This window comes from Bacillus sp. AFS055030, assembly GCF_002574545.1.
Classification (GTDB): Bacteria; Bacillota; Bacilli; order Bacillales; family Bacillaceae_G; genus Gottfriedia.
Genome location: NZ_NUGT01000026.1, coordinates 1 through 57,671 on the forward strand (window position 1 = coordinate 1; position 57,671 = coordinate 57,671).

A 57,671-nucleotide genomic window follows, 5' to 3' on the forward strand; every position below is an offset into this window, starting at 1 on the left:
TTATGAGGAAGGATTTTTCTTCTTTTTTGCGGTTTTACTTCCTCATGAGCTATTTATGAGGAAGTTTTTTCACATTATTGCTCGTTTACCAACTCTTGAACTCCTTATATTGAAGATATTGTTTCATTTCCACAAGAAAGTTCACCCCTAGATCAGGGATGAACATTTTAGTCAGATTATTTAATTGTTACATCGTTAATCTCTAGATAGCCTGAAGGACTGATTGAGAAGCCTTTTACGTCTTTTGAGATTGCAGCGACATTTTCGATTACTCTTACAGGAATATATGGTGAATCGTCCATTTCAATTTCTTGTGCTTTAGCGTAGATTTCTTTGCGTTTTGCTTCGTCTTTTTCTTTTCTTCCAGCATTAATTAAGTCATCAACTTTTGGATTGCTATAGAAGAATGTATTTCCAGCAGCGCCGCGTGAGTCTGAGTGGAATAGGTTGTACTGATTGTAATCTGCATCTCCTGTTGCGTTTCTCCAGCTAATAATAAACATTTCTGATTGACCTTTGTTTACTTTTTCAACGAATGAACCATATTCCATCACTTGTACTTTTAAATTAATGCCAATTCCTTTTAATTGTGATTGAATAACTTCTGCTAAATTTACTCGTTCTTTGCTATCCATCGTTAGGATTGTTGCATCAAATCCATCTGGATAACCTGCTTCTGTTAATAGTTTCTTCGCTTCTTTTAAATTGTAATTGTATGCTTTTAATTGCTCATCATATCCGAATACTTTCGATCCCATTGCTGAATTCGCTTTTTTACCTACATTGTTAAATACACCTTTAATAATCGAGTCCATTTCAACTGCATGAGCGATTGCTTTACGAACACGTACATCATTAAACGGTTCTTTTGTAACATTGAATCCGATATACTCTGTTCCATACCCTTCACTTCGGTACACTTCCATAGCTGAGGATGATTCAACTTGATTCATAACTGCGATTGGGAGTGGTTCTGCAATTTGAGCTTCTCCTGTTTCAATCATTGAAATTCTTGTTGAGTCTTCTGGAACTACCTTGAACTCAACTTTGTCAATCTTTGGTTTTTTCCCCCAGTAATCTTTATTTTGAACTAATGTAATTTGTTGACCTGGAGACCATGATTTAAATTTAAAAGGACCTGTTCCATTTGGTTCTTGAATAATATTCTTACCATATTTATCGATTGTTTTGGGGCTAATAATTCCACCTTCATGATTTGCTAAAATTGAAAGAAGTGGTGAAAATGGTTCGCTTAAATTAAATTGAACTGTATATTCATCTACTACTTTTACTTCTTTTACCATTTTGAAAACGACAGCTCTTGGTGAAGCAACTTTAGGATCTAATAAACGATCAAAGGTTTTCTTTACAGCCTCTGCATTAAATGGTGTACCATCGTGAAACTTCACATCGTGCCTGAGTTTAAATTCCCAAGTTTTATCATTGATTTGTTTCCATGACTCTGCAAGCATTGGTTGAATTTCATTATCACGATCTCGCTGGACTAGACCTTCGTAAATTTTATGATGAGTTACGCTTGCTGCATTTATTGTAGACATAAATTGCTGATCTAAATTTTCGGCATCTGATAAACGAGCAATTACTAGCGTACTTCCTCCTTTTGAATCACTTGCTTGTCCATTTGCTTTCGTACCTACGTTTTGATTAGATGAACATCCTGTAATTGTGACAGCAGAAAATAGTACTAGAAAAAATTTCCCCATTCCTGATTTTAGTTTCAATTGCACTGCCTCCCTTTTAAAGTTATCTTACAAATATTTATCTAATTATATAAAATATTCAGATAATTATTTTTGAATATCTTTACCTGTTTTTTCAGTTTCTTTACTTTTTTCATTTATTTTGCTTTGCAAGTAGTTCATTAATAGCTTCAAGTTTTTTAAAAGATGGTGGAAATAGATCATTTTCAGGAAGTTGATCATAATCCCTTTCCATATATCCTTTTCTCATCTTATTAAAATACTTTTGGCCTTTTTGTTTTAATACGTCCATATCAAGATTAGGGATTACTTGATCTTTCATCACAATCCTTCCATTTATAATGGATAGTTTTACATCTCTACCTGACCCACTAATAAACATTGTACGAATTGGATCATCAGTAACACCCATATGGAATCCTTCTAAATCAATTGCGATAATATCCGCCTTTGCTCCGACTGCTATTTTCCCGATATCTTCGCGATTAAGAAATGCCGCTGCTCCTAGAGTAATAGAATTAAAGAAATCAGCGTATGTCGATCCTTCTACTTCTTTTTCTATATATCTTGAGAGCATACTAGCAGTGCGTACATTTTGAAAAATATCTGGAGGGAACGTATCAGTACCTAATGCAATATTGATTCCAACTTTTTTATATTTTGCATATGATTCAAGTCCTTCCCCATGTCTTCCTATAATAAGTGGACAATGGATAACAGTAGTATTTGTTTCTTTCAGAAGAGAAATATCATTATCAATATTGTAATTCGCTCCACTATAGCCCGATACAAAATGTGCGTGTGGAATTCCTGTATTTGGGCCTAAAAATCCAAGATTATATAAATATTTAATTGGTGTAACTTTATGTTCTTTTAAAATTGTATTAAATTCAAAACTGCCTTGCGCAGCATGGAGCTTGATTGGAACGTTTAATTTGTCACTGTAATATTTTGTTTTGATCAAAATTTCTTTCGTCTGTGATTCTATTCGTTCTGGAGCTAACATCCCTCTAACCAGTCCATCAAATGCACCATCGAAGGTTTCGATAAACTTTACGGCTCTTTCTAACCCTTCCTCGCCCGCTGTTTCATCCCAATGAATTTTAACGTTCCCATCTGGCTCGACTACTCTAATTCCAGCTTGATAGCTTGGTCCAAGGTAAATTCTCAACCCTAGTTTTCCCGCGTGATTCGCTGCAGCTTCTAATTCTTCAAACGTTTCAGCCCAATTTTTGTAAAAAACAGAAGTAATCGGCATAGCAGTCGTAATACCATTTAAAATAAGTTGAGAATAGGCATATAAAGATTTAAATGCTTCTTCCTCCTCACTCATTAGCTCAGGATGCCCATTTTTTACAAACTCCTCAGACCATAGGAGATTTTTTTGTCTATTTGATTTCGCTTCGAAATGCAAAATATCATGATCAATGTCACCTAATGCATTTAAATCAATAAAACCAGGACTAAGGATCGCATTTCCAACGTCAATTACTTGATCTACTTCTTCTGAATAGTTTTTTCCAACATATAAAATTGAATCATTTTCGTATACAATCTCGGCATTTTCCAATATGACATGTTCATGTCCATCAAAACCAATTACATATCTTCCCTTTAATTTCGTTTTCATTTTTTCTCCCTTCGAATTTGAAAATTTTATTTAGTTTTCAACATATCTCCTCTCGTCAACATAGGCACGGGCATGCCCCCAGAAATACTTAGTAGGTTGCATATATTTTTCTAATCCTGCACGTTTAATCGTTTCAAAAGCTTCTTCATTTGCTTCATTTAAAACTGTGCTTTCATGAACGGTTTTTACATCTCTGCCTTCCATAATTAGTTTCCCATCGACAATCACATGATCTACATCATTTGCCACTGCTTGAAATACTAATCGATGAACATGCATATACTCTGGAGTCAAATGTGGTTGATGAAGATTAACTGTGATGACATCTGCTTTCTTTCCGATCTCAAGTGAACCAATTTCATCATCCCAACCTATACATTTTGCTGCATCAATTGTTACCATTTCTAAAAGCTTACCTGGTGGTAAATAATAATAGTCTCTAAGAGCTGCCTGGTGGACAAACTGTGTTTTTCTCATCGCTTGAAATAAATCAAAACTCGTAGAAGGTGATGTACCATCTGTTGAAATCGCAACAGTTGCTCCCATTTCAATTAATTCTGTAATTGGTGTGCGTGCATTTACTTGTCCAAAACCTGGTGAAGCACTAATATTTGTACCAGTTTCAGCTAATATTTTGGCTTCGTCGAATGAAATTCCTCGACAATGTTGAAGATGAACATCAGGACCTAAGAGCGCATTTTCTTTATCTTGAATTGCTAAATGAATCATTCCACCAAATGCATCTGAGTGGATTCTTGTATTATATTTTCTAGCAATCTCTCTTATTTTTTTAGCTTGATAAAGATCATGTTGTGTTAACCCATATAGTCGATCTGGAGAAGTCGGATAGGAAGGATCTACAGATGTTACAATAACGAATGGTGTAATAAAAGCTCTTGTTCGATCATCATTTGCGTGATTCAATGCCTCTATAACTGCTTCTGCCCCTTTTAGCACTTCTTCATAAGTAACTTCTTTCTCAATTCTTTTCCCATCAACCCATCGACTAAATGAATGTGGCCAAGGTGGGTTACACGGACCAGTACAAACTACTTCACGCACACCTACTTCGTTGTAAGCTTTTGCATGGTTTATTGCAAAGATTGGATCATCCGATCTCGGCATTGATCCTAACACACTAACGCCAGTTGTAATGCCCGCTTTTAATCTTTCAAGTGCAGAAAGCTTCCCTTCGTAATACCAAAAATCGTCCGTTACATAATGCTTATACGTTTTCGTCATAATTGGCATCCAAAAATCGATATTCTCCATCGCGATTGTTTTAAACATCGAATGACCACCATGACCATGAACATCTATTAATCCTGGTAAAATACATTGATGACTACAATCAATTATTTTTTTCGCCTCATACTTGGTTTTCAAGTTTTCGCTCAAGTCAACGTCGATTATTCTCCCATTGTGAATAGCAACAGAGCCATTTTCAATGATTCTTCTTTCTGTGTCCATTGTGATAACAGTTCCATTTACTAATAACAAATCAATCATTTTTTTCCTCCTAATGTTAAATTTCTATTTAAAAACTGAAACAGCATAAATGAATTATGCTGTTTCATTGAATTACTTATTTCACTGTTACATCATCAAGCATTAAATAACTTGCTGGGTTTAACCAAAGCCCTTTAACAGATGAGCCAGTAACTGCTAAATGCTCATAGTTACGAATAGGAATATACGGTACTTCATCATTTTCGATTTTTTGTGCTTGAGCATATAGTTCTTTACGTTTTTCACTATCTGATTCTTGTCGAGCTGATTCAATTAATTGATCAACTTTAGGGTTACTGTAGAATGCACTATTTCCTGCTGCACCTTGGGATTTACTGTCAAATAAGTTAAATTGGTTATAGTCTCCATCACCAGTAGCATTACCCCATCCACCAATTGCAACTTGATGTTCACCTTTTGCCATTGCATCAATATAAGCTCCGTATTCAACCACTTGGATTTTCACATTAATCCCAATACCTTTTAACTGTGATTGAATAACTTCAGCCATATTTATTCTTTCTTTACGGTCACTAGTTGTAAGTGTAAATGATAGACCGTCCTTAATACCTGCTTCTTTTAATAGCTTTTTAGATTCATTAATATCGTAATCAAACCCTTTAAGATTTGGATCATATCCAAATACTTTCGGACTCATTGTTGAATTTGCTTTTGTTCCAACATCGTTATATACGCCTTTAATAATTGAATCTACTTCAATTGCATGTGCAATCGCTTTACGGACACGAACATCATCAAATGGTTTTTTCTTAACATTGAAAGTTAAATATTCCACAGCTAGTCCCTCTGTACGGTATAAATCCATTGTGTCAGACGCTTCGATACGATTGATTTCAGTTACAGGCACTTGATCAGTTACATGCGCTTCACCAGTTTCAATCATTGCTAGTCTTGTAGCATCTTCAGGAACTACTTTAAAGACTACACCATCAATTTTAGGTTTATTTCCCCAGTAATCTTTATTTTTTTCAATTTTAATTTCTTCTCCTGATTTCCAAGATTTAAATACATAAGGACCAGTTCCAACTGGATTTCGCCCAATTTTATCATTGTTTTCTTTAATTGATTTTGGACTAATAATACTTCCTTCATTACTCATTAAAATAGATAAAAGTGGAGCATATGGGTATTTCAAAATAAATTGAACAGTCGTATCATCTACCACTTTAACTTCTTTTATCATTTCAAATTTACCAGCCTGAGGTGAACCAGTTTTTGGGTCAAGAACTCGATCAAAATTTGTTTTAACTGCATCTGCATTAAATGGTGATCCATCTTGGAACTTAACGCCTTGTCGTAGTTTGAACTCCCAAGTCACATTATCTACTTGTTTCCATTCTGTTGCTAAAAGAGGTTGTGGCACCATATTTTTATCTGGTTCAACTAATGTTTCATATACCTTTTCATACACAACGTTTGCTGATGGTATATCCGTAATAAAATGTGGATCTAATGTAGTCGCATCAGATAGTCTAGCTACGACCAAAGTTCCTCCTGCTTTTGCTTTTGTTCCTGTTGCACTACTGCTAGTTTGGTCAGAGGTACACCCTGCAAGTACAGTAGAAATTGTTAATAATGATGCAAATAATACTCCAGCTGTCTTTTTCTTCATTGTTTTCTTCCTCCTCTTAATACATTCCCTATGAATCTCTTGTTCACCATTTTTTATTGAGTACGTAGGCTTATTCAAATTATAAAAAAAAATAAAATTTTATATTTTCAGAATCTTTACTCGTTTTTTAATTATCTTTACTGCTTTTCTGCATTATATTTACTTCAATTCTAATTTTGAATAAATTTAAACAAAGAAAAGGGGGAAAACAAATGAAACCAGAGATTGTATTGAATAACAATGAAATCAAATTAGAAAAAAAAGAATCTCAAAAACTAAAAAGATGGAAAGTATTTTATAAGAAGTTTAAAAAGAATAAATTGGCATTAGTTGGAGCCTATATTGTACTTTTTTATATTTTAGTAGCTATTTTTGCACCACTCATTTCGCCAAAGGATCCTTTTGCGATTGATTTAATGAACAAACTACAACGTCCATCACTAGAACATTGGATGGGAACAGATGATAAAGGAAGAGATATTTTAAGTCGTATCATTTTTGGTAGTCGTCTTTCAATTTCTGTTGGTTTTGTATCTGTTTTATTTGGAGCAATTTTCGGAATCACTCTTGGTTTGATTGCAGGTTATTACGGGAAATGGGTAGACACAATCATCATGAGGGTTGTTGATGTTTTATTAGCATTTCCTGGTATTTTACTAGCACTTGCTATTATTAGTGCACTAGGTCCTAGTCTAATTAATGTAATGGTTGCTGTTGGTATCTTTTCAATCCCAACGTTTGCTCGAATCGTAAGAGGATCTACGTTATCTGTTAGAAAACTTGAGTATATTGATGCAATTCGTGCATTAGGTGCTACTGATGCAACAATCATTTTCAAACACATTTTTCCGAATATTCTTTCACCAATAATTGTCCAAGCTACATTAAAACTTGCTACAGCGATTCTTTCAGCAGCAGGCTTGTCATATCTCGGATTAGGTGCTCAGCCTCCATCTCCAGAATGGGGCGCAATGTTAAGTAGTGGCCGTGATTATTTATTTACTGCACCACATATTGCTTTATTTCCGGGCTTAGCGATTTCGACACTAGTTTTAGGTTTTAATATTTTCGGGGATGGTCTAAGAGATGCTCTTGATCCAAGGATGAAAAAATAAGGAGGAAAGTAAATGTTTCTATTTATTGTCAGAAGAATTATACAAACTATTCCAGTTTTACTTGGTGTAAGTTTAGTCGTTTTTTTAATTATGCAAATGGTTCCTGGTGATCCAGCCACACTACTTGCTGGAGAAGGTGCTACGAAACAAACAATCGAAATGATTCGTCACCAACTTGGCCTTGATCGACCAATCATCATTCAGTATTTCGACTATGTTGTTCATGTACTACAAGGTGATTTTGGCGAATCGCTTCGAAATAACCGTCCAGTATTGGATGAGATTATGATTCGTTTACCTATTACAATTGAACTTGCATTAGCTAGTATTTTCATTACTGTCGTACTTGGTATGCTTGCTGGAATTATATCAGCAACTAAACAGTATTCCGCAGCTGATATTACAATTATGATTGTCGCTTTACTTGGAATCTCTTTACCTAGTTTCTGGTTTGGTTTAATGCTAATCTACTTCTTTTCAGTTAACCTTCATATCTTTCCAGTTGCTGGTTGGGGAACGTTTAAACATATGGTTCTACCCGCATTAACATTAGGTGCAGGTGGTGCTGCAATTGTAGCTAGGATGACTAGATCAAGTATGTTAGAAGTTGTTCGTCAAGACTATATGCGTACAGCAAGAGCAAAAGGTTTAAAGGAACATATCATTATTTATAAACATGGTCTAAAAAATGCATTAATTCCAGTAATTACTGTTGTTGGTCTACAATTTGGTGCATTACTTGGTGGTACCGTTTTAACAGAGTCAGTTTTTGCAATTAATGGGCTTGGTAGATTAATTGTTGATGCGATTAGAACAAGAGATTTACCTATGGTTCAAGGTGGCGTTTTAATCGCTTCAGTTATCTTTGTATTTATGAATCTAGCTGTTGATATTCTCTACCGTTACTTTAATAAACGAGTTGACTTGAATTAAGGAGGTACTACGATGAAAAAGCAATTTGATGAAACAATTCTTGAGGTTAAAAATCTACAAACCCACTTTTATACAGATGAAGGAATAAGTAAAGCCGTGAATGGAATTAGCTTTAAATTAAAAAAAGGTGAAACACTTGGAATAGTAGGAGAATCTGGAAGTGGTAAAAGTATTACATCATTATCCCTTTTACGATTAATCCCTTCCCCTCCAGGAAAAATAGCTGGTGGTAGTATCTTTTTTAAAGGTGAAGACTTACTAGCAAAAACAGAAAAGCAAATGCGTTCGATTCGAGGTAATGAAATTTCAATGATCTTTCAGGAGCCTATGACATCGTTAAACCCTGTTTATTCAGCAGGCGAACAAATTGCAGAAGCGATTCGTCTTCACCAAAAATTAAGCAAAAAGGAAGCTTGGGATAAAGCAGTTGAAATGCTGCGACTTGTAGGAATCCCTTCTCCTGAAAAACGTGCAAAGCAAGAACCACATGAGCTTAGTGGCGGAATGAGACAAAGGGTTATGATCGCAATGGCACTTGCTTGTCATCCAGAAGTGCTAATTGCAGATGAGCCGACTACCGCTCTAGATGTGACAATTCAAGCTCAAATTCTGGATTTAATTAAATCACTACAAAAAGATTTAGGTACAGCCGTAATATTAATCACGCATGATTTAGGCGTTGTTTATGAAACTTGCGATCGAGTGGCTGTCATGTACGCTGGTAGAATGGTTGAATATACTTCAGCAAAGGAACTTTTTGATAACCCTAAGCACCCATATACAATCGGGTTATTAAACTCTCTTCCACGTTTGGATATGGATCAAGAAGAATTAACAACAATTCCTGGTACTGTACCTAGTCCATTTAATATGCCTAAAGGCTGTAGTTTTGCGCCACGCTGTGCACATGCAAAGGATATATGTCATCAATCAGTGCCTGATTTACTAACAATTGACAAAAATACTGAAGTCAGCTGTTGGATGTATACATCACAATGGGAGACAGATCATACCATCAAAGAGAAAGTAGGGATTGAATAATGGCATTGCAACTAGTGGATAAAAAAATACTACTTAATGTAGATCATTTAAAACAATACTTTCCAATAAAAGGTGGCGTTTTAGGAAGAACGGTTAATCACGTAAAAGCTGTAGACGATATTAGCTTCAACATTTACGAGGGAGAAACTTTAAGTATAGTTGGAGAATCTGGTTGTGGTAAGTCTACTACTGGTAGAGCCATTCTAAGATTAGACGAGCCTACTAGTGGAAGCATCCATTTTAAAGATAAAGATTTATTAAGCTTAGGAAAAAAAGAAATGCGTAAAATAAGAAAGGATCTACAAGTAATCTTCCAAGATCCATTTGCATCACTTAATCCTAGACAAACAATTGGAGAAATTTTAGGTGAAGCTTTAGCCATTCAAAATGTCGTTCCAAAAGAAGAACGTAAAGCTAGAATTGAGGAACTGTTAGGGCATGTCGGGTTAAGACCAGAAGCTATGGAGCGTTATCCTCATGAATTTAGTGGTGGTCAACGTCAACGTGTTGGAATTGCCCGTGCACTTGCAGTTGATCCAAAACTAATCATTTGTGATGAAGCAGTATCTGCTCTAGATGTTTCAATTCAAGCTCAAGTATTAAATTTATTAAAATCATTACAGAAAAAATTCTCACTTACCTTCCTTTTCATCTCACATGATTTAGGTGTAGTTAGACATATTTCTGACCGAGTAATGGTTATGTATTTAGGAAAAATTGTTGAGATTGCCGATAAAAAATCTATTTTCGAAAATCCGCAACATCCTTATACGCGTGCACTATTATCTGCTATTCCTGTACCAAACCCGGTACATCAAAGAGAAAGAATCATCTTAACAGGAGATGTACCTTCTCCAATCAATCCTCCAAGCGGCTGTCGTTTTCACACAAGATGCCCTTTTGCGATTGATATTTGCAAAACAAGAGTACCTGAATTAAAAATATCAGAGCAAAATCATCAAGTTGCTTGTCACATAATTGATTAAATAGTATTCTTATAGGCGTGAAGTGAAGAAAAATGCTTCTTCAAAGTTGTTTCTTTTACTTCTATTTAAAAATTTTATAAAGCTGATCATATTAGATAATAAATCGAATGGTGCTCCAATGGAATGCGAAAAGACAAAAAGAGTGCTTTTACATGATATAACGGTACGCTCGAGCTTTAGTCTAACTTCCATAGGAGCACTTTCAAAAAAAATTAAAAATACTATTTGAGGTTCTTCATGCTTAGTTACGAGGGATTTACTTTACTTATTATGCTATTTATTTTAGCTCCTATTATGGGAGCTATTGCTTTATTATTTTTGTTTATCTTTGAAAAAAGAATTGATTTACTTGAAAATAAAAATAAAGAAATTCAGTTAGAGCATGCATTACAAGAAGCTCAATACAATCAATTAAATCAGCAAATTCAACCGCACTTTTTATTTAATACACTTAATGTCATATTAAGCTTAGCGCGTTTAAATCGAACTTCGGAATTAATTCGAGCACTAGAAACGTTCTCTCAATTTTTAAAATTTAAATATAAATCATCAGAGCCCTTAATTCCGTTAAATCAAGAAATCCAATATACTCAATATTATTTAGATATTCAAAATCTACGGTTTGGAGAACGTCTTAAAACTCAGTTAGATTGTCCAAAAGATTTATATAATGCGCAAGTTCCCCCTTTTATTTTGCAAACCTTAGTAGAAAATTCATTTAAACATGGTTTAGAAAAAAAGGTTGGAGAGGCCCTACTTCATATTCGATTTTATCAAGATTCTGAGCTAGTCTGTTTAGAAGTAATTGATAATGGTTTAATGGGAAAGACGAATTCATTTTCTAATCAAGAAGGCCATGGATTAGACAATATAAAAAAGAGATTGCAACTATATTTCGGAAACAGTGGACATGTACTGATTACTTCAAATGAATCAGGAACAAATGTTAAAGTCGTTTGGCCACTGATCAATGACTCTTTAAAGTAAAGGAGGGAAAATAAAGTGAATGTTTTATTAGTAGATGATGAACCATTAGAGCTTGAACAGATGGAATATTTGATAAAAAATAAGTTCCCATTATGGAAGTTCTATAAAGCCGCTGATGCATGTCAAGCAATGGCAATTAATCAAAATCATAAAATTAACATTGCGTTTTTAGATATTAATCTACCTGGCCGTTCTGGACTAGAGTTTGGTGAAGAACTTCGAGCTCAAAATAAAGACGTCGATATTATTATGGTTACAGCATATCAAAGTTTTGATTATGCTCAGCAGTCAATCCGAATCGGCGTTCTTGATTATTTAACAAAACCAATCATTGAAAGTGAACTAGATAAAGTGTTATCTAAATATAGTGATACCGATACATCAAATCAATATTCTAGTTTAATCCATCAAACTCTATTATATATTCATGAGCATTTCGCTGAAAAACTGTCTCTTTCTGACGTAGCCAGAGAAGTTCACACGAATCATACTTATTTAAGTAGAAAATTTCACGAAGAAGTCGGCGTGTCATTTTCAGAATATTTAATAGACTATAGAATACAAGCTGCCAAGCGCTATTTAACAAATAATCCAAATTGGAACATATCCGATGTAGCAGAAAACTCAGGCTTTAATAGCCAGCATTACTTTAGTACTTTATTTCGCAAAATTGAGGGCATTACTCCAAAAGAGTATCGTGAGAAAGGAAAATAACAGTGAATTCACGTTCATTTAGAGAATACGTACAAGGTCCTATACAAATTGGAATGGGAATGGGAATTATTTCTCTCTTGGCACGTTGGATAACAGGAACTACGATATTATCTTCGCCAGAATCAATGATTAAATATGGTGTATTTGGTGGAATCGGCTATGCATTTTTAGGTGCGATTGCTTTATTTGTATTTAGTTTTATTGGGAAAAAGGTTCGACAGGAGTACCCTGATGGTTTAACAATTGGAGATTATTTGAAGAAAAAACTACATCCACTTGGTTATTGGATCATGATTTGTATTTTACTATTTACTAGTTTACACATATTATATATTCAATCGATGACGGCATCTACTTTATTTCATTTTCTTTTTAATTTACCATTGTACATCGAAATATTCATCTTTATAACCTTTTGTGTACTTTTTGCAGGGTTTGGTGGATTAAAAATAATCCATGGATTAGCAGGAATCCAGGTTATAACTATGTTTGCAGCGGCAATTTTAATTCCGTTGTATTTTTTCGTAAAAGAGGGTGTTCAACCAGTATATGATGGGATTAAATTATACCATCCATACATGTTAGTCATTGATCATTATGATTTATGGGGTTTTTTATTTTCAGGCTTATTAGTTGGATTTGGTCAGTTTTTCTTTGACATTACTTCATGGCACCGATTATTTATGATTGAATCGAAAAAACTTCCTTTAACCTTCTCAATATCCGGGTTAATATGGTGTATTTTCCCACTTTCATTTTCATGCCTTTTTATTATTGTTATATTTACTGGTGGATTTACAGATATTCAATCAATATTAGTTGGTTTAGCAAATAAAATTACAACACCATTCTTTTTTATACTTTTTGTTTTATGTGTTTTTAATGCGATTACCTCAACATTTGGTGCAGTTTTACATTCGCTTGCTAGTTTAATCATTATCAATATAATCGAGCCAATTCACAAGATCAATAATGATCAAAAAAAAATAAAACTTGCTTATCTTCTATCCGTGATCATTGGTGCGATTATCTTTTTTGCTACACTTATTCAATCAAAAAAAATGATAGAACTTTTATTTTACTCAGGAAATGTATATTCTGCATTGCTATTTCCAATTTTAGTTATTGTCTTTAGTAAACGTAAAGTTGGTAATTATATTCCAATTAGTATTGTCATCAGTATTATCCTTTCATATATCGTTCAGCCTTATGTTGGTAAATTTCAAAGCATTTGGTTAAGTTTATTATTTTCAATTGTGATTATCATTTTTGGTTTTACAATCCAAATTTTTAGCAAGAAAAAATCAGTAAATATGTCATAAAAGAGAGCTAATCAACGACTTGATTAGCTCTTTTAGTATATTAGCTAAATATTAAGGTTGAAGTTATAAATACAAGCAAAGAGAAAGATATATTCCTTCTCTCCATTATGTATTTAAATATGGTGCTCCTCGTCTTGTGTTCGCCGCTGAAGATGCGTCTTCACTTGTATCAAGGTATGGGCTACCACCTTCGTCATAATTAATTTTATTCGAATCATTTTCGCTCGTGTCTAAGTATGAGTTGGTTGCAACGTGGATATGATTGTCATCAGTTTTTCTTGATTGGTTGTCTTTTGACATTTTTATTTCACCTCTATCCTTATATTGTGTATAGAGATTACTTTACATTACAGGTAGTTTGAGGGAATTCGTTATTTCGTTTTAAAAGGAACAAAAAAAGGATCAATAATCCAGATAAACTCTAGATTATCAATCCTTTTATTTTATCTTTAGTTAACAGCTACATCTTCTAGTACTCGGACAAATTCACCTTTATTAACTGGGTAACCCGCTTTTGCGATTTTAACTTTTACAATTTTACCGATCATGTCTTCTGTTCCTTCGAACACGACTTTTAGATAATTGTCTGTGTAACCAATTAATAGTCCTTCTGCGCCATCTTCAGTATACTTTTCTTCTGGAATAACTTCTAGAACATCTCCATCAAACATTGATGCGTATTCTTTTGCAAGTTGATTTGATAATTCAATTAAACGATGTACACGTTCATTTTTAATTTCTTCGTCAACTTGATCTTCCATACGTGCAGCTGGTGTTCCTGTACGTTTAGAGTATGGGAATACATGTAATTCAGAGAATTTATTATCTCGGATGAAATTGTATGTTTCCATAAACTCTTCTTCAGTTTCACCTGGGAAACCTACGATTACATCTGATGTAATTGAACAGTTTGGTAAAACCTCACGTAATTTTTCAATTCTCTCAGCAAATTCAGCCATTGTGTATTTACGACGCATACGTTTTAAGACCGTATCTGATCCAGATTGTAATGGTACGTGTAAGTGACGAACGACAATATTTGAATGACGAAGAACTTCAATTACTTCATCTGTAATTTGACTAGCTTCAATTGAAGAAATACGAACACGTTTTAATCCTTCAACTGTTTCTAAATCTTTTAATAACATGGCTAAATTGTAATCTTTCATGTCTTGACCGTATCCACCAGTGTGAATACCAGTTAAAACAATTTCCTTATAGCCTGATTCTACTAATTGCGTAGCTTGTTTGACAACTTCTTTTGGATCACGAGAACGCATTAAACCACGTGCCCATGGAATAATACAAAATGTACAGAAGTTATTACAACCTTCTTGAATTTTTAAAGAAGCACGTGTACGGTCAGTAAAAGCAGGTACATCTAGCTCTTCATAAACTCGTGCTTTCATAATGTTTCCAACGCCATTGATTGGTTGGCGTTCTACACGGTATTGCTCGATATAATCCAACATTTTCGTACGGTCCTGTGTACCAACAACGATATCCACCCCAGGAATTGCCATGATTTCGGCTGGAGATGTTTGTGCATAACATCCAGTTACACAAATTACAGCATCTGGATTTTTGCGCACGGCACGACGGATTACTTGTCTACTTTTTTTGTCACCTGTATTTGTAACTGTACAAGTATTAATTACATAAACGTCAGCTTTCGTCTCGTATTCTGTACGTTCATAGCCTGCTGCTTTAAACAGTTGCCAAATTGCTTCTGTTTCGTAATGGTTAACTTTACAACCTAATGTATGAAAAGCTACTTGTGGCATTTCTTCACCCCATTAATTCAAAATGAAAGGAGGCAGCAGCTAAAACATAAAATGGTGCTGTTTCTGTTCGTAGAATTCTTGGTCCAAGTCCACATAGCTTAGCACCTTTTTCTTCTAGCTGATTAACTTCTTTTTCTGACAAACCACCTTCAGGTCCGAAAACTACTAGTAATCGTGAGCCTTCCTTTAATGATTGGAATGTCTGAACAAGCCCTGCTGATTCTCCTGTTTTTGCACTTTCTTCATATGCAACAATACAAGCATCATAATGCTGTATTGAGTTAAGTAATTGTTGAAAAGTTGCTGGTTGTTCCACCGAAGGTACAATAAATCGATAAGATTGTTCTGCCGCTTCTTTTGCAATTTTTTGCCATCTATCAACCTTTTTACCAGCTTTTTTATCATCCAATTTAACAATTGATCTAGCTGCAGCAAAAGGTATAAAACTACAAGCTCCAAGCTCCGTACCTTTTTGAATGATTAACTCTAGTTTATCACCTTTTGGTAGTCCACTAGCAATCGTTATTGATATTGGTAATTCATTTGCATTCTCAACATATTCTACAACAGCTGCAGTTATTTGTTCACTAGAAATATTTGTAAGTGTACAACGAACAGTTGAGGAACCTGGAACTGTACAAATAATTTCTTGATTTAGCTTCATTCGCATAACATTTGCGATATGATGCGCATCATCACCAGTTATTGTGACTAGATCATTTTGCAACTGTGTTTCTTCTATAAAATATCTTTGCATGTTACATTCCTTGTTCTGGCTTTTTTGCAATAATTGCAACCCAGTCCTCTAAATGTAATACTTCCTTCACTTCAAAACCAACTCGATTAAGCTCATTTTCAATGTCTTCTTGTTTAGAACCAATAATTCCTGAAGAAATAAATGTTCCACCTGGTTCTAAAACAGTAAACACATCGTCTACGAAACGAAGAATAATTTCAGCAAGTAAGTTCGCTACAACTACTTGGAACGGACCTTCAATTCCTTGTAGTAAGTTACCTTGGCCAACTTTTATGACATCATCAACTTTGTTTAATACAACGTTTTCTCTTGCACTTCGAACAGCTACATCGTCTAAATCATAAGCTTCTATATTTGTAGAGCCAAGTTTAGCAGCTGCAATACTTAAAACTCCTGAACCAGTTCCAACATCGATTACACGGTCAGTCGGTTTAACAACTTTCTCAAGTGCACGAATACACATAACAGTTGTTGGATGAGTACCAGTACCAAACGCCATTCCCGGATCTAATTCAATAATTAATTCATCTGAAGATTTAACTTCATACTCTTCCCAAGAAGGTACAATTGTAAATCGATCTGAGATTGAAATTGGATGATAATATTTTTTCCATGCAGTAGCCCAATCCTCTTCGTTTACTTCATGCACAGTAAATGTATTTTTACCTAAATCAATATCATATGAAATTAAATTATTTATAGCTTCTTTTATTCCGTCGATCGTATCGTTTAAAAAACTATTCACAGGAAGGTATGCTTTAACAATTACACCTTCCTCTGGATAATCTTTTGGGTTAAGTTGGTAGATTTCACCGTAAACCTGTGCTCGCTCCTTCGTCAAATCAAACACATCCTCTATGACAACACCACTTGCACCAGCTTCGTGTAAAATGTTAGAAATCGGTTCAACCGCATCCTGTGTAGTGTGAATACTTAATTCTGACCATTTCATTAACTACCAACTCCATTCATACTCTCTTCTTTACTTGGCAATACCCTCTAATCATAGTCAGATTTAGAGGGTGCCATTAAAATTACTTCTTCTATTTAGTGTTTCCACTTTTTACCTTAACTAACGTACTGAATTAATTTCTTACCTATTATTCGCCAAAATTCTTAACTGCACGCTTTAACTTTGTAAAGAATGAATCGTGTTTATCGTCTTTTTGACTTTTGCCAATATTGTAAAACTCTTCAAGCAATTCTTTTTGACGGCTTGTTAGTTTTGTTGGTGTGATAACTTTTACGATTACGTGCTGATCACCTTGACCATATCCACGTACATCTTTAATTCCTTTACCTTTTAAACGCATTCTAGTGCCGGTTTGAGTTCCTGCAGGAATTTTCGTTTTTACTTTACCATGTAATGTTGGTACTTCAACTTCATCCCCTAAAGCGGCTTGTGCAAATGTTAATGGAAGCTCGCAGTAAACGTCATTACCATCACGTTCAAAGAATTCATGTTCACGAACATGGAATGCAATATATAAATCTCCAGCAGGACCACCATTTTTACCTGGTTCTCCTTGACCTGAAAGTCGAATTTGTTGACCATCATCGATACCAGCTGGTACTTTAACCATGATTTTCTTACGAGTTTTCACTCGGCCAGCACCGTGACAAGTATTACATTTATCTTTAATAATCTGACCAGTACCTTGACAGTGTGAACATGTTGTACGATTCACAATACGTCCAAATGGAGTATTTTGTTCAACACTCATTTGGCCTGAGCCATGACAATGTTTACATGTTTCTTTTGATGTACCAGGTTTTGCACCTGAACCACTACATGTATGACATGTTTCTTCAGTAGGAATTTCAATTTCTTTTTCCATTCCAAATGCTGCTTCTTCAAACTGGATTGTCATTGTATATTGTAAATCAGCCCCAGCTCTTGGTGCGTTCGGGTCACGACGACGTCCACCGCCACCTCCAAAAAACTGACTGAAAATATCTTCAAATCCACCGAATCCGCCGCCGCCAAATCCGCCACCACCAAATCCTTGGTTTGGATCTGTATGACCAAACTGATCATAATGAGCGCGTTTTTGATCATCTGATAAAGTTTCATATGCTTCTTGCACCTCTTTAAACTTTTCAGGTGCATCAGGATCTTTATTAACGTCTGGATGATACGTTTTTGCTAATTTACGAAACGATTTTTTTATCTCATCTTGTGATGCACTTTTACTTACACCAAGTACATCATAGTAATCACGTTTACTCATAGTGTTACAATCCGCTCCTTTCACATAAAGAATATTTTAACATAATCTCTGCTTTTCTAAAAGAAAAAGAAGAAGTCAAAGTCAAGGCTACCCTGACTTTGACTTCCCTTACTTTAGATATATGGTCTAGTTCCAGGCGTTCTGGACAAACGCCTTCCACTTTTCGGTATTATTTATCTTCTTTAACTTCTGTAAACTCAGCGTCTACTACGTCGTCTTGTTTCGCTTCGCCTTCAGCTCCACCTGCAGCTTGCTGTGCAGCAGCAGCTTGCTCATAAAGCTTCATCGTTAAAGCTTGAACGATTTCAGAAAGAGCATCTTTCTTCGTACGGATGTCATCTAAGTTACCAGATTCTAAAGCAGCTTTTAATGCGTCCTTAGCTTCGTTAGCTTTAGTAACCTCAGCTTCTTCAACTTTTCCTTCAAGATCTTTTAAAGTTTTCTCTACTTGGAATACTAATTGATCCGCTTCGTTTTTAAGATCAACTTCCTCTTTACGTTTTGCATCAGCTTCAGCATTTAGCTCAGCTTCTTTTACCATGCGTTCTACTTCTTCGTCACTTAAACCTGAAGAAGATTGAATTACGATGTTTTGCTCTTTTTGAGTTCCTAAGTCTTTTGCACGTACTGTTACGATACCATTTTTGTCGATATCGAATGATACTTCAATTTGTGGAATTCCACGTGGTGCTGGTGGGATATCCGCTAATTGGAAACGACCTAATGTTTTGTTATCAGCAGCCATTGGACGCTCACCTTGTAGAACGTGAATATCTACAGCAGGTTGATTATCAGCAGCTGTTGAGAATACTTGAGATTTGCTAGTTGGGATTGTTGTGTTACGGTCGATTAACTTCGTAAAAACGCCACCCATTGTTTCAATACCTAATGATAATGGAGTTACGTCTAATAATACTACGTCTTTAACATCACCAGTTAATACTCCACCTTGAATTGCAGCACCTAATGCTACTACTTCATCAGGGTTTACACCTTTATGTGGCTCTTTGCCTGTTTCTTTTTTGATTGCTTCTTGAACAGCAGGAATACGAGTAGATCCACCAACTAAGATTACTTTGTCAATTTGGCTAGCTGATAAACCAGCATCTTTCATTGCTTGACGAGTTGGGCCTAAAGTTCTTTCTACTAAGTTGTGAGAAAGCTCTTCGAATTTTGCACGAGTTAAGTTTAACTCTAAGTGTAATGGACCAGCTGCACCCATGCTAATGAATGGTAATGAAATTTGAGTTGAAGTAATACCTGATAAATCTTTCTTTGCTTTTTCAGCAGCATCTTTTAAACGTTGTAATGCCATTTTATCTTGGCTTAAGTCAACACCATTTTCTTTTTTGAATTCAGCTACTAAGTAATCAATGATCACTTGGTCGAAGTCATCTCCACCTAAACGGTTGTCACCAGCTGTAGCTTTAACTTCAAAAATTCCATCACCTAATTCAAGGATTGAAACGTCGAATGTACCGCCACCTAAGTCATAAACTAGGATTGTTTGGTCTTCATCCATTTTATCTAAACCGTATGCTAATGCAGCCGCAGTTGGCTCATTGATGATACGTTCAACTTCTAAACCAGCAATTTTACCAGCATCTTTAGTTGCTTGACGCTCAGCATCATTAAAGTATGCAGGTACTGTAATAACCGCTTTTGTTACTGTTTCACCTAAATAAGCTTCAGCAGATGCTTTTAAGTTTTGAAGAATGATTGCAGAAATCTCTTGTGGAGAATATTCTTTACCTTCAATGTTTTCTTTATGAGCAGTACCCATGTGACGTTTAATTGACATGATTGTGTTAGGGTTTGTAATTGCTTGACGTTTTGCTACTTCCCCAACTTGACGCTCACCATTTTTGAACGCAACAACTGACGGAGTTGTACGTCCACCCTCTGGATTCGGGATTACTTTTGGCTCTCCACCTTCTAATACTGCGACACAAGAGTTAGTTGTACCTAAGTCAATACCAATAATTTTACTCATTGCATGTTCCTCCTAAAATCTACATAAGTTATATTTTAGTTTTTTTAAAATTTTATATTCAACAAACTAATTACTCGTTTACTTTAACCATTGATGGACGAATTACTCTGTCCTTTAGTTTATAGCCTTTTTGGAATTCTTGTAGAATTTCATTAGATGGTTTAGAATCATCACTTTCTTGCATTACAGCTTGATGGACATTCGGATCGAATTGTTCACCAAGTGCCGGGATTTCTTCTACTCCTTCTTTTTTCACAGCTTCAACAAGCATACGGTAGACCATTTCCATCCCTTGTTTTAAAGAAGCAGTTTGCTCATCTGTTGCTTCAACTTGTAGTGCACGTTCGAAATTATCTAGTACTGGTAATAAATCAGTTACTAAACTTTGAGCACGATAAGTCATTAAAGATTGTTGGTCTAAAAGTGCACGACGTTTATAATTTTCGAAATCAGCATGTAGGCGTAAGTACTTATTTTCCTTCTCATCTACTTCAGCACGAAGTTTTTGAAGCTCATCTTCAGAAGAATTCACATCATCAGTTGTCTCTTCTGTATTTTCTTCTGTAAAGATTGAAGGCTCTTCAACAGTAGTTTCTTCATTCACTACTTCTTCATTTAAAAGTTCTTCCTGACGTTCTGTCATGTCACCTTCACCTCCTATTTTTTTATATGTAATCCATTGTTTCTTATCACAATGGATTTATTCAACATCCTTAGATGAAAATAATAAATTCAATTGCCCTGTTATTAAATGCATTAATGAGATTACTCGTGAGTATTCCATACGAGTTGGTCCTAATACTGCGATTGTACCAATTTGATCTTCGCCTAATGAATAGGTTGCACTAATGATACTTACATTTTCTAAACCAGACTTTTCATTTTCCTTACCAATTTTGACACTTAAACCCATCTGTTCAAAAGGAATAATACTTTTTAGTTCATCTTGCTTTTCAATCATGTTTAACAATACTTTCATTGTCTCTACATTATGAAATTCTGGTTGAGCTAAAATATTCGTTTTTCCACTTAGAATCAGCTTTTGTTCAATCGGTACGTCAATAGTTCCACCAATCATCTTAATTACACTTTCATAATTTGAAATATGCGTACGTAAAATCATGGCTATTTCTTTATAAAGCTTGTCATTTATTTGATGAATTGGAACATTTACTAGTCGCTCATTTAATATATTTACCATTTTTTCAATATCACTCATAGACACACCAGGCGGTATAGTTACTGTTCGATTTTTAACAATACCTGTGTCTGTCACAATAATTGATACTGCTGTATTAGGCCCTATTGGAATAAGCTGAATATTTTTAAGCTTATTTTCAGTAACTTTTGGTCCTAGAGCAATTGTTGTGTAATTTGTTAAATCAGATAGGATATCAGCTGAATTTTTTACAAGCTTTTCTATTTCAAAAATACGCTCGGCAAAAATACTTTTTATCGAACGAACATCATCTTCATTAACAATTTGTGGTGATAACAGATGGTCTACATAAAAACGATACCCTTTCTCAGAAGGGATTCGACCTGCAGAGCTATGAGGCTTTTCAATATAACCAAGTTCTTCTAAATCAGCCATCTCATTTCGTATCGTTGCTGAACTAAATGAAATACCTTCCTTTTTAGATAAACTCCTTGAACCAACAGGTTGTGCCATGCGAATAAAGTCATCGATAATAATTTGTAGAATCAATAACTGTCTTTCAGTCAACATGTTTATCACCTCTATTAGCACTCTTATCTAGTGAGTGCTAAATATATTATTAACTTAACAAATCCTTTATACGATGTCAAGAAGTTAAAGGCAGGAATAAAGAAGAGCAAGTTGATTAATTAGGAAAGGATCGTTATTTAAATCCTCCCTAATCTCATCTACCTCTCTATTGTGTTCATACTTATTGCTTTTAAAGTAAGAATGCCTGAAATACTTCGTTTCCTAGTAACTTCCCTTTGTGGGTTAATCGAAGAAATACACCATTCATCTCAACTAATCCATCTTTCATTAGTTTTTCTATTACGTTCGGAAATACTTCATTAAATGTTGAACCAAATTTTTCTTGGAACTTTCTTTCCGAAACTCCCTCCATTTTACGAAGCCCTAAAAACATTTCTTCTTCCATTTGTTCTTGTTTCGTTACTGTATGCTCATGAATAATTGGGACACCTGTGTCATCAATCAATTGAAAATATTTTTTTAATGGGCCTGCATTTGAATAGCGAATTCCATTAATATAGCCATGTGCACCTGCACCAAAACCAAAATACTCTTCATTATTCCAATATACAAGATTATGCTTACTTTCTAATCCATTTTTTTCAAAATTGCTAATTTCATATTGACGAAAGCCATTTTTTTCTAAATAGTTCATTAAAAAGTCATACATAGCCGCTTCATCTTCTTCTGGTGCTGGTTTCAGTTTTCCCCTATTCATTTCTATGTAAAAAACCGTTTTTGGTTCAATAATTAATGAATATGCTGAGATGTGCTGAATCGGTAGCTTCATTGCTTTATCTAAAGAATCAACGAATTGTTCCATTGTTTGACCAGGTAATGCATACATTAAATCAAGATTAATATTATCAATACCAACTTCTTTTGCAGTTTTGATTGCTTCTTCTATCTCATTTGGTGAATGTGTTCTTCCAATCTTTTTAAGTAAGCCTTCATCAAACGTTTGCGCTCCAAAACTAATTCGATTCACTCCACCATCTTTTAAGATTTGTAGCTTCTCTTTTGAAATCTCATTTGGATTACTTTCAAAAGTCATTTCGATATCTTTTTTCCCTTTAATAATATGGTTATTAATTATTTCTATCAGGCGCTTAGTTTGAGGTAATGTTAATGCAGTTGGAGTTCCTCCACCTACAAATACGGTTTTCAAATTCGAAATTGGATTTCTTTTTAAACTTTCAATAATTTCTTTCTCTAAATAGTCTAAATATTGATCAACCGGCTGACGGTCCATCATAAATTTATTAAAATCGCAGTAGTAACAAATCTGCTGACAAAATGGTATATGAATATAAACGGAAGATGCCATACCTTCTCCTCTTTTCTATGTGAAAAGCCCCTGATCCAATACCTTCTGAGGGTGTGAGATTCAGGGACTTTCGTTGATTTCAACTTTATGATTGTATATTTTCTTATGAAATTTGTCTAATTAATGGCTTTACTTTATTAATCATTATTTACATCTTATTTTTGATCCATAACAAATTTTAGTAAAAATTAATGCAACTAAATTTACAATGCCACCGCAATTTAATTACGGTGGCATCTCATCAACATCAATACTTAATATTAGTCATCCATACGTAAAACAGCCATGAATGCCTCTTGTGGTACCTCTACAGAACCAACAGCTTTCATTCGCTTTTTACCTTCTTTTTGCTTATCTAATAGCTTACGTTTACGAGAGATATCCCCACCGTAACATTTTGCTAATACGTTTTTACCCATTGACTTAATTGTTGAACGAGCAACAATTTTTTGTCCGATTGCCGCTTGAACTGGTACTTCGAACTGTTGTCTTGGAATTAGTTCTTTTAATTTATCAACGATAATTTTCCCACGATCATAAGCAGCATCTCTATGAACGATAAATGATAGAGCATCTACTTGTTCACCGTTTAATAAAATATCCATTTTCACAAGTTTAGAAACTTTGTAACCAATCAGTTCATAGTCAAATGAAGCATAACCTTTTGTACTTGATTTTAATTGGTCAAAGAAATCATAAACAATTTCAGATAATGGAATTTCATACGTTAACGTAACACGGTTTGCATCTAAATATTGCATATCGATAAAGTTTCCACGTTTCTTTTGGCAAAGTTCCATGATTGCTCCAACAAAATCATTTGGAACCATGATTTTTGCTTTTACGTAAGGCTCTTCTACTCGATCAATTGATTGAGGGTCTGGCATATGAGCAGGGTTATCAACGATAATCAAATCACCTTTTGTTGTGTAAACATTATAGATAACACTTGGTGCTGTTGTAATTAAATCAATTTTGAATTCACGTTCAATACGCTCTTGAATGATTTCCATGTGTAATAATCCTAAAAATCCACAACGGAAACCAAATCCTAAAGCTTGTGAAGTTTCAGCTTCAAATTGTAAAGCTGCATCATTTAATTGAAGTTTTTCAAGTGCATCACGTAAATCATTATATTTAGAAGTATCTATTGGATATAATCCACAGAATACCATAGGATTTAATTTACGATAACCTGGTAGTGGCTCGGTTGCTGGATTCTCAGCAAGAGTAATTGTATCCCCAACGCGAGTATCTCCAACATTTTTAATAGAAGCAGTTAAGAAACCTACGTCACCTACAGTTAACTCATCACGTTGTGTAGTACGAGGAGTAAATACTCCTGCTTCAACTACTTCGAATTCTTTACCAGTAGCCATCATTCTAATTTTTTGACCTACTTTTACAGTACCTTCTACAATACGAATATAAGCTACAACACCACGATATGGATCGAATAATGAATCAAAAATAAGTGCTTTTAAAGGCGCATCTGGATCCCCTGTTGGAGCTGGTACTTTTTCTACAATTTGTTCTAGAATTTCTTCTATTCCGATTCCTGCTTTAGCAGATGCTAATACTGCTTCAGAAGCATCTAAACCAATTACCTCTTCAACTTCTTGTCTTACACGTTCAGGCTCAGCACTCGGTAGGTCAATCTTATTAATAACTGGTAAAATTTCTAAATCATTGTCTAAAGCTAAATAGACGTTCGCCAATGTTTGTGCTTCGATACCTTGTGCAGCATCAACTACGAGAATTGCGCCTTCACAAGCTGCTAAACTACGTGAAACTTCATAAGTGAAGTCGACATGTCCAGGAGTATCAATTAAATGAAGAATATATTCTTCTCCATTTTTAGCTTTATATTGTAACTGCACAGCATTTAATTTAATGGTAATTCCACGTTCACGCTCTAAATCCATTGAGTCCAATAGCTGAGACTTCATCTCACGCTGTGTTAATGCATTTGTTTTCTCAAGAATTCTATCTGCTAATGTAGACTTTCCATGGTCAATGTGTGCGATGATTGAAAAGTTTCTAATTCTCTTTTGTCTTTCTGATCTTGACTCTTTATTCATTTCATCACTCCTAAATTTCTCGACAGCATAGATAGTTTTGATTATATCAAAAAAATAGGGAAATATTCAATCTATATTAGCAGTATATGTCGAATGAAGTTTAGAAGGTCTAATTTAAGCTATCAATAATAGAAGGAATTTTTTCAACAATCTTAATCCCTTTTTCAGTTACATACGCAACAAAATGAGATATTCCTTTTCCAACAACTGTAAAATAATTAAATGCCCCTAATCTTTCTAAATGATCTTCTCGAATTGCTAGTCCTTCTTTCGTGTAATCCTTTCCAAAAAGTACTGGACCAGCTTTCCCATCTTCTTTTGAAATTTTTACTACATCGTCTACATGATAGTAATCAGTCGAAGTAACTTTACTTATTCCATCTTTCGCAACTTGCATACAAGTAATGATCGTTATCGAAAAAATGATAATTAGCGTAAAATACCGAACCATATATTTCATGTGTTTCTCCTCACTTACGAAATATTAATGAGTATAAGAGCCAATATTATCTTGATTAATTTTAGAATGCAGCGCAGCGTTCATACCGCCAGCAATAATATTTGCCATATCTTCAATAAATGTATCCACTTCTTTTGGTGTAACCATTAAGTTATGACCTAGTGGTGACAATACCTCATGTATCAGTTTCCTTTTTTCATTCTCTTCAAGTGTTCCTACAATTCCCATAAATGCCATTCGTTCCTTTTCACCAGGCATATCTTCGTCGGTATACTTTTTCTTTTCTCCAAATGCCATACCTGAAGGAATTAACGCTTTAGCTGGCTTGTCTCCTTCTTTTATTTCACGTCCAAAATGTTTTAAAATGAAGTCAATTGTATCACTTGTAATCGCAACAGCATCAACAACGGTTGGAACACCAATCGCAATAACCGGAATACCTAGTGTTTCCTTACTTAATTCCTTCCGTTTATTTCCTATTCCAGAACCTGGATGAATGCCATTATCTGTAATTTGGATTGTTGTATTAACGCGCTCAATAGATCTTGCTGCAAGTGCATCAATCGCAATGACAAAATCTGGTTTTACTTTTTCAATGACACCTGAAATAATATCGCTCGTTTCAATACCAGTGATCCCCATTACGCCTGGAGATAAAGCACAAACTGGACGATAACCATCTTGTACACTTTCAGGCTGTAGTTCAAAAAGATGCTTCGTGACAACTAAATTTTCAACAACCATTGGCCCAAGTGCATCAGGAGTTACATTCCAATTTCCTAAACCGACAACTAAACAAGTTTGATCTTCCGTAATTCCTAAATTTTTTAAGAATGCAGAAAACTCGTTTGCAAAAACCTTTTCAACCTTTTCTTGAAGCTCAGTATCTTGTTCACGAATCCCTTGAACTTGAAGTGTTAAATAATTACCTGGCTTTTTACCAATTCTTTCAGATGCGGACTCTTTAATATGAACATGAGAAATACTTACACCATCAGCTTCTCGTTCTTTAACGATGACACCGGTAATTTCTTCCTTTGTCTGTTCTCGCTCCTCGAGCATCTCTTTTGCTTCTACTGCTAAATCTGTTCGAACACTATATTGACTTAAATCTAATTCACTCATTTATCTAGCCTCCACAATACTCATCGAAATTTAACAATTCTCTTCTTAACTAGTTTAGCTAGATGTTACCAATTCTAAACGAATTGTTTATTTTTCTTTTGAAAAGGCGAAAATAGCTTTATGAATTCTATTGCCAAATGGGACTTGTTTTGATAAAATAAGTTTTGTTCTATTTGTATTCGAGGCAAATTTCTCGACTGCATTCGGGAGGTGAAAGGTATGCCAAATATTAAATCAGCTATTAAACGTGTAAAAACAGCTGAAGCTCATCGTGCTCACAACGCATCTCTAAAATCAGAAATGCGTACTGCAGTGAAAACTGTTGAAGCTTTAGTTACTAATAACGAAACTGAAAAAGCGCAAGAAGCTTTATTAACTGCTTCTAAAAAATTAGATAAAGCTGTTAACAGCAATCTAATCCACAAAAACGCTGCTTCACGTCAAAAATCTCGTTTAGCTAAAAAAGTTAACGCTATGAACGCGTAATGAATGAAATGGTGTCTCAGCTGAGACACCATTTTTTCGTACAATAAAGTATCAGATAAATTATCTAATTTTATTACATTCGCGAATGATAAACTCCATGTAGTCAATCGCATCTTTTCTTCTTGTAAAAATCGATTTGTAATAGGATTTTTTATGATCTGTTCGTAATCTCAATGACTCATTAATAATCTTATGCCATCTTTTAGGAACTGACTTTAAAGCATATTCACCCGCTCCTACTTTTGATGTAATATCTTTTTCTTTCAATGTGTAATAAATTCGAGATACTCCTAAAACTCCCCATTCAATACTTCTTAAACTGACAATTAAACTCAAATAGTTAACTGTAGGGAACTTTTTACAATTATTTAACCAGCTAAGCCAATAAGAATTAAGATTATTCCTCATATTAGATAGTAGTGTATCCCAGTTTACTGAAATATCTACATTATCAAAATTTAGCCCCCTAACAGTTATACCGTATGTTTTTAATTGAAAAACATCGATCGAATTCTGCTCAAATATATTTAAACCTTGAAACTGCCCATCATTGAAACGAATACATAATTTCCCTTCTTCATTTAAAGACTGCAAATCTTCTTTAAAAATATACCACCCATCTAAAATTGTATTTGGAAATTTTCTTTGCATATCTTTATGAATATCTCTCAGTATTTTTACATCAGCTTCAGAAACTTTGCGCTTTACAACAGCTATAAAATCGATATCGCTAAATCCATTCTTAAAAGCACTTAAAGTAATCGAGCCATAAAGATAAAAAGAATCGATTAAATTAGGTAATTTCAAATCAAAATAATGAAAGTAAGTATCTAATACATCGTTTATTTCTTTAGGAATTCCAGCCATTCATCTCTCTCCCAAACACCTTTTATAGGAAATCTTTTACAATTCCTACATTATAACAGATTGTATTGGTAATAGACTGAATTTTATAGACTTTTATATGATAAAAAATGGCAGCCCAATTTAACGATTGGACTGCCATTTTTTATTCTTTATGTCGGTTTTTCTTAAATTATTTATTTAATTGAAGAATTAACATTTCAAGGATCATGACCTTATCTCCTTGACCAGTCTTCATTTTATAATCAACTTCAGCAATTAATCGTATCGCTTCTTTCAATTCACTTGCTTGAAAGTTATTCGCTTGCTTTTGTCCATAAAACACTCTCCCTGGGGATACACCTACTGAGGAGGCAATTTGATTATTTGAATAGCCACTACTTGATAATTGCTTTATTCCATATAATAATCTAAACTGACTAGCTAACAATGCAACTATTTTTATCGGTTCTTCGCCAATAAATAATAATTCATGAAGAATTTTCAGTGCCTCAGTTGTTTGTCTTACCGCTGTTTTTTCGATAAGAGAAAAAACATTTTGTTCAATTGTTTTTGCTACCATCATTTCTACTAGGTCTGCATCAACTTCGCCTTCATTTCCAATAAACAATTGTAACTTCTCACATTCAAGTTTTAAGATTGATAAATTATTTCCAACGAGTAATTTTAGCTTTTCAATTGCCTCTTTAGTAATTGTTACATTCCCAGTAAAACGCTCTTTAATCCAACCGTCTAAATTATTCGTTTCAACCGGGTGGCACTCAACTAGCTCTACTTGTTTTTTCAAGGCTTTTGTTACCTTTTTCCGTTCGTCCAATTTTTCATAAGCAGCCACAAAAACAACAGTAGTAAATGGCGCAGGATTTTCAATATAATCAAATAATGGTTCTAGATCTTGTACAATTTTTTCTTTTTGAGCTGTTAAAAACAAACATGATTTTATGATGATGACCTTATTCCCACCAAAAAAGGACGGTGTTTGAGCATCCTCAAGAGCTTCACTTAAATAAGACTCTTTTAAATCATATGTTTGATAGTTAAAATCATCAATTTCTCCTTGTAAAGCTGCTTTCACGATTAAGTTTTCCGCTTCTTGAAGTAAAAAATCTTCAGTACCTACCAATAAATACATTGGCGATACATTCTTTTTCAATTTTTTATGTAAATCATTAATCATGTTTTGCACCTCTACACTAATTTTCTTAGTATAGTATAACATGTCCTACATGAGAAGGAAGAGATTAGTAAATACTAATCTCTAATTTATATAAACGTTTTAAATAAAGACCCGGTTTCTTCATTTAAAACGGTATAACTAAAACAAACATACTATGGATTTTTTAGTTATATTGATTTATACTAAAATTGATATAGGAGGGGTTATTTGTGAATACTTTTGAAAAAAATGTTCAAAGCAAACGTAATGATTCAACAGATTCTGGTGTTGGTTTCGTTGTTTCATTTGGTTTCTTCGCTACTCTATTTATCATCGCAACAATTGTTGAGTTTGTTGCACGATAATACATAGAACCAATTGATGGGGCTGCCTCGGCAGTCTTTTTTAATTTCCTTCTTGGTTTCTGCTATTTGTTTTACGATATGCTTTAAATGTATAAATGGTACCTTGTCCACTTTTAAATTCATAAGTTATTGCACCAAGTTCATCAGTTCGTAAGATTTTAACATTGTACTTTTTTAATCGTTCAAGTACTTCATGTGTCGGATGACCATATCGATTTTTTCCCCCTACTGATATAATGCCAATTTGAGGCATAACGGCTTTAATAAATTGTTCGGAAGTCGATGTTTTACTCCCATGATGACCTATTTTCAAAACATCTGCCTTTAAATCATGATATTTAGAGAGCAGCCGATTTTCTCCATTTTCATCTAAATCACCAGAAAATAACCAATTCTTCCCACCTATGAATGCCTTTAGAACAATTGACCCTTCGTTTTCCTCACCTACATAATCTTTAATCGGAGAAATAACTTCAAAATAATTCGAACCCGTTTTCCAATTCATACCTTCGCTTATTTTTATAATCTCGACTCCTTTTTTTCTAGCTATATTAATTCGTTCTTTTTCAGCTGAAGTAAATTTCGTCTTATCACCTACGATTAATTGTTTCACATGATATGATTGTAGCACCTCCTTTCCACCTCCAATATGATCGATATCACCATGTGTAAATATTAATTTATCTATTTTACTAATTCCTTCACCTTTTAAAATTGGAATCAATAGATCCATGCCTGTCGAAAATGTTTTTTTGCGCTTCATCCACGTTTCTTCTTTTCCAGTTAATTTACCTCCTGTATCAATTACATAATTCCCTTTATTAAAAGGTAATTTTATAAGTATACAGTCACCTTGTCCTACATCTATAAACATAATCTTTCCAACTGGGTTCATATAGGGATAAATCAAATGCCCGCTAATAAGAATAAAAAATCCAATCAAACAAATAGTTAATAACTTTTTCTCTCTCTTATCTTCCATAAAATATAAAATTAAAAATATTAGCAAGATATAAATAAACAGAATTTCTTTTGAAGGATGTGTAAAAATCAACTTAATAAATGGCAATTGCATACATATACTCAGTAATTTATCTGATATGTTAATAAAGAAAGTTAGCAGTAGCGTTAACTGTTCGCTAATTTCAAAATTAATAAAACTTAAACCAAAACTAATAATACATAGCGGCATAATAATAAAATTAATATAAGGAATGAAAAGTAAGTTAATGATTATACTGTATGGTGATAATTCATGAAAATTAAAAAGTAAGATCGGGATTGATACTAACTGAGTAATACTAGATGTATAAAGAGCCTTTGCATACCAAGATTTGTAATTTAAAATTTGTTCTGAGGTTAAAACAAGTACAAAACTTGTCACAAAGGAAAATTGAAATCCAATATCATCAATATAATTAGGTTTCACCAATAGCATGATTATGCAAGAAGCGAATAAAAGGGCAGTAATGTCGATTTTCATTTTTGCTAACTTGTATATGCAAACTAACACACCTATAATAACCGCTCTGACAACTGACGCTTGAGCACCTGCTAGAAATCCATATATCATAATACACAATATCGTTATAAATAAGCTGTTTTCTTTCGTTACGCCGATTCTAATTAGTAAAAAATAAACGCCAAGACTCAATAAACTAATATGAGAACCACTAATCGCAAGTAAATGTACGATTCCTACAATTTGATATTGAGATTCCGTAGTTGCATTCATTTTTGATCGTTCCCCAAATAGGAGAGCATTAATATATCCTTCTGTATTGGAATCAAAATTCTCCTCTACATATTTAGTTAAAGCATGTCGAATATCGTTTATTGATTGAATGATCGTTCGTTTTCCATCATTACAATCCACTAAACTATTTGGATTAGCAGTAATAATCCAGTAAATTCCTTGATTTAATAAGTACTTTCTATAATTAAATAAGTATGGATTCGAATTTTCTAAAGGCATTGTAACTTCACCTTTTACTTCACATATTTCACCTATTTTTCTATTTTGAAAAACTTTTAATTGTTCTTTCGTATTTGCAAAACTATTTAGTAAGATTTCTTGATTATTGAGTTTAAATGTAAATGAAACTTTATTTCCATCTATTATTGGAGTCGAGATGATTTCACCTCGTACATTTTGCGAAGGCTTTTGTTTAGGGGATTTCATATTATTGTTTTGTAGGTAACATATACTAGACGTAATACATAGCGAAAGTATACAAATTAATAAAATTAGCCATCTTTTCTTTCCGACTAAAAAAATCATTAAAAAAAGTAATATTAAAATAAAAAATAAATTATAGTTTTTAAAAAAGACGATTGTTATTATTTGTATAAAAACAATATAAGCTAGGTAAATACTCTTCATTTGTATTTATCGAATGACAATAAACGGAGTCATTTTTTCAAGCGATTTTTTGCCGATTCCATTTACAGATTCTAATTGTTCTACTGAAGTAAATGGTCCGTTTTGATCAATATAATCTAAAATATTTTTTGCTTTTGATGGGCCTACACCAGGTATTTTTTCCAATTCTGATTGTGATGCATGGTTTATATCGATCATCTCATTTTGGTTCGTTCCATCTCCCGTATTTTTAATTATGGTTTGATCAGTTTCTTCTCCAATAAACGGTACATAAATGACCATCTCATCAAACGTTTTTTCAGCTAAATTAACCTTATTAACATCAGCTTTTTCTTTAAATCCTCCCGCTAATCTAATTACGTCAATCACACGTTCTCCTTCTTTGCATTGAAATACACCTGGTTTTTGTATTGCACCTTTTACATCAACCATGAATACTTTTGAATTCACTGGAACAATTTCTTCTTTTTTCTGATCATCATTTTTCTTTACTGTTTCTACTTTAGGCGATTGCTTTGCGAAAACTACTTCATTTTTACTTTTAATTTGATAAAAATTTACGACTAAAATCCCGACAATTACTACACAGATCCAAACCAATTTGTTATGAATTAACTTCTTCATTTATTTCCTCCATTTTAACTTATATCATTATTTTCGACCTTGCTTCATATAGTGTAGGAGAGAATGTATGCAAAGGAAGGGATGTACTCATGAACGTAGGAATCATAGGTACAGGAAATATGGGTACCATTTTGCTCAATGGATTAATAAAATCAAATGCAGTAAAGCCCTCCGAATTAACTATTACAAACCGGTCAATGTATAAAGCTTATGAGCTAAAAAATATATATCCTGATTTAAATGTTGTTGAGACTGCTAAAGAAGTAATTACCGCTTCAGAAATTGTATTAGTTTGCGTAAAACCTTTAGAAATGCAACCACTTTTTTCATCTTTACAAAAACATTTCACTAAAAAACATTGTGTTATATCAATCACTAGTCCAATTAAAGTTGAACAAATTGAAGCGATCTTACCTTGTCAAGTTGCACGCGTTATTCCAAGCATTACGAATCAAGCGTTGAGTGGGGTAACTTTAGTTAATTTCGGGAATCGTTGTACTGCTAAATGTAAGGAGCAAATAATCGAACTTTTTTCGAATATCTCTAAACCGGTCATGATTACAGAAGATATCACAAGAGTTTCATCAGATATCGCAAGCTGTGGGCCCGCTTTTTTTAGTTACTTGCTTCAAAAGTTTATTGATGCGGCTGTTTGTCAAACCTCAATTTCGAAGGAGCAAGCAACAATCTTGGCAGAAGAAATGATTATTGGTTTTGGAAAACTAATTGAACAAAAACATTTTACGCTTGAAACCCTTCAAGAAAAGGTATGTGTAAAAGGCGGAATTACTGGAGAAGGTATTAAAGTATTAGAGGCCCGGGTAGGAGATTTATTCGAAGAAATTTTTGAAAAAACACATGATAAGTTTGATAAGGAAATTGAGCGTGTAAAGGAACAATTTTGATTCTTAAAAATGATTATACAGCTTTATTGTATTCGTAACAAAAATGCAAAAATTAATTTTGTTGGCCTTATAAAGTAAAAAACCCTTTAAGAAAAGGAATTTTCATTAAAGGGTTTTTTATTTTTTCATTGCTATAAAAAAGATTCGTTCAGAAGTATCCTCTACATCTTCATCGAAATCTGCTATGATTTCTTTCACTTCAAATCCAGTTTGATTTAACAAAGATTTATACGTATTTATTGGAAATGTTCTTTGATTGTGATACTCTTCAAAGCGTTCATATAAATCACGATTTTCCTCTTTCATAAAGAAAACTAAATCATGTTCGACACTTAATGGGTATTCTCCTTGCGTACAAGACCAAACTAAGCTTAACTCTGCATCATCAATAAAAAATGTCTCTTCACCAAAGATTTCTTCAATTTTATAAGGTGAATGTACATCAAATAAAAACAAGCCATTATCTTTTAAGCTTTCATTTACTTTTTTAAAGGTTTGTTTTACTTGATCTTCTGTTTCTAAATAGTTAAGTGAATCACAGAAAATTGTTACACAATCTAATTGGTCAAATCCTTCTAATTCCACCATATTTTGTTGAAAAAAAGGAATATTAACTTTTTCTAATTCTGCTTTTGCCATTGCGACACTTAACATTTCCTCAGATAAATCTACCCCACTAATTGAATAATTCAATTTTGCTAATAAGATGGGTAATGTACCTGTTCCACACCCTATATCTAAAATTTGAGGCTGAAGCATTTCATATTTTTGAAATACATTTTTTAGGAATTGAACCCATTTTTCATAAGGGACATCATTCATTAACTGATCATACAAATACGCGAAGCGATTGTATGTCATGAAAGAAGCTCTCCATAAACATCAAGAGAAGGAGCATCTCCCCATAACTTTTCTAGGTTATAATAGCTTCTTTCGTCACGATGGAAAATATGAACGACAACGTCACCGATGTCGACTAAAACCCAACGAGCTTCGTCAAAGCCTTCTAAACGTTTAACATCTTTACCATTTTTTTGAGCTTGATCTTTCACTTCTCTTGCAATAGCCTGAACTTGCTTATCTGAATTACCGTGACAAATAATGAAATAATCTGCAATTGCAGAGATTCCTTTCATATCTAATACGACTAAATCTTCTGCTTTTTTATCGTCAGCAGCATTTACAGCTAGCATCATTAATTCTTTTTCATTCATTCCTTTTATTCCCCCTGGCTTTTAACTTGTTTTAATATAGAGTTATATGTTTTAACCGTTAATGGGTAAACTGTTTGTTCTTTATTAATCAAAAATGTAATTGTATTTTTTAGTGCAAATAATAAAGCTTGATCCAAATCTTGATTCGCTAATTCCCGAGCTTGCTCTACACCTAGAAAACTACGATTAGGTTCAATATAATCTGCTACATATATTACTTTATCTAATAAATTCATGTCTTCATGACCACTTGTATGATATGTGATTGCTTGTAATATCTCTTGATCATCAATTCCATATTCATGTTCAGTAAGAAATGCACCAACAGGAGCATGCCATAATTCTTTATTGTACTTCAAAAGATTTAATGAAAGCTTATTGTCTTCCATAATTGATTTTAATTCTTTAATCGGCATGCATTTTGCGACATCATGGAAAATTGCAGCTAGTTCTGCTTTTTTTACATCCGCACCGTACTTTTCGGCTAGTCTAACTGCAGTTTCCATCACACCAATAGTATGTGTAAAACGCCCGTTCGTTAGTTTTTCTTTTACAAATGTAAGTGCTTTTTGTTTATCCATTAATCCGCTTCTCCTCTAATTAACGGTATTTAACATATTAAGGTAATACGATTGTTTTATTTTCTTCAGACTCTTTATATAAAACAATTGTATGTCCAATTACTTGTACAAGTTCAGCGTTTGTTCCTTCAACTAACTGATCTGCTACATCGTAACGATCATCATCGCAATTTTGAAGTATACTTACTTTTAAAAGTTCCCTTACTTCAAGCGCTTCTGAAATTTGTTTAACCATATTTTCATTAACTCCACCTTTTCCTACTTGAAAAATAGGGTTCAAGTGATGAGCTTTCGAACGTAAAAATCTTTTTTGTTTACCTGTTAACATTTTGTTCCTCCAAGTTTTCTTTCTAATAATGAGTAAGCATCAATCGTATTTGGAAAAATTCCCGTCCACTCTTGAAATGCTAATGCTCCTTGATAAATAAACATCGGTAATCCGTTTTGTATTGTCGCATTTCTTTCTTCAGCTTCTTTTAAAAATACTGTTTTAAATGGACTATAAATAAGATCCGATACAATTGCATCTGGTAATAAATTAGTTAGTGCTAACGGCGTGCTATTTTCATTTGGTTTCATTCCAACAGAAGTTGTTTGAATGATAAGAGAAAATTGACCTAAATGTTCTTCAGCATCTGAAATTGACATAATATTAACTTCATTCATCAGCTTACCATCTAGAAGAGCCTCTGCTTTTTCTAACGTTCGGTTGGTGACTGTAATACGCTTAACACCCAAGTGAAGTAAGCTATAAAGAATCGCTCTCGCTGCACCACCTGCACCGATAATCAATATCTTTTCTTCTTCAATCGGATTTTTCAAAACATAGGATAATCCTCTACAATACCCGATACCATCAGTATTTTTACCATACAGTTTTCCATTTTTATTGATAACTGTATTTACAGCTCCAATTGCTTTTGCTAGTGGATCAATTTCATCTAAGTACTGCATAATTTCTACTTTTAGTGGTGCTGTAACATTAAATCCTTTTACAGTTGAACGAAATTCTGTCATAACTGATTTTAATTCTGCTATCCCAACTTCTTTTGCTAAATAGTGACCCGAGATATGATTAGAGTCAAACCATTCATTATGCATAGTTGGAGACATTGAATGACCAATCGGTTGACCGATTACATAGTATTGGTCTTTCATTCCTCTCGCCCCCAAATTATTCTTATATAATAGAATTACGAAGAGTTACAGCTACACCTTTTGGTACATAAGCAACAATTTTAGCACCAGGTTCATTCACTGTGATCCAACCTAACCCTGAATAAACTATATCAGTTTTAGCATCTTTTATCATAAATTCATGCTTCACTAATTTCGGAAGCTCATTTATTTGTTCACCATATGGTGGAACTAATAATTCCCCAGCTTGTCTTTCATATAAATCATCAGCATTTTCTTGTTTAGTACGATGAATTGTTAATTCGTTTGAGAAGTGGCAAGTAAAAGAACGTCTTCCACCCTCTAAATAATCAAAACGAGCTAACCCACCAAAGAATAATGTTTGCCCCTCATTTAATTGATAAACCATAGGCTTAATTTCTTTTTTCGGTGTAATAATCTTTAAACCTTTTTTATCAACGAAATGAGCCATTTGATGATGATTAATAATACCTGGAGTATCGATTAGATCACTCTCGTCATCAAGTGGGATTTGAATCATATCAAGTGTTGTTCCTGGAAAATGCGAAGTAGTAATAATATTACTATTTTCTTCACTATAACGTTTAATCATCGTATTAATAAAGGTTGATTTACCAACATTAGTACAACCTACTACGTATACATCCTTACCTTCACGATGCTTCTCAATACTTTCAGCTAATTCATCTATGCCAGTGCCTTTGACTGCACTAATTAAATGAACACCTGCAGGTTTTAATCCCCAACGTTTTGCAGTTCCGCTCATCCATTGAGTCAGCTTATTTTTCTTAACTGACTTTGGTATTAAATCCGCCTTATTTCCAACTAATAATATTTTATTGTTTCCAACGAATCGATTAATCCCATTTAACCAACTGCCTGAAAAATCAAAAATATCTACTACTTTTATAACAAGACAGTCCTTAGAACCAATCCCATTTAAGATACGAATAAAGTCAGAATCAGTCAACTCGACATCTTGAATCTCATTATAGTTTTTTAGACGGAAACAGCGTTGACAAATAATCTCTTCTTTTTCTAATGAAGATGGTGGTGCATATCCAAGTTTGTCTTTATCCTCTGTTTGAATTTCAACTCCACAACCAATACATCTTACTACTGTAGTACTCACTTTTTATCCTCCCATTGTAGTAATCCTTGCTTCCTTAAAGATGAAAGAATTCTACGTTCTACCATTCGATTAAATCTTGTCCAAATTCCATCTGTACTTGCAACTGGAACAACTAAAATAGTATGAATTCCTTGACGATTGCCTCCAAATACGTCTGTCAGCAATTGATCTCCTATCATCACGACTTCATTTGGCTTTAAATTCATTTGTTTATAAGCCTTTTTATATGATGTTGCTAGTGGTTTACGTGCACGGTGAATGAATGGAATGCCAAGTGGATCACAAAACTTTCCAACACGCTCAGCATTGTTATTCGATACAACTGTAATTTTAATCCCTGCATCGTCCATGCTTTTGAACCATTTCGTTAGCTCTGGAGTAGCTAATGGACGGTCCCATTCTACTAACGTATTATCTAAATCAGTAATGATCCCTTTTATTCCTAAGCTTTTTAAATGCTCAGGCGTAATTGCATAAACATTATTAACAGTCTCACTCGGTAAAAATTTATTAAACATTATTACACCTCAATATATTCTTAAAATCGTTCGACAAATAACTACAATCATTCTAACTGTGGATAAATCTATACACATTATCCTTTGTCCAAGAGCCTGCCTTTTTAGAATATATAAACAAATTACCCACAACTTATCCACCTATTTCTGTGGATAAACGAACGATTGTTCTATTTTTAAAAATTTGATACATTAAGTTTACGAAGAAATTCAAAAACTTTTCTCACTCGGAGGTGAATGCCCAACCGGGCAAAAATTATGTACAAATTAAATGATGAGTTGTTACTTGAGTCTTACAAAAAAGCTCTAGGTTTACAGCTTGATCCTGCCTTCATTTATTTAATTGAAAAAGAAATTAAACGAAGAGGTCTAGATTATTATATAAAAAAAACATCTTAAACATTTTTATTATTTTCAATATGCGCAAATAATACAAGTGAAATTAAAATACAAGCACTCTTTACAATAACAGAAAAAGAACCATCTTTCTATACGATGGCTCCCATTTCGTGAAAAAAAGTGCATACTTAGTGTAATTTACCTAGATTTTGACCAACTCTGATTGCTTGGCCAGATTTAAGGTTCAAATTTGGTGTAAAACTATTCGCTTCAAAAAGTAAAACAACTGTAGAACCGAAAGAAAAATACCCTACTTCTTCACCTTTTTTCAAACGCTTTTCTTTATTAGTTACTACGATTGTGTTAACAAACATAGCACCAACTTTTATCATTGCAACATGTTTATTGTTTTCAGAGCATAACACTTCTGAAATAACTCGATAATTTTTTGAAAGTGGATCTTTACCATACGTTAATCCTGCTTTATTAACGGGATAAGATTTAGCACCTAACTCGAATTGTGATACAATTTCGCCTTCGATTGGGCTATGTATACGATGATAATGGCTAGGACTTAAATACAATACCATATAATAGCCTTCATCATATTTATTTGCCATCTCCTTAGAACCTAACATCTCAATAATGCTATATGTCTTTCCTTTTACGACAAATTTAATATCCATTTCAATTTTCCCACATGACTCTAACACACCGTCTACCGGACAAGCTAATTCACTTTCACCAGCATGAATCGGTCTAGCATTTTGCTTTAATTCTCTAGTAAACAAGGCATGTAAAGTAGGAAATACAGTCTCTTTACTCTCATCCATATTTAAATTAAACGCTTTAATATAAGGAGTAATAAACACTTTACTAAATCGAGAAGTAGCAAGCTTACGTAAAAGACTAGAAGTAAAACGATTATTCGTCAACTCTATAAACAAACGATAAAAACTCTGTTTCATCAATGTACTCCTAACTAAAATTATATATATAAATTTATAACATATAATACCAAAACTAACAAAACCCTAAATGAACTAATTGATGCTACAATACTTAAAATAATGTGCACTCTCTACATCTTTGAACCCTTGCCTAATTCCTACAACCGCTCCTTTATTATTCTATTTTTCCAACAACTTGAAAAAATCCCAGTACTTTACTTGACTGACACTAACTATTCACCAAGATTTCACACTGAGTTCACATTAAGCTGGTAATATACTGATGTAATATACATTAGGAGGTTGCCTATGTTGAAAGATCAAAGCTTAGGTGAATGGACTAACACACTTTTAATATATAAATTTGCGTTAGATGAAATCAATACTAAAATTAGAATTTTAAATGAAGAATTTACTTTAACTCACAATCATAATCCAATTGAACACGTAAAATCACGCTTAAAAAAACCAGAAAGTATAATAGAAAAGCTTGAGCGAAAAGGATTAGAACTAACACAATATAATCTGGAACATTATATCAGTGATATAGCTGGAGTTCGTATTAGTTGTTCATTTATTAGTGATATTTATATGATTTATGAACTATTAAAACAACAAGACGATATTTATATAATAGAAATAAAAGATTATATTAAAAATCCAAAACCAAATGGCTATAAAAGCTTTCATATGATTATAGAAATTCCAATTTTCCTAGCTTCTGAAACAAAAAGAGTAAAAGTGGAAATTCTAATTAGAACGGTTGCGATGGATTTCTGGGCAAGCCTTGAACATAAGATTTTTTACAAATACAATAAAAAGGTCCCAAAAGCAATTATCGAAAGCTTAAATGAAGCATCCGCAACAGTAAATTCATTAGACTATAAAATGGAAATGATTAGAGATCAAGTAGAACAGTTGAATTAATCTTGGCAGGAGTTTGGAATAGAACTTGGAAGATAATAACTTTTCTCTTCCCTACCCTGCTAATCGAAAATTAAATTAAAATTTAAGAAAACAAGGTATATGAACATACCTTGTTTTTGGAGTGTTGAAGAATGAGCTTGTCAACTACGCTAATTTTTAGTTGATTTGCACTAAAACCTGTCATGAGTAAGGAACTTTCTAATTTATGCTGCTTTACTTCCTCATGAACCTGTTATGAGGAAGTATCTTTCTAATTTTTGCTTAAATAATATAGTACTTAGACTTTTGTCGTTCTATATTGACAATGTTTTATTTCAATAGCCTTAAAACAAGGTATATGAACATACCTTGTTTTTACTTTAATTAGATTAAGTACAATTTCAACTATCATATAATCTACTCAATCTTTCATATATTTTAAAATATAGATTCTTTCACTTTAAATTTAAGATAAAATAGGATATGTTAGTATAAATGTAAATTCGAAAGTTTATGAACAGATAGGTCAAAAAAATGGAGGAGCCGATTTGGATAATGAATTAAACTATAATACAATCATTCCAGAAAATATTCCGAATGAACGTAAATCCGCCTTAAAAACCCTTGGCTACTATTTTTTAATTTTTATAGTTGGTTTGAACTTACTAATCTTAATTGCCTCAATATGGGGTATGATTTTTGTTAGTGTTGCGGATATAAATCTTACTGAAAAACAATTTGATAATCTTTTAAATACAGTATCAATCTATTCAGATTCAATTTTTGGTGTCCTCAGTTTAATATGGCTTTATTATTATACAAAGAAAAAAGGACTACTAACTTTAAGACGAATAAATATAACTGTGATTGACGTTGTAATCATTTTAGGAGCATATGTCGTTCTGATCGCTTCTTCACAACTTCTTGATGTTATTTTCCAACATTTCAATTATTCAATTGCTACTCCAGATAATCAAAAAGCAGTGGAAGACTTATTGCGGACTAATCCAGTCCTTATGATTATATCTGCGGTTATTCTTGCACCAATTAAAGAAGAATGGATTACACGTAAGTTAATAATTGGTTCGATTTTTAAAAACGCTCCGATTATTGGATTAATTGTAAGTTCCTTTGGGTTTGGTTTATTGCATATGCTTGCTGGTTTTTCAATCTATGCATTACTATCTTATTCTTTAGCAGGTTTGATTTTTGGTATAATCTATATCAAAACAAAAAAAATCGAAGTTACGATTTTTGCTCATTTTTTAAATAACTTAGTTTCAATTATTGCTTTTTATATTGTAAACTAACAAAAAACGCTCCTAGGGGCGTTTTTATAATGTACTTATTTTGAGGTGTATGATGAATTATTTATTTATTTTAATCGGAGGGTTTTTTGGAGCCATTCTTCGTTACATAATAGGTCTTTTGGTCCATCCACTTTCAAATGGATTTCCAATTCAAACATTTTTAATTAATATCATTGGATGCTTTTTTTTAGGTTTCTTTTTACCGATGGCTAAAGTGAATTTAAAACCTGAATATACTTTACTAATCGGAACAGGATTTACTGGAGCATTCACTACATTCTCAACATTTTCACTTGAAAATGTTGCTTTAATAAACGAAAAAAAATTACTGATTAGTTTAATCTATCTAATCTCAAGTTTAGTAATAGGAATCAGTTTCTCATATCTTGGCTTTAAAGCAGCTAATAAATTCAATAAACTAAAAGGAGAAACCTCATCATGATTGTTATTGTTGGACTAGGTGGGGGAATCGGAGCCGTTTTTCGTTATGCCCTTGGAAACTATGTAAATAAAAGAGCTAAAACAAATTTTCCTTTTGGCACATTCGTTATCAACATACTCGGTTCGTTTATTTTAGGTTTAATAAACCATTTATATCTCGATAAATCGATTTCTACTACATTGTGGCTCTTTATTGGAGTTGGAATATTAGGTGGGTTTACAACCTTTTCAACATTTGGTTACGAAGCGATTCTATTATTACTTGCAAAAAAGTATAAAGCTGCACTATCTTATATCATTTTATCTACTATTATTAGTATTTGTGGTGCATATATCGGTTTTCATATTTTTAGATAAACGTAAACCTCTATTTGTTTTATGTATAAGACGATGAAGTGATTCTAAATTGAACCTATACCAAATACGGATCTACTTAATATTCCATTTGTTTTAAAGCACTTATAGATTAAAATTAAATCATACGAAATTTATTTAAAGCTAAAAAAATCAATTTTTTTGAGAGGTGACAAGATGAATTTAACTTATGAAGTGATTGACGAGGATCAAATTGGATTATGTAGAGATTTATGTAATGAGTTAATGATTTTTCAGAAAGCAAAAGCAAAGATTAAACCTGAGTTATTTAATAGTATGAATTTCGAAACACGTATGGTTCCTTCAGTAAAAAAAGCTATACATAATTATATTGTTATCGTGAAAGATGAAGATCAAATCGTTGGTTACGTTTATTCAAATATTTCTCCAAAAGAAGTTTACTCAAGTGAATTTGCAACTTTTTTTGACCTCTCAACGGTCCATAAAAAGAATGTCGGATGTCTATCTCAATTTTACATTAAGGAAGACTATAGAAAATATGGAGTAGGCTCTGTACTATTCAAAATGTCGATGAACTGGCTAAAGCAATTTGATGATGTAGAAGATTATTTTATTTATGTTTCTAATGGAAATGAAGAAGCTTTAGAATTTTATGAACGTAAGGGATTCTCTGTTAGTCATACAATATTAGATGGTTTTATAACCGTTTTAAGAAGTAACGATCAATTTCAAACAATTTAAGAAATGTATAAAATAAAGGGTTGTCTCAAAAATCTTTCGAGACAACCCTTCTATTTTAATTACGATTAAAATGCCCAGTTACCATTTCTCATAATTGGTTCAACTGTACCATCTTCTTTAATTCCATCGATATTTAATTCTGCTGATCCGATCATGAAATCAACGTGAGTTAAGCTTTGGTTGATTCCTAATTTCGCTTGCTCTTCTGTAGGTAATTTTTCTCCATCCTTCATATTATTTGGATATGCTTTCCCTAATGCTAAGTGGCAAGAAGCATTTTCATCATATAATGTGTTGAAGAAAATTAAACCTGTATTTGAAATTGGTGAATCATGTGGTACTAATGCTACTTCACCTAAACGGCGAGCACCTTCATCAGTATCTAATAAATGTTGTAAAGTATCGTAACCTTTTTCAGCTGTGAAATCGACAACTTTACCATCTTTAAATGTTAAAGAGAAATTCTCAATTAAATTACCACCGTAATTTAATGGTAAAGTCGCTTTAACAGTACCATTTACACCATGGCTATGTGGCATTGAGAAAACTTCTTCAGTTGGAATATTTGGATTAAACCATTTTCCATCTTCACTGTTCGCTCCGCCACCTTTCCATACATGATTATCGACTAAATCTAGTTTCAAATCAGTACCAGGTGCTGTGTAATGTAATGTTTTGTAGCGTTTGTCATTTAATTGAACAACTTTTTCTTGTAAGAAATCGTTATGTTTAACCCAAGCTTCAACTGGATTTTCATTATCTACTCGGCAAATTTTAAATACTGAGTCCCAAAGTAATTCCATCGCTTTATCAATTGGTTCATTCGGATAAACTTTTTCAGCCCATTCAACACATGGAATTGCTACGATTGACCAACGAATTCGATCAGCCATCATGTATTCACGATAATTATGTAGTGCTTGGCTAGCTGTTTTATTAAAAGTTGCAATACGCTTTGGATCGATCCCTTTTAATAATTCTGGGTTTGGTGAAATGACTGATAAAACAGCTCCTCCATTTTCAGCTAATTCCTCCAATTGTGTTACTTTCCAGCCTGGGAATTCTCCAAAAACTTCTTCAGGAGCAAGTTCATATTTAGTACGAGTAATTACATCATCGTTCCAATCGATGTTTACATTTTTCGCTCCAGCTTCGTAAGCAAATTTTACAACTTTACGAACGAACTCTACAGCTCCGATTGGTGCATTTATTTGTAATGTTTGTCCTGGTACGATATTAACACCGCTTTTTACCGCAAGTTCGGCATATTTTTCTAATGATTTTTCAAACTGAGACATTGATATCCCTCCATGTTTAACGATTTATAAACCTAACCTACTAAATTATAATACAAAGTTCAGAAAATTGGTACATAAAAGAGACTGACTATTCATTTTTATTTGAAATGTCAGAGAGGCTTTGGCAACCTTGCGAAGTACTTGATCACTTTTATGCCTCATTAACCAAAAAAAAGCACCTTCACAAAGTGCTTTTAGTGTGTAAATTAATCTGAAATTTTTATGAAACGATATATGTCTCATAACCATTGACATTTAAGAATTTTTCAGCTTTCTCTCTGTCATTTTCTGTTTGAAGGCTTATTCTTAGTACACCAGGTAACCCTTCACGTGATTCAATGATCCTTAGATTTGTTATGCTTACTTGGTGAATCGATAAGATTGTCGTGATGTTTGCAAGCTCACCGACTCGATCTAAAACGTCTACATACAAATCAAAATATCTCGGGATGGCGCCATTTGCTTTTGCTGGCATGTTATCTCTAAAATCTTTTGAATCCTTGAAGTAGTGATAGATCTCTTCTTTATCCTGGTTTTGAACAAGCTGATACATTTGTTTCATATCGTCAATCCAATTCGAAATTAACGAAAGTAATGTATCCTTATTTTGAATTACGATATCAGTCCACATTTTCGGACTGCTTGATGCAATCCTAGTAATATCTCTAAACCCACCGGCAGCTAGGGCTGTTACTAAAGGCTCATCCTCCGAGTAAGATTTAACTTGCTTTACAAGATTGGAAGCAATTAAATGTGGAAAATGACTTACAACTCCAGTAATATGATCATGTGTTTCTTCATCAATTACTACAAAATGTGAACCTGTTCCTTTAAGCCATTCTTTTAATTCATCAATTTGTTCATTTTGAGTATTTTCGCTTGGTGTCAAAATAAAATAGGCATTTTCAAATAAATGGCCTTTCGCACTCTCGATGCCGGTTTTATGAGAACCTGCCATTGGATGACCTCCGATAAAGCAATAGCCTTTATCTGTCAGCATCTTTGAATGCCTCATAATTTCACTTTTCGTACTACCTACATCAGTTAATATGACATCATTCTTTAGTTCATATTCACTTAACATATGTATATATTTTATTGACTCTTCTACGGGACATGAAAAAATGATTAGATGAGCCTTCTCGGCACAGTCTTTAAGCTGTACCGAGATTTCATCTAAAACTTGAATTCTTTTACCAATTTCAAGTTGTTTTTCGTTTATATCATATCCAATTATATTAACATCATGAACTTTTTTTATTGCCAAGGCAATTGAGCCTCCAATTAATCCTGTACCAATTAAAAGGACGTTCTTTTTCAAGGCATTCACCGCCTATCCTTCATTAAGTCATATTATTTATTATTGAAGTTTTGCACGGAAGTCTTTTAACTCAAACATGAATTCTTCAAATTGTGGGATATTCATTTGTTGAGCTGAATCTGATAAAGCGACTGCTGGGTCTGGGTGTACTTCAGCCATAATTGCATCTGCTCCAATTGCTAATGCTGCTTTTGCTGTCGGTAATAGTAAGTCCTTACGACCTGTTGAGTGTGTAACATCTACAACTACTGGTAAATGTGTTTCTTTCTTCAGAATCGGAACTGCTGAGATATCTAATGTATTTCTTGTAGCTTTTTCGTAAGTTCGAATCCCTCTTTCACAAAGGATAATTTGGTCGTTTCCTTGTGAAATAATGTATTCTGCTGCATTAATAAATTCTTCAATTGTTGCAGAAAGCCCACGTTTTAATAATACTGGTTTATTTACTTGACCTACTGTTTTCAGTAAATCAAAGTTTTGCATATTACGTGCACCAATTTGAATAACATCCACGTATTCTAGCGATCTTTCAACATCATTTGGATTTAGTATTTCACTTATTACTGCTAAATCAAATTCATTGGCAACTTCTCTTAAAATCTGTAGTCCTTCGTATCCAAGCCCTTGGAAATCGTATGGAGAAGTTCTAGGTTTAAATGCACCGCCTCGCATCATTGTTAAACCTTGTTGTTTCATAGCTTGTGCTACTGCACGTACTTGTTCGTAGCTCTCAACTGCACATGGTCCCATAATAAATGATTGAGAACCATCGCCAAGGACAATATCATTTTTCACTTTAACAATTGTATTGTCAGGCTTTTTCTTTCTTGATACTAAAAGGGCTTTTCTATGATCATCCTCTTGTAACTCTAAGCTTGCTTGGAAGATCGTTTTGAAAATATGTTGTAAAGTTGAAGTTTCAAAAGGACCCTCATTCACATTTGCGATCATATCTAACACTTCACGCTCACGAACTGGATCAAAACGCTTAATTCCGTGTTTAATTTTTTGTTGACCAATTTCTTGAACAACTTTTCCACGTTCGTTTAATAATTCAACGATTTTTAAATTAATCTCATCAACCTTATCACGTAATTGCGCTAACTCATTGTTTGTACTCATTTCTTTTTCCTCCTCAAAATTTAAAATTAATATTCCAATACCACTTCTCTGTTCAAAAAGTAAGTATGTAAAAAATGAAAACAAAAAGTCCCTACTGAATAAACAGTAGGGACGAATTAATTAATCGCGGTACCACCCTAGTTGTGAACAAAAAATCTGTTCACCACCTTCATTTTGTTAACGATCAAAATGACCGTTTCTATTTTCATTAACGTAAAAATAGAAATTGCTCCAAGAATGTAATTCAGCATACCTTATGTACTGACTCGCAGCCTTCGTCAGCTCTCTTAAACAGGGAAGTTATGCCTACTGTGCCCTTATCAACGCAATATATTAAATTGTCAAAACATTCATTAAAAAAGTTATTAATGAGGATTATAAAGCACGTTTAAATAGGCTGTCAATGCATTTTTTTCTAGAATATGTAAGGATTTTAAAAAAAGTACATCGTTATCGGAATGGTAGCGCTTACTATTTTCAACATTTTTTTTACACTGCTTACATTTTTTTTATGGTACAGACACACAGAATTTGTACATTACATAAATATATAAATAACAACTAACCTAACCTTCCTTAGGAGTGATTATATGCCTGGTTTATTTACCGCTTTAAGTCTTTTCTTAAAAGAAGTGTTTGTGTTTGTTTCCTATGTTAAAAATAATGCCTTCCCTCAACCTCTTTCACAAGCCGAAGAAGCGCTCTATTTAAATCGTATGGCAAATGGAGATGGAGAAGCGCGGAATTTATTAATTGAACATAATTTAAGGCTTGTTGCTCACATCGTCAAGAAATTTGAAAATACCGGGGAAGATGCTGAAGATTTAATTTCGATTGGTACAATAGGTTTAATAAAGGCAATTGAGAGCTTTGTTCAAGGTAAAGGAACAAAATTAGCCACATATGCTGCTAGATGTATCGAAAATGAAATACTTATGCATTTACGTGCTTTAAAGAAAACAAAAAAAGACGTCTCACTTCATGATCCGATAGGCCAAGATAAAGAAGGCAATGAAATTTCATTATTAGACATATTAAAAACTGAGACAGAGGATGTAGTTGATCAAATTCAACTGAATATGGAATTAGAAAAGATAAAGCAATATATTAAGATTTTAGATGACCGTGAAAAGGATGTAATTATTCAACGATTTGGTATTGATATGGATAAAGAACTAACTCAACGTGAAATCGCAAAGAAATTAGGAATCTCAAGAAGCTATGTTTCGAGAATTGAAAAACGTGCATTAATGAAAATGTATCACGAGTTTTTAAGAGCTGAAAAAGAAAAGAAAAAGGATAAAAAATAAACCACTAAAGATGAATTTGACCTCCAATTGTTAGCCAGTTCTAACAATTGGAGTGAATTCATTTTAGTGGTTTTATGCTTGCTCTTCTTTTTGCATTTTACGTTTAAAATAATTTGATGTTAGAAAGAAACCTAAAGCAAAAATCAGCATAATAAAAACAATACTTTCGACTATTAAGATTTTCTGTTGGGTTAATCCGTCCTTTGGAAGGAGAGTCCCGATATAGAAAAAAGTAGCCAATGCTGTTGTTATTGCTCCGTATGTTTTAAAATCGTTAACCTTCGCCTGTAGCTTTTTTAAATTCACGAATACTACACCTTCCCTTCTTGTTGACTTATTAACTTTAACATACTTTATACAAAAAAAGTGAAGGTAATTAAAGGCAGTATATGTAGAGTTTAGGAAGTAAAAAACATGATAGTCTTTTAAGTTTTACTATATTAGAAAATTAATTTTTATAAATAGAGTTCCATTTAATATTTCAACACAAAGAAAAAAGGGATGATTTAAAATCCCTTCATGTTGTTGAAAATTAATTTTTGATAAGTAAGTTGTGTCTCAGTGATTTCCATTACAGGGTGCTCGCTTTCCATGGGGCGAGATTCTTTAGCCTCCGCCTCCTCGGCGCCGCCTGTAGGGTCTAAGCCTTCCCGCATCTCCCATAGGAGTCCGGCACCCTTTCGTTCCAATCATTTTCTTTATGATAAAGAATAATCTTAAAAACAATAGAATAATCAATTGAACAAATGAATTACACTTTATTCATCAATATCAAAATAAAACTAATGATGATACTTACACATCTTTAAAATATTGATTGTCAAAAAGAAGATATTTTTATTTTTAGAGGTTAGTTAAAATATTTATATTTCAACCAATACTACGTATACATCAAAAATATAATAATATTTTTCAATTGAAATTAAATAATGTTCGTATTTTTCAATATTGACTATATTATATTTCAACACTCTGAAAAAAAGAGATTATTTAAACCCCTTGAATGTTTTAACTTGTCTCAGTTATTTTAGACCATCTTTAATATACTCAATCGTCCGTTTTGTTTCTTGTTCTTCGTTCCATAGCGGTGTATTTTCTAGTACGATCGAAGAAATAACTAAACCAATTACTGTTGAGATAATTAATCTTAGTACTGTCGGTATTTGTAGTTGTTTTATTTGCCCTTTATCGATAAACGATTGTAATACAGTAGCTACTTTAGGGTACATTTTGTCTTTGAAGAGTCTTTTTAACTCTTCTTGCATATCGTCTTGGAATGGCATTTCTTGTATGATTATTTTTATTACCTCTTTATTTTTCTTTGCAAATTCCATCCGATTTTTAATAAGCGCGTTAAGAAAATCTTCAAATGTTTCGTACTCTAAATGAAATACTGCTTTAGAAAAACGATCCATTTCAAAAGGAGCAATTGTTTTGACTAATGTCGGTTTGATAATACTTTTTAATAAATCCTTTTTTGTTTTAAAGTAACGAAAAATAGTGCCTTCAGCAACTTTTGCTTTTTTTGCAATTTCATTGGTAGATGTACTAACGAAACCTTTTTCTGCAAAAATTTCAATTGCAGCTTCAAGAATTTTTATTTCTTTCTCATTCATTTCTTGTAATTTTTCTTCTGGTAAAAACTCTTCTAATTTAATTGGTAACACTCCTTAAATTGAACGCTGTTTCTTTAAAGCAACTATATTTAAAGAAATAAATACGATTGAAAATCCAAGTAGGATTAATAATTGATAGACAACATCAGAAAGCGATTGCCCTTTGATCATAATCCCTCTTAGAGCTTCTGCACCATATGTCAGTGGTAAAATCCCCCCGATCAATTTAAACCAGTTAGGTAAAAATGCCGTTGAGAAAATACCTGAAAAAAGTATTTGTGGAACAGCAATCACTGGAATAAATTGTACAACTTGAAATTCATTATTTGCATAAGCAGATAACAGCATGCCAAGTGTAAGAGCAGTAAGCGATAAAAGAATATTAACTACGCAGACTTCCCATGCACTTCCTACATTATACATATCTAATACACTGATTGAAAAGATTGTTATAATGATCGATTGGATTAAAGCAAAAAATCCAAAGCCTAAAATATATCCAACTACTATTTCCCATCTTTTGACTGGCGTGACAAGTAATCTTTCTAGTGTTGTTGTTAATCTTTCTCTTACAAATGAAATTCCTGATAAGATAAATACAAATAAGAACGAGAAAAATCCAATAAATATTGGTCCAATCGAATCAAATGATTCCATATTTTTACTACCATAAATTGGGTCCATTACAATTTTAAGTTTTGAAGGTGTATTCTCCTTAACTGCAAATTGAATTGCATCCATTACTGCAGTTGTTCTTGCTTTGTCTGTTCCTTCAAACTGTACTACTATTTCACCTGATTTAAATAAGACAGCACCATCGAGATCCATATTCTTCAATTTCTCTTTAATGTCTGCAGGATTTACATTTTTTACTTTCGCATAATCTTTCACAATTTGCTCAAATGCTGGAGGGGCATCTACTAGAGCTAAAGTTGGTTTCGTATCATCCTGTTTTAAAATATAAGAAAATAAGAACAATAACACGATTGGGGCAACAAAAATCATTGCAAGAGATCTTCTATCTTTTAAAAATTGTTTTATTATTCGTTTAGAAATCGCAAAGACTCTCATGAGCTCACCTCAGTATTAAAATATAGGTCTTCGATTTTGCCAGTTTTTGATTGTGAGATTAAATTTTCCGTAGTATCTAGCGCGATTAATTCTCCTTCTCTAATTAACCCGATCCGTTCACATTTTTCAGCTTCTTCCATGATGTGGGTCGTAATGATGATTGTAGTACCCTCTTTTTTCATTTCAAAAAATTGATTCCAAATTTGCTTCCTTAGTACTGGATCAATTCCTACTGTTGGTTCATCAAGGATTAGTAATGTAGGTTTATGAAGGATTGAAATTGCCAGAGAAAGACGTTTTTTCATTCCCCCAGAGTATTGATTAACTTGCTTATTTAATGAATCCTCTAACCCAACAATTTGTGCAACTTCTTGAATTCTCGATTTAAGTTCTTTACCTTTTAAATTATATAAGGCACCAAAGAAACTTAAATTATCTGCTCCCGTTAGATCGCTATATAAAGCGTCTGATTGTCCCATATAGCCTATTGACGGAAGAACTGTAAAATTAGGCATTTCATTATTGTAAACTAATACTTCACCTTTTGAACTTTTATCGATCCCAGCAATTAATTTTATTAAAGTTGTTTTACCAGAACCTGATGGGCCTAAAATCCCAAATATCTCACCTTTTTGAATATTCATCGAAATATTTTTTAGTACAGCTCTTTTTCCAAATAAACGGTCAACATTTTGAATTTGAACAACATTGCTCATCTTATTCCTCCGTTCAAGTCGATTCCTTTATTAACTTTAAAATGAGTGAGTACTCACTCCATATCTTTATCTTAATTCACTTTTTATTCTCAGTCAATAAAAAGTGAGTACTCACTCAATTGTATTTGGATAAAAAAAGAAAGATGCCTATTAGACATCTTTCCTTAAAAGATTTATAACGCTTTAATCATTTCCTCAACCATTAATGTTGAATTAACAGCTGCAGTATGAAGGAATTGATCAAATGAAATATTTGATTCTTTACCTGCGATATCTGACAATGCTCGTGTCACAACAAATGGTACTTTAAAAGCATAACAAACTTGAGCGATTGCAGCTGCTTCCATCTCTACAGCATACAGATCACCAAATTTATCTTTTACAAAATCAACTCTTACTGGATCGTTCATAAAAGAATCACCAGTTACGATTAATCCTTCAACAACTTGGATACCATTAATTTTTTCAGCGCATTTTTTAGCGATACCCTTTAATTTGTCATCAGAAGGGAATGCAGCTGGCATACCTGGAACTTGTCCATATTCATAATTGAATGCAGTAACGTCTACATCATGGTGACGCACTTCAGTTGAGATAACAACGTCACCAACATTTAAGTCAGTATGAAGCCCGCCTGCAGATCCTGTGTTAATAACCACATCTGGCTGATACTTTTCTAAAAGAATTGCTGTTGCCATCGCTGCATTAACTTTACCAATTCCAGACTTTAATAAAATTACTTCTTTTCCTTCGTATGTACCAATGTTATATTCTGAGCCTGCAACTTCTTCTTTTTTCAGGTTGTCTAATTTATCACGTAATACATGTACTTCTTCTTCCATTGCCCCAATAATTGCTATTTTCATACTTCAAATTCCCTACTTTCTCATTCAAACTTTAATCATTTTACCATATAGAGCCATAGCATTCATCTTTAAGATTACGTACAGTAAAAAAACATTTTCAATCTTAAATAAATGAGCGTTGATTTCCGCTAAGGAGCTTACTTGTTTCCACATTTTAATACTTTAGATCCTTTACTTCTTGTACCAAAATTGGGAGCCAGCCTTCTTTTACAACCCAGTGTAAGTATACAACATATTTATAGCTTAGGTCGTTTGTAGCAACATATACTTTTATACTTTGTTGATCGTATCCTTTTGAAAGATGCCAAACAGAAAAATCTTCTTTTGTTAAAGAAATCGCATTTGATACAGCTTCTTCCATTTCATAAAAGTCCTGTGACTGATAACTAAAATGAATTGTATGAGGCTCGGCTTGGCTTGTTTTGTTAGGTACCCATTCTTTAACAGTCGATTCGATAATATTTTCATCATTTATTGAGTCTTTAATGATTTCATTTACTTTTTCACGATAATTCGCTTGATAAGGATTCGGTATATCTGTCATTTGCTTTGGTTCTTGAGCAATTGGAGTAAACATAGCTTTTGCAGTATTAGGCTCTATTTTTTGTTGGTTGAGTATCGGTAAAGTTATTTTAATTCCTAAATAGAAGATTCCACAAAGAAGTGGAATAAGTAGTATTCGGTAAAAATAATTTCCTCTTCGTACTCGTCTTAATTTTTGGACCCTTTTGTTTGGTTCAATTGAAGTCATTAACAAAATCCCCCAAAAACAACTAATTTTTACCTATTTTAACATAGAGTTAATTAATTAAAAATAGCTATTTTGTGTGGCTTTTATCAAAGTTATCGATCGATTTTATTAAATTTGTAACAGTGTCAGAAGTAGATGTAACTTCGTTTGGAACATTTAAACTAACAACTGCAAATGCATACCTTGGCTTATCATATGGAAAATAACCTGCAAACCATTTGTTCTGTTCGACTATTTTACCATCTACTACTTTTGTTTCCGCAGTTCCACTTTTCCCTGCTAAAGTGTAAGGCAAACTAGCATATCGATTTCCCGTTCCTTTCGCGTCCGTAACGACACCTCGAAGTAACTCTCTTAATTGTTGCATTGAATCTGGAGCTAAATAATCATCAACTAATGTCTGTTCTTTAAATTTAAACATTTCTGTACCATTTTTATATAATACAGAATCGACTACTTTTACTTGTTTCGGGCTTCCCCCACGTGCGATCGTCGCCATCATATTTGCGACGGCTAAAGGCGATACTTTTACATCCTGTTGCCCAATGGAAGTATTTAAGAGCTTATCACTTAAATAGTTTCCTACAAAATATGTTGGTTTCCCTTCATTTTGAAATTGACTAAAACTAGACTCATGATATACAGCCCCCGTCCAGCCTACTGGACCATCTAAACCTAGCTTTTTTGCATATGTCTGAAACATATCTTTATTTTTTAACGTTAATTGCTTGCCTAATTGTCCAAATGTGTAATTACAACTTTGATAGAAACTTTGTTGAAATGTTAAATTACCTTTTCGCTTTTTCTCTTCATCCTCGTATTTACCTACTAAATTATTATTGCAATTATACAATTGATTTTCTTTAACAATTCCTTGATCTATTGCTGCCGCCGCTACAACTGTTTTAAAGACTGAACCAGGAGTACTAGCTAAGAGTGCGTAATTAGTCGCTGTATTATCATTTTCAGAAAATAAATTTTGGAAATTCATTTTAGGTCTGCTTACCATTGCTAATAAATTGCTAGTTTTTACATCAATTAGCACTGCTGCACCTTTTTGAAGTTTAGCTTGGTCAACAGCTTGTTCTAAAATTTGTTGTAAATCCTTATCTAATGTAGTAGAAAGGGAAACTGGATAAAATGGATTACTAGGTTTCGCATATTTCACTTCATTTCCAAACATCGGTTTACCTAAATTATCTACGTGTAGCATTAAATTAGACGTGCCATCAGATTTTAAGAAATCTTCAAATTGAGCTTCTAATCCAATTACTCCAAATTCTTTAGGCTTATAATCTCGATCACTTTCATACTGTTTTTCATATTGTTCTTTATTTTCCCTAGCTATTCCAATTAGGTGTTCTGCCAATTGTTTATCATCTTGATCTTGAGATAGCATGGAAATTAATCCAGAAACATGTAAATTATTTATTTCATCAATTTTCTCCGATGTTAATGTTTTTGTTATTCCTTTTAATGTAAAAGGCTCTTTTTTACCAATAAACTGATTTTTTATATTTGCAACCGGGACGCCTGTAATCGACGATAGCTTTTCAATCGGCCAATCGATTGTTTTTAAAAATGGAAATAAAATAACTTTTGGAGTGTAAGCTGCACTTAATAATTTTCCATTTCGGTCAAGTATTTTTCCGCGTCCATTATCAATCCGAAACTGAAACGTTCTTTGAGCAACACTTCGTTCAATTAAATTTACCTTTTGTGGCCCAAAATTCTTTTGGTGTAGGACACTAATATCTAAACATCTGTATACAATTAAAGTAAATAGTAACGAAAATATCATTAAAATGGCTTTGATCCGTCTATGCATATAAAAAACACCTCATCTACAGTGTAGACGGGGTGTTCTTTTTTCAAACTATTAAATTGTTAAACAAATCAAATTATTTAACAGCAATAATTCTTACTTGCATATCTCCACCTGGCGTATTAACTGTTACTTCTTCGCCAACAGTTTTGCCTAATAGGCTTTTTGCGATTGGAGAATCATTTGAAATTTTACCTTCAAACGGGTCAGCCTCAGCACTACCTACAATTGTATAAGTTTCTTCGTCGCCAGCAGGTAATTCTAAGAAAGTTACAGATTTACCTAAAGTTACTGTATCTGATGCATCGTTATTTTCTGTAATAATTTCAGCATTACGGATCATATTTTCTAAAGTTGTAATACGACCTTCAACAAATGCTTGTTCGTCTTTTGCAGCATCGTATTCAGAGTTCTCTGATAGGTCCCCAAAGCTACGAGCAATTTTAATACGCTCTACTACTTCAGCACGCTTTACTGTTTTTAAATTTTCTAATTCTTGTTCTAATTTTTCTTTCCCAGCTAAAGTCATAGGGAATTTTTTTTCGTTAGCCATTTTGTACACTCCTTTTAGTATCCACCGTTTCTTTTTATGTAGAACTTCTAAATAATGTTTATACAATATAGTTGTACAAACAGTGTATGAGAATAAATAAAGAAACATTCAACTTATGAAAACGCATTCTTTTATATAGAAAGATGAAGAAGTGAATTCTTCTCCATCTTTCCAAAATTATTTTTAGGAATTATTCTCTTATATGAACGTATTATAATACACTTACTCTTTCAAGTATAGTCTGAATTTTTGTTGCCATTAAATCAATGGCCACAAAGTTCTGACCGCCTTCTGGTATGATAATATCTGCAAATTTCTTAGATGGTTCGCAGAATTGATTATGCATAGGGCGTACAACATTTACATATTGATCTACTACAGAATCGACTGTTCTTCCACGTTCTTTAATATCTCGTTGAATTCGGCGAAGAATTCGTAAGTCAGCATCCGTATCTACAAATATCTTTATATCCATTAAATCACGTAAACGCTCGTCTTCTAATACTAAAATACCTTCTAAAATAATAACTTCTTTTGGTTCTACAGGGATTGTTTCTGAAGATCTTGTATGAATTGTATAGTCATATACAGGTTTTTCAATTGCTTTGTATTGCAATAAATCTTTTATATGCTCAATAAACAAATCATTATCAAACGCTAATGGATGGTCATAATTTGTTTTCAATCTTTCTTCCATTGGTAAATGCGTTTGATCTCTATAATAAGAATCTTGCTGAATCATTAAAATTGAATGACCTTTAAATTGATCATAGATTGCTTTTGTTACAGAAGTTTTACCAGAGCCAGTCCCTCCAGCAATTCCAATTACAATGGGCTTTTTCCCCATACTTCAATCCCTCTTTCTTATCAAACTAACTTTTTTCTCATCATGTTGTAAGGATAAACTTTTTGATCCACTTTAATTTTTACAATTTCTAATGGATGTCTTGCAGCGTCTACTTCTGTTCCATCTTCATTAACAATTACACCAACTGTTTGTTTGAAGTTTTCAATTTCAGGTCCAAAGAATTCGATTTCGTCACCTGGTTTAAAGTAGTTACGTTGTTGGATCGTTGCAATACCAGTTTCATCATCATAGTCTAATACAAGACCTGCGAAATCATACGTTGTTTTTTTGCTATGATTTCCATACATTTGCTCTTTCATTCCTGGGAATCCTTCAAAAAACGAAGAAGCAGTGTCACGATTAGCACATTTATCAAGTTCTTCAACCCATTCTTCTTTAAATTCAAAGTTATCAGGGTCAGCACAATATGCATCAATTACTTTACGGTAAACAGATACTACTGTTGCAACGTAATGAATTGATTTCATACGTCCTTCAATTTTTAAACTATCTACACCCATTTCAATAAATTTAGGAATTGAACGTAATAAATTTAAATCTTTAGGGCTCATTGCAAATGGTGCATCTTCTTTTGCAAATAAAGCATTTTCTGCAGCATCTGGATTTTGTGATTCAGTTTGAACTAAATCATAATCCCAACGACATGATTGGCAGCAACCTCCACGGTTTGAATCACGTGCAGTCATGTGATTACTTAAAGTACAACGGCCAGAATAGGCAATACACATTGCGCCATGAATAAATGTTTCAATTTCAACGTCTACTTTTTCTTTGATTTCTTTTATTTCTTCATAGCTTGTCTCACGTGCTAATACTAATCGATGTAGTCCTTCTTCTTTCCAGTATTGAGCAGCACGATAATTTGAT

General features: G+C 33.2%; 58 protein-coding genes and 1 other annotated feature (1 of these 59 running past the window's edge). Of the genes, 17 read left to right on the top strand and 41 right to left on the bottom strand.

The window, feature by feature from the left end:
• Positions 1-176 precede the first annotated feature (176 nt).
• The 4 genes from CN925_RS11290 to CN925_RS11305 all read right to left on the bottom strand — a co-directional run bounded on the left by CN925_RS11290 (position 177) and on the right by CN925_RS11305 (position 6,493).
• The gene (locus CN925_RS11290) at positions 177-1,742 is read right to left on the bottom strand and encodes a glutathione ABC transporter substrate-binding protein (protein WP_353616070.1); all 1,566 of its coding nucleotides are present in this window, start codon (positions 1,740-1,742) and stop codon (positions 177-179) included.
• Positions 1,743-1,854: 112 nt separating this feature from the next.
• Positions 1,855-3,351 carry a chlorohydrolase family protein gene (locus CN925_RS11295; protein WP_098846336.1) on the bottom strand — a complete coding sequence of 499 codons (1,497 nt, stop codon included), beginning with the start codon at positions 3,349-3,351 and terminating at the stop codon, positions 1,855-1,857.
• Between the two features lie 30 nt (positions 3,352-3,381).
• Complete coding sequence (locus CN925_RS11300; RefSeq protein WP_098846337.1) at positions 3,382-4,860, bottom strand: amidohydrolase family protein; 1,479 nt, start codon at positions 4,858-4,860, stop codon at positions 3,382-3,384.
• Positions 4,861-4,936: 76 nt separating this feature from the next.
• Positions 4,937-6,493 (bottom strand): glutathione ABC transporter substrate-binding protein, encoded by a 1,557-nt coding sequence (locus tag CN925_RS11305; RefSeq protein WP_098846338.1) that lies wholly within the window; start codon positions 6,491-6,493, stop codon positions 4,937-4,939.
• Between the two features lie 212 nt (positions 6,494-6,705).
• Between CN925_RS11305 and nikC the strand changes: the two genes are divergently transcribed.
• From nikC to CN925_RS11340, 7 genes are all read left to right on the top strand, one after another.
• Entirely contained in the window at positions 6,706-7,608 is a 903-nt protein-coding gene (nikC, locus tag CN925_RS11310; RefSeq protein WP_098846339.1) for a nickel transporter permease, read from the top strand.
• A gap of 12 nt (positions 7,609-7,620) precedes the next feature.
• Entirely contained in the window at positions 7,621-8,541 is a 921-nt protein-coding gene (locus tag CN925_RS11315) for an ABC transporter permease (RefSeq protein ID WP_098846340.1), read from the top strand.
• Positions 8,542-8,553: 12 nt separating this feature from the next.
• Positions 8,554-9,582 carry an ABC transporter ATP-binding protein gene (locus tag CN925_RS11320; RefSeq protein WP_098846341.1) on the top strand — a complete coding sequence of 343 codons (1,029 nt, stop codon included), beginning with the start codon at positions 8,554-8,556 and terminating at the stop codon, positions 9,580-9,582.
• Positions 9,582-10,568 carry an ABC transporter ATP-binding protein gene (locus CN925_RS11325; RefSeq protein WP_098846342.1) on the top strand — a complete coding sequence of 329 codons (987 nt, stop codon included), beginning with the start codon at positions 9,582-9,584 and terminating at the stop codon, positions 10,566-10,568. Before CN925_RS11320 ends, CN925_RS11325 begins: the two co-directional genes overlap by 1 nt.
• Before the next feature lie 237 nt (positions 10,569-10,805).
• Positions 10,806-11,555: a sensor histidine kinase gene (locus CN925_RS11330; RefSeq protein ID WP_098846343.1), complete on the top strand. Its 750-nt coding sequence runs from the start codon at positions 10,806-10,808 to the stop codon at positions 11,553-11,555.
• A 15-nt stretch (positions 11,556-11,570) separates the two neighbouring features.
• On the top strand, positions 11,571-12,269 hold the full coding sequence (locus tag CN925_RS11335; RefSeq protein WP_098846344.1) for a response regulator transcription factor: 699 nt from the start codon (positions 11,571-11,573) through the stop codon (positions 12,267-12,269).
• Between the two features lie 2 nt (positions 12,270-12,271).
• Positions 12,272-13,591, top strand: a complete 1,320-nt coding sequence (locus CN925_RS11340) for a sodium:solute symporter family transporter (RefSeq protein WP_098846345.1) — start codon at positions 12,272-12,274, stop codon at positions 13,589-13,591.
• Between the two features lie 105 nt (positions 13,592-13,696).
• Here CN925_RS11340 and CN925_RS11345 read toward each other — a convergent pair whose 3' ends face one another.
• The 12 genes from CN925_RS11345 to gpr all read right to left on the bottom strand — a co-directional run bounded on the left by CN925_RS11345 (position 13,697) and on the right by gpr (position 27,078).
• Positions 13,697-13,891, bottom strand: a complete 195-nt coding sequence (locus CN925_RS11345; protein WP_098233662.1) for a hypothetical protein — start codon at positions 13,889-13,891, stop codon at positions 13,697-13,699.
• Between the two features lie 149 nt (positions 13,892-14,040).
• Positions 14,041-15,375 (bottom strand): tRNA (N(6)-L-threonylcarbamoyladenosine(37)-C(2))-methylthiotransferase MtaB, encoded by a 1,335-nt coding sequence (gene mtaB, locus CN925_RS11350; protein WP_098846346.1) that lies wholly within the window; start codon positions 15,373-15,375, stop codon positions 14,041-14,043.
• A gap of 4 nt (positions 15,376-15,379) precedes the next feature.
• Positions 15,380-16,132, bottom strand: coding sequence for a 16S rRNA (uracil(1498)-N(3))-methyltransferase (locus CN925_RS11355; RefSeq protein ID WP_098846347.1), 753 nt, complete (start codon positions 16,130-16,132; stop codon positions 15,380-15,382).
• Position 16,133: 1 nt separating this feature from the next.
• Positions 16,134-17,084: a 50S ribosomal protein L11 methyltransferase gene (gene prmA / locus CN925_RS11360; protein WP_098846348.1), complete on the bottom strand. Its 951-nt coding sequence runs from the start codon at positions 17,082-17,084 to the stop codon at positions 16,134-16,136.
• Between the two features lie 148 nt (positions 17,085-17,232).
• Entirely contained in the window at positions 17,233-18,363 is a 1,131-nt protein-coding gene (gene dnaJ, locus CN925_RS11365) for a molecular chaperone DnaJ (RefSeq protein ID WP_098846349.1), read from the bottom strand.
• A gap of 169 nt (positions 18,364-18,532) precedes the next feature.
• Positions 18,533-20,356 carry a molecular chaperone DnaK gene (dnaK, locus tag CN925_RS11370; protein ID WP_098846350.1) on the bottom strand — a complete coding sequence of 608 codons (1,824 nt, stop codon included), beginning with the start codon at positions 20,354-20,356 and terminating at the stop codon, positions 18,533-18,535.
• A 70-nt stretch (positions 20,357-20,426) separates the two neighbouring features.
• Positions 20,427-20,999, bottom strand: a complete 573-nt coding sequence (gene grpE / locus CN925_RS11375; protein WP_098846351.1) for a nucleotide exchange factor GrpE — start codon at positions 20,997-20,999, stop codon at positions 20,427-20,429.
• Between the two features lie 57 nt (positions 21,000-21,056).
• The gene (hrcA, locus tag CN925_RS11380; RefSeq protein WP_098846352.1) at positions 21,057-22,085 is read right to left on the bottom strand and encodes a heat-inducible transcriptional repressor HrcA; all 1,029 of its coding nucleotides are present in this window, start codon (positions 22,083-22,085) and stop codon (positions 21,057-21,059) included.
• Between the two features lie 190 nt (positions 22,086-22,275).
• Positions 22,276-23,412, bottom strand: coding sequence for a radical SAM family heme chaperone HemW (hemW, locus tag CN925_RS11385; RefSeq protein ID WP_098846353.1), 1,137 nt, complete (start codon positions 23,410-23,412; stop codon positions 22,276-22,278).
• A gap of 260 nt (positions 23,413-23,672) precedes the next feature.
• On the bottom strand, positions 23,673-25,493 hold the full coding sequence (gene lepA, locus CN925_RS11390; RefSeq protein ID WP_098846354.1) for a translation elongation factor 4: 1,821 nt from the start codon (positions 25,491-25,493) through the stop codon (positions 23,673-23,675).
• A gap of 109 nt (positions 25,494-25,602) precedes the next feature.
• Positions 25,603-25,953: a DUF3679 domain-containing protein gene (locus tag CN925_RS11395; protein ID WP_098846355.1), complete on the bottom strand. Its 351-nt coding sequence runs from the start codon at positions 25,951-25,953 to the stop codon at positions 25,603-25,605.
• A 24-nt stretch (positions 25,954-25,977) separates the two neighbouring features.
• Entirely contained in the window at positions 25,978-27,078 is a 1,101-nt protein-coding gene (gene gpr, locus CN925_RS11400) for a GPR endopeptidase (protein WP_098846356.1), read from the bottom strand.
• 219 nt (positions 27,079-27,297) lie between these two features.
• Between gpr and rpsT the strand changes: the two genes are divergently transcribed.
• The gene (rpsT, locus tag CN925_RS11405; protein ID WP_056472820.1) at positions 27,298-27,564 is read left to right on the top strand and encodes a 30S ribosomal protein S20; all 267 of its coding nucleotides are present in this window, start codon (positions 27,298-27,300) and stop codon (positions 27,562-27,564) included.
• Positions 27,565-27,624: 60 nt separating this feature from the next.
• Here the strand turns inward: rpsT and CN925_RS11410 are convergent, their stop codons facing one another.
• Positions 27,625-28,431: an aminoglycoside adenylyltransferase domain-containing protein gene (locus tag CN925_RS11410; RefSeq protein ID WP_098846357.1), complete on the bottom strand. Its 807-nt coding sequence runs from the start codon at positions 28,429-28,431 to the stop codon at positions 27,625-27,627.
• A 169-nt stretch (positions 28,432-28,600) separates the two neighbouring features.
• A complete protein-coding gene (holA, locus tag CN925_RS11415; protein WP_180232935.1) occupies positions 28,601-29,605 on the bottom strand; it encodes a DNA polymerase III subunit delta in 1,005 nt (334 codons plus the stop codon).
• Positions 29,606-29,814: 209 nt separating this feature from the next.
• On the opposite strand from holA, the gene CN925_RS11420 reads away from it, so the two are divergent.
• Positions 29,815-29,949, top strand: a complete 135-nt coding sequence (locus CN925_RS11420) for a YqzM family protein (protein ID WP_098846359.1) — start codon at positions 29,815-29,817, stop codon at positions 29,947-29,949.
• A 40-nt stretch (positions 29,950-29,989) separates the two neighbouring features.
• Here the strand turns inward: CN925_RS11420 and CN925_RS11425 are convergent, their stop codons facing one another.
• Positions 29,990-32,332, bottom strand: a complete 2,343-nt coding sequence (locus CN925_RS11425; RefSeq protein WP_098846360.1) for a DNA internalization-related competence protein ComEC/Rec2 — start codon at positions 32,330-32,332, stop codon at positions 29,990-29,992.
• A gap of 6 nt (positions 32,333-32,338) precedes the next feature.
• Positions 32,339-32,956, bottom strand: coding sequence for a helix-hairpin-helix domain-containing protein (locus CN925_RS11430; RefSeq protein ID WP_098846361.1), 618 nt, complete (start codon positions 32,954-32,956; stop codon positions 32,339-32,341).
• Between the two features lie 89 nt (positions 32,957-33,045).
• Between CN925_RS11430 and comER the strand changes: the two genes are divergently transcribed.
• Positions 33,046-33,861 carry a late competence protein ComER gene (gene comER, locus CN925_RS11435; RefSeq protein WP_098846362.1) on the top strand — a complete coding sequence of 272 codons (816 nt, stop codon included), beginning with the start codon at positions 33,046-33,048 and terminating at the stop codon, positions 33,859-33,861.
• Between the two features lie 117 nt (positions 33,862-33,978).
• Here comER and CN925_RS11440 read toward each other — a convergent pair whose 3' ends face one another.
• Genes CN925_RS11440 through CN925_RS11470 form a run of 7 tightly spaced genes read right to left on the bottom strand, consistent with a single transcriptional unit; the run spans position 33,979 to position 38,464 of the window.
• The gene (locus CN925_RS11440; RefSeq protein ID WP_098846363.1) at positions 33,979-34,722 is read right to left on the bottom strand and encodes a class I SAM-dependent DNA methyltransferase; all 744 of its coding nucleotides are present in this window, start codon (positions 34,720-34,722) and stop codon (positions 33,979-33,981) included.
• Positions 34,719-35,075 (bottom strand): ribosome silencing factor, encoded by a 357-nt coding sequence (rsfS, locus tag CN925_RS11445; protein ID WP_098846364.1) that lies wholly within the window; start codon positions 35,073-35,075, stop codon positions 34,719-34,721. The genes CN925_RS11440 and rsfS overlap by 4 nt, the downstream gene beginning before the upstream one ends.
• 5 nt (positions 35,076-35,080) lie before the next feature.
• Positions 35,081-35,656, bottom strand: a complete 576-nt coding sequence (gene yqeK, locus CN925_RS11450; RefSeq protein WP_098846365.1) for a bis(5'-nucleosyl)-tetraphosphatase (symmetrical) YqeK — start codon at positions 35,654-35,656, stop codon at positions 35,081-35,083.
• 37 nt (positions 35,657-35,693) lie between these two features.
• Positions 35,694-35,984 carry a ribosome assembly RNA-binding protein YhbY gene (yhbY, locus tag CN925_RS11455; RefSeq protein WP_098846366.1) on the bottom strand — a complete coding sequence of 97 codons (291 nt, stop codon included), beginning with the start codon at positions 35,982-35,984 and terminating at the stop codon, positions 35,694-35,696.
• On the bottom strand, positions 35,978-36,814 hold the full coding sequence (aroE, locus tag CN925_RS11460; protein WP_098846367.1) for a shikimate dehydrogenase: 837 nt from the start codon (positions 36,812-36,814) through the stop codon (positions 35,978-35,980). Before aroE ends, yhbY begins: the two co-directional genes overlap by 7 nt.
• A gap of 22 nt (positions 36,815-36,836) precedes the next feature.
• Positions 36,837-37,946 carry a ribosome biogenesis GTPase YqeH gene (gene yqeH / locus CN925_RS11465; protein ID WP_098846368.1) on the bottom strand — a complete coding sequence of 370 codons (1,110 nt, stop codon included), beginning with the start codon at positions 37,944-37,946 and terminating at the stop codon, positions 36,837-36,839.
• Positions 37,943-38,464 (bottom strand): YqeG family HAD IIIA-type phosphatase, encoded by a 522-nt coding sequence (locus CN925_RS11470; protein ID WP_098846369.1) that lies wholly within the window; start codon positions 38,462-38,464, stop codon positions 37,943-37,945. Before CN925_RS11470 ends, yqeH begins: the two co-directional genes overlap by 4 nt.
• Positions 38,465-38,701: 237 nt before the next feature.
• On the opposite strand from CN925_RS11470, the gene sda reads away from it, so the two are divergent.
• Positions 38,702-38,863, top strand: coding sequence for a sporulation histidine kinase inhibitor Sda (gene sda, locus CN925_RS11475; protein ID WP_483295191.1), 162 nt, complete (start codon positions 38,702-38,704; stop codon positions 38,861-38,863).
• Positions 38,864-38,991: 128 nt separating this feature from the next.
• Here the strand turns inward: sda and CN925_RS11480 are convergent, their stop codons facing one another.
• The gene (locus tag CN925_RS11480; RefSeq protein ID WP_098846370.1) at positions 38,992-39,771 is read right to left on the bottom strand and encodes a phosphatidylserine decarboxylase; all 780 of its coding nucleotides are present in this window, start codon (positions 39,769-39,771) and stop codon (positions 38,992-38,994) included.
• A gap of 291 nt (positions 39,772-40,062) precedes the next feature.
• On the opposite strand from CN925_RS11480, the gene CN925_RS11485 reads away from it, so the two are divergent.
• From CN925_RS11485 to CN925_RS11505, 5 genes are all read left to right on the top strand, one after another.
• The gene (locus tag CN925_RS11485; protein ID WP_098846371.1) at positions 40,063-40,680 is read left to right on the top strand and encodes a GTP pyrophosphokinase; all 618 of its coding nucleotides are present in this window, start codon (positions 40,063-40,065) and stop codon (positions 40,678-40,680) included.
• 527 nt (positions 40,681-41,207) lie between these two features.
• Complete coding sequence (locus CN925_RS11490) at positions 41,208-41,969, top strand: CPBP family intramembrane glutamic endopeptidase (RefSeq protein ID WP_098846372.1); 762 nt, start codon at positions 41,208-41,210, stop codon at positions 41,967-41,969.
• 52 nt (positions 41,970-42,021) lie between these two features.
• Positions 42,022-42,411 (top strand): fluoride efflux transporter CrcB, encoded by a 390-nt coding sequence (gene crcB / locus CN925_RS11495; protein WP_098846373.1) that lies wholly within the window; start codon positions 42,022-42,024, stop codon positions 42,409-42,411.
• Positions 42,408-42,767, top strand: a complete 360-nt coding sequence (gene crcB / locus CN925_RS11500) for a fluoride efflux transporter CrcB (RefSeq protein ID WP_286138329.1) — start codon at positions 42,408-42,410, stop codon at positions 42,765-42,767. The genes crcB (CN925_RS11495) and crcB (CN925_RS11500) overlap by 4 nt, the downstream gene beginning before the upstream one ends.
• A 174-nt stretch (positions 42,768-42,941) precedes the next feature.
• Positions 42,942-43,487: a GNAT family N-acetyltransferase gene (locus CN925_RS11505; protein WP_098846374.1), complete on the top strand. Its 546-nt coding sequence runs from the start codon at positions 42,942-42,944 to the stop codon at positions 43,485-43,487.
• A 65-nt stretch (positions 43,488-43,552) separates the two neighbouring features.
• Here CN925_RS11505 and CN925_RS11510 read toward each other — a convergent pair whose 3' ends face one another.
• From CN925_RS11510 to CN925_RS11520, 3 genes are all read right to left on the bottom strand, one after another.
• Positions 43,553-44,785 carry an aminopeptidase gene (locus CN925_RS11510; protein ID WP_098846375.1) on the bottom strand — a complete coding sequence of 411 codons (1,233 nt, stop codon included), beginning with the start codon at positions 44,783-44,785 and terminating at the stop codon, positions 43,553-43,555.
• Positions 44,786-45,005: 220 nt separating this feature from the next.
• A complete protein-coding gene (locus tag CN925_RS11515; RefSeq protein WP_098846376.1) occupies positions 45,006-46,106 on the bottom strand; it encodes a prephenate dehydrogenase in 1,101 nt (366 codons plus the stop codon).
• A 39-nt stretch (positions 46,107-46,145) separates the two neighbouring features.
• On the bottom strand, positions 46,146-47,228 hold the full coding sequence (locus CN925_RS11520; RefSeq protein ID WP_098846429.1) for a bifunctional 3-deoxy-7-phosphoheptulonate synthase/chorismate mutase: 1,083 nt from the start codon (positions 47,226-47,228) through the stop codon (positions 46,146-46,148).
• A 104-nt stretch (positions 47,229-47,332) separates the two neighbouring features.
• Positions 47,333-47,561, bottom strand: a binding site (T-box leader).
• Positions 47,562-47,818: 257 nt separating this feature from the next.
• On the opposite strand from CN925_RS11520, the gene sigK reads away from it, so the two are divergent.
• Positions 47,819-48,538, top strand: coding sequence for an RNA polymerase sporulation sigma factor SigK (gene sigK / locus CN925_RS11525; RefSeq protein ID WP_098810294.1), 720 nt, complete (start codon positions 47,819-47,821; stop codon positions 48,536-48,538).
• A 72-nt stretch (positions 48,539-48,610) separates the two neighbouring features.
• Here sigK and CN925_RS11530 read toward each other — a convergent pair whose 3' ends face one another.
• From CN925_RS11530 to CN925_RS11580, 10 genes are all read right to left on the bottom strand, one after another.
• Positions 48,611-48,844, bottom strand: coding sequence for a YrhC family protein (locus CN925_RS11530; RefSeq protein WP_180232937.1), 234 nt, complete (start codon positions 48,842-48,844; stop codon positions 48,611-48,613).
• A gap of 716 nt (positions 48,845-49,560) precedes the next feature.
• Complete coding sequence (locus tag CN925_RS11540) at positions 49,561-50,205, bottom strand: TetR/AcrR family transcriptional regulator (protein ID WP_098846379.1); 645 nt, start codon at positions 50,203-50,205, stop codon at positions 49,561-49,563.
• A 3-nt stretch (positions 50,206-50,208) separates the two neighbouring features.
• Complete coding sequence (locus CN925_RS11545) at positions 50,209-51,225, bottom strand: ABC transporter permease (protein WP_098846380.1); 1,017 nt, start codon at positions 51,223-51,225, stop codon at positions 50,209-50,211.
• On the bottom strand, positions 51,222-51,941 hold the full coding sequence (locus CN925_RS11550; protein ID WP_098846381.1) for an ABC transporter ATP-binding protein: 720 nt from the start codon (positions 51,939-51,941) through the stop codon (positions 51,222-51,224). The genes CN925_RS11545 and CN925_RS11550 overlap by 4 nt, the downstream gene beginning before the upstream one ends.
• A 173-nt stretch (positions 51,942-52,114) precedes the next feature.
• Entirely contained in the window at positions 52,115-52,807 is a 693-nt protein-coding gene (mtnN, locus tag CN925_RS11555) for a 5'-methylthioadenosine/S-adenosylhomocysteine nucleosidase (protein WP_098846382.1), read from the bottom strand.
• Between the two features lie 154 nt (positions 52,808-52,961).
• Positions 52,962-53,558: a YrrS family protein gene (locus CN925_RS11560; protein ID WP_098846383.1), complete on the bottom strand. Its 597-nt coding sequence runs from the start codon at positions 53,556-53,558 to the stop codon at positions 52,962-52,964.
• A gap of 67 nt (positions 53,559-53,625) precedes the next feature.
• Positions 53,626-55,386 carry a peptidoglycan D,D-transpeptidase FtsI family protein gene (locus CN925_RS11565; RefSeq protein WP_098846384.1) on the bottom strand — a complete coding sequence of 587 codons (1,761 nt, stop codon included), beginning with the start codon at positions 55,384-55,386 and terminating at the stop codon, positions 53,626-53,628.
• A gap of 73 nt (positions 55,387-55,459) precedes the next feature.
• Positions 55,460-55,936, bottom strand: a complete 477-nt coding sequence (gene greA, locus CN925_RS11570; protein ID WP_098846385.1) for a transcription elongation factor GreA — start codon at positions 55,934-55,936, stop codon at positions 55,460-55,462.
• A 211-nt stretch (positions 55,937-56,147) separates the two neighbouring features.
• On the bottom strand, positions 56,148-56,783 hold the full coding sequence (udk, locus tag CN925_RS11575) for a uridine kinase (RefSeq protein WP_098810303.1): 636 nt from the start codon (positions 56,781-56,783) through the stop codon (positions 56,148-56,150).
• 20 nt (positions 56,784-56,803) lie between these two features.
• Positions 56,804-57,671 carry the 3' portion of a peptidase U32 family protein gene (locus CN925_RS11580; protein ID WP_098846386.1) on the bottom strand. 410 nt of this gene lie beyond the right edge of the window, so 868 of the gene's 1,278 nt are visible here — the last part of the coding sequence; its start codon lies off the right edge, out of view; it ends in the stop codon at positions 56,804-56,806.

Bases quoted from the DNA above. Each gene is read 5' to 3' on its own strand.
- CN925_RS11295 (WP_098846336.1), bottom strand. From the start codon at position 3,351: ATGAAAACGAAATTAAAGGGAAGATATGTAATTGGTTTTGATGGACAT.
- CN925_RS11300 (WP_098846337.1), bottom strand. From the start codon at position 4,860: ATGATTGATTTGTTATTAGTAAATGGAACTGTTATCACAATGGACACA.
- CN925_RS11305 (WP_098846338.1), bottom strand. From the start codon at position 6,493: ATGAAGAAAAAGACAGCTGGAGTATTATTTGCATCATTATTAACAATT.
- nikC (WP_098846339.1), top strand. From the start codon at position 6,706: ATGAAACCAGAGATTGTATTGAATAACAATGAAATCAAATTAGAAAAA.
- CN925_RS11315 (WP_098846340.1), top strand. From the start codon at position 7,621: ATGTTTCTATTTATTGTCAGAAGAATTATACAAACTATTCCAGTTTTA.
- CN925_RS11320 (WP_098846341.1), top strand. From the start codon at position 8,554: ATGAAAAAGCAATTTGATGAAACAATTCTTGAGGTTAAAAATCTACAA.
- CN925_RS11325 (WP_098846342.1), top strand. From the start codon at position 9,582: ATGGCATTGCAACTAGTGGATAAAAAAATACTACTTAATGTAGATCAT.
- CN925_RS11330 (WP_098846343.1), top strand. From the start codon at position 10,806: ATGCTTAGTTACGAGGGATTTACTTTACTTATTATGCTATTTATTTTA.
- CN925_RS11345 (WP_098233662.1), bottom strand. From the start codon at position 13,891: ATGTCAAAAGACAACCAATCAAGAAAAACTGATGACAATCATATCCAC.
- mtaB (WP_098846346.1), bottom strand. From the start codon at position 15,375: ATGCCACAAGTAGCTTTTCATACATTAGGTTGTAAAGTTAACCATTAC.
- CN925_RS11355 (WP_098846347.1), bottom strand. From the start codon at position 16,132: ATGCAAAGATATTTTATAGAAGAAACACAGTTGCAAAATGATCTAGTC.
- prmA (WP_098846348.1), bottom strand. From the start codon at position 17,084: ATGAAATGGTCAGAATTAAGTATTCACACTACACAGGATGCGGTTGAA.
- dnaJ (WP_098846349.1), bottom strand. From the start codon at position 18,363: ATGAGTAAACGTGATTACTATGATGTACTTGGTGTAAGTAAAAGTGCA.
- dnaK (WP_098846350.1), bottom strand. From the start codon at position 20,356: ATGAGTAAAATTATTGGTATTGACTTAGGTACAACTAACTCTTGTGTC.
- grpE (WP_098846351.1), bottom strand. From the start codon at position 20,999: ATGACAGAACGTCAGGAAGAACTTTTAAATGAAGAAGTAGTGAATGAA.
- hrcA (WP_098846352.1), bottom strand. From the start codon at position 22,085: ATGTTGACTGAAAGACAGTTATTGATTCTACAAATTATTATCGATGAC.
- hemW (WP_098846353.1), bottom strand. From the start codon at position 23,412: ATGGCATCTTCCGTTTATATTCATATACCATTTTGTCAGCAGATTTGT.
- lepA (WP_098846354.1), bottom strand. From the start codon at position 25,493: ATGAATAAAGAGTCAAGATCAGAAAGACAAAAGAGAATTAGAAACTTT.
- CN925_RS11395 (WP_098846355.1), bottom strand. From the start codon at position 25,953: ATGAAATATATGGTTCGGTATTTTACGCTAATTATCATTTTTTCGATA.
- gpr (WP_098846356.1), bottom strand. From the start codon at position 27,078: ATGAGTGAATTAGATTTAAGTCAATATAGTGTTCGAACAGATTTAGCA.
- rpsT (WP_056472820.1), top strand. From the start codon at position 27,298: ATGCCAAATATTAAATCAGCTATTAAACGTGTAAAAACAGCTGAAGCT.
- CN925_RS11410 (WP_098846357.1), bottom strand. From the start codon at position 28,431: ATGGCTGGAATTCCTAAAGAAATAAACGATGTATTAGATACTTACTTT.
- holA (WP_180232935.1), bottom strand. From the start codon at position 29,605: ATGATTAATGATTTACATAAAAAATTGAAAAAGAATGTATCGCCAATG.
- CN925_RS11425 (WP_098846360.1), bottom strand. From the start codon at position 32,332: ATGAAGAGTATTTACCTAGCTTATATTGTTTTTATACAAATAATAACA.
- CN925_RS11430 (WP_098846361.1), bottom strand. From the start codon at position 32,956: ATGAAGAAGTTAATTCATAACAAATTGGTTTGGATCTGTGTAGTAATT.
- comER (WP_098846362.1), top strand. From the start codon at position 33,046: ATGAACGTAGGAATCATAGGTACAGGAAATATGGGTACCATTTTGCTC.
- CN925_RS11440 (WP_098846363.1), bottom strand. From the start codon at position 34,722: ATGACATACAATCGCTTCGCGTATTTGTATGATCAGTTAATGAATGAT.
- rsfS (WP_098846364.1), bottom strand. From the start codon at position 35,075: ATGAATGAAAAAGAATTAATGATGCTAGCTGTAAATGCTGCTGACGAT.
- yqeK (WP_098846365.1), bottom strand. From the start codon at position 35,656: ATGGATAAACAAAAAGCACTTACATTTGTAAAAGAAAAACTAACGAAC.
- yhbY (WP_098846366.1), bottom strand. From the start codon at position 35,984: ATGTTAACAGGTAAACAAAAAAGATTTTTACGTTCGAAAGCTCATCAC.
- aroE (WP_098846367.1), bottom strand. From the start codon at position 36,814: ATGAAAGACCAATACTATGTAATCGGTCAACCGATTGGTCATTCAATG.
- CN925_RS11470 (WP_098846369.1), bottom strand. From the start codon at position 38,464: ATGTTTAATAAATTTTTACCGAGTGAGACTGTTAATAATGTTTATGCA.
- sda (WP_483295191.1), top strand. From the start codon at position 38,702: ATGCCCAACCGGGCAAAAATTATGTACAAATTAAATGATGAGTTGTTA.
- CN925_RS11480 (WP_098846370.1), bottom strand. From the start codon at position 39,771: ATGAAACAGAGTTTTTATCGTTTGTTTATAGAGTTGACGAATAATCGT.
- CN925_RS11485 (WP_098846371.1), top strand. From the start codon at position 40,063: ATGTTGAAAGATCAAAGCTTAGGTGAATGGACTAACACACTTTTAATA.
- crcB (WP_098846373.1), top strand. From the start codon at position 42,022: ATGAATTATTTATTTATTTTAATCGGAGGGTTTTTTGGAGCCATTCTT.
- crcB (WP_286138329.1), top strand. From the start codon at position 42,408: ATGATTGTTATTGTTGGACTAGGTGGGGGAATCGGAGCCGTTTTTCGT.
- CN925_RS11505 (WP_098846374.1), top strand. From the start codon at position 42,942: ATGAATTTAACTTATGAAGTGATTGACGAGGATCAAATTGGATTATGT.
- CN925_RS11510 (WP_098846375.1), bottom strand. From the start codon at position 44,785: ATGTCTCAGTTTGAAAAATCATTAGAAAAATATGCCGAACTTGCGGTA.
- CN925_RS11520 (WP_098846429.1), bottom strand. From the start codon at position 47,228: ATGAGTACAAACAATGAGTTAGCGCAATTACGTGATAAGGTTGATGAG.
- sigK (WP_098810294.1), top strand. From the start codon at position 47,819: ATGCCTGGTTTATTTACCGCTTTAAGTCTTTTCTTAAAAGAAGTGTTT.
- CN925_RS11545 (WP_098846380.1), bottom strand. From the start codon at position 51,225: ATGAGAGTCTTTGCGATTTCTAAACGAATAATAAAACAATTTTTAAAA.
- CN925_RS11550 (WP_098846381.1), bottom strand. From the start codon at position 51,941: ATGAGCAATGTTGTTCAAATTCAAAATGTTGACCGTTTATTTGGAAAA.
- mtnN (WP_098846382.1), bottom strand. From the start codon at position 52,807: ATGAAAATAGCAATTATTGGGGCAATGGAAGAAGAAGTACATGTATTA.
- CN925_RS11560 (WP_098846383.1), bottom strand. From the start codon at position 53,558: ATGACTTCAATTGAACCAAACAAAAGGGTCCAAAAATTAAGACGAGTA.
- CN925_RS11565 (WP_098846384.1), bottom strand. From the start codon at position 55,386: ATGCATAGACGGATCAAAGCCATTTTAATGATATTTTCGTTACTATTT.
- greA (WP_098846385.1), bottom strand. From the start codon at position 55,936: ATGGCTAACGAAAAAAAATTCCCTATGACTTTAGCTGGGAAAGAAAAA.
- udk (WP_098810303.1), bottom strand. From the start codon at position 56,783: ATGGGGAAAAAGCCCATTGTAATTGGAATTGCTGGAGGGACTGGCTCT.